The organism is Pelotalea chapellei, from assembly GCF_018531195.1.
Taxonomy (GTDB): Bacteria; Desulfobacterota; Desulfuromonadia; order Geobacterales; family Pseudopelobacteraceae; genus Pelotalea; species Pelotalea chapellei.
Map to the genome: position 1 here is coordinate 1 of NZ_JAHDYS010000018.1, position 57,671 is coordinate 57,671.

Sequence of the window (57,671 nt, forward strand, 5' to 3'; positions counted from 1 at the left end):
TGGAACGATAGTTTTTATGCTTTCACTTGACAGAGAACACGGTTGCTCCGCGGGGCCTTCTCCGGTTGCGACGATCTGACTATTTTTGAACAACCTGAGTTTTTCAGAAGATTTCCAGAGGAGGCAGGTGCTGATGGAGAACATCACTCCCACTCGCTGCGGTTGGGCCGGCAGCGATCCGGTTTATCGTGCCTACCATGATGAAGAATGGGGAGTACCGCTCCACGACGACCAGCGACTTTTCGAGTTCCTGATCCTGGAAGGTGCCCAGGCAGGACTTTCCTGGATCACGATCCTCAAACGGCGCGAGGGATATCGCCGGGCATTTGCAAATTTCGACCCAGCCACGGTTGCAGGATTCAATCTGGAAAAACAGGCTGAATTGTTGAGCGACGCAGGCATCATCCGCAACCGCCTGAAAATTGACTCCACAGTGACCAACGCCCGCGCATTTCTGGAGGTTCAGTCGGCCTTCGGCAGCTTTGATGCCTACCTGTGGCGTTTCGTGGATGGCAGGCCACTGCAGAACTGCAGACAAACCCTCGCCTCAATCCCTGCCAGCACTCCGCTGTCGGACGCGCTGAGCAAAGACCTGAAGCGCCGCGGCTTCCGCTTTGTCGGCTCCACCATCTGCTACGCCTTCATGCAGGCCGTCGGCATGGTTAATGATCATACAATGGACTGTTTTCGCTGGGACGAACTTCAAACAGATTGTTGAAAACCTAGGTTGTTCAAAAATAGTCAGATCGTCGCACCCCGGAGAAGTCCCGCGGAGACACGAACATCCGTCGTCCACTTTCACGTGTGAAAGTGGACCGCGAAGGCGCCCGAAGGGTGAGGCCGTAGGCCGAAGTCACAAGGCGGCTTTCGAGGACGGCGGCGAGATGGCTGTTTTTCAACAACCTCTTGTAAGGGATGATTACAATGACTAACCTGACCCTGGTTCTATGCATGCTCTGCGCCGGCCTGACTGTGGCAGTACAACCTTCCATCAATGCCCGGTTGGCACAACGGGTAGGTGCCTATGAGAGTTCGATGATTTCCTTTGCCGTGGGAACCTTGGCGCTGCTGGTCGTTGTGATGTTTGCCGGGCGCGGCAACCTGCGCGGCATCGCGGCGGCAAGCTGGTGGGAACTGACCGGAGGGCTACTGGGAGCCTTCTTTGTGACCATGACAATCATAACCGTTCCACGCCTGGGCACAGCGGCCGTCATGGCCATGGTCATCACCGGCCAGCTTATCGCGGGAGCCCTGATCGATCATTTCAACCTGTTCGGCATGCGTCACCTACCCCTCACCCCCTTGCGCCTGGTCGGCATGATGTTGCTGGCGGCCGGTGCGGCTTTAATCGTCAAACGCTAGTACTTCTTGCCCTTGAAGAGGATTTATATGAACTCAAACCTGATGAACAACCTTCAAAGAGATATCTCCTATCGCATCAGCAGCCGTGATGATGGCCGCATCGGGCTGCGTGCCACCATGAACGACTGCTACCACGATATCGTGCTTGACGTGGTGGTGAACGAGGAAACACTGACAATAGAGGAGATCTCAGCAGAGTTCCGCAAATGTCCCACCACTGACTGTCCCAACGCAGTCAAACGGCTGGAGCGCCTGACCGGCATCACCATCGGCAGAGGGCTCAACAAGCAGATTGCAGAGGCCCTGGGAGGCGAAGAAGGCTGCGGCAACCTGCGCAACCTGCTGCTCGGCCTGCTGCCCCTGGCAATCAATGTCAAGGCAGCTTCCGGATTCACGGATGAACAGGCGATGATGGACAATGTGCGCAAGCAGATGCGAGGCACCTGCGCCGGATATCCCCGCCTTGATGACTGAACGTCCCATCCTGTGCCACCTCCCTCCTCCCCTGCCGCACTCCCGTAAATTCGGTTCCCTCCTTACCTTGTAACCTGTTCACGAACTGTTAAAATGTAGTAATCCCCAATCGGTAAATCTACCTTCCCACGAGGTTGAAGATGGAACCCTCCACGCACCCCACCAGCTTCCACGCCAGCGCCCGGGACGACAATCCCGTGGCCTCGGGAAAGGTTGTCAATAAACGATACCTTGCCAACAAGCTCAATTACCTGAACTTCCAGGATCAGACCATTCTGATCCAGCTCAGACATTCCAGGTATGACACACCAATTGCCCTGAAGGCCAAACCGCTTCCCTGTGTTGATGAGCATCTGGAATGCGAATGGGTGGAGACCCCCAATCTTCAGCAGCTCCTCAATGCCTACGACTTCGATTATCTGCTTATTCCGGACGGCCAGAAACTTCTGCTGGTCAATCCTAAAGTGATCAGCATGAACGAAAGGGGAATTACCCTTCTTCTACCGGTCAATGGCCGCGAGTTCACCTATCGAAGGATCAGACGCTATCCTGGAACAGACATCACCGCTCAATTCACCCAGAACAGCAGTCTTTTCCACGGCACCATGGTTGATTTCACGCCTGTTTCTCTAAGGGTAAACGGGAGCACGGATTTCCCGCAGGAATTCCAGTGGATCAACCACGAAAGCGCCGTCAACCTGCATCTGTATGCCGGCCAGAAAATTCTCTATTCGGGTGAATGTGAAATCATGCGCCAGAATTTCGATCAGAACAGGAGCTTTGTGCTCAGTCCGGTAAACAACTCCATCCGGGTGATCAAGCCCAAGCAGTATCGCAACATCAGACAGCAGCTGGTCCCCTCACCCAGCATGGTTTTCGAGCACCCCCTGATTGGCAAGATGATAAACCTGAAGGTGCTTGATCTTTCCGGTTCCGGCTTTGCGGTGGAAGAGAGCGAGGAAAATTCCGTACTGATGCCGGGAATGGTTATACCGGTGCTTGAACTCAGTTTTGCCCACAGCCTGAGCGTCACCTGCAAAGCACAGGTAGTTTCCCGCAACATCATCGGCAATGGCGGAAGAGAACGGCTGGTACGTTGCGGCCTCTCGATCCTGGACATGGACATTCATGAGCACGTCAAGCTGCTCTCAATCCTGCATCAGGCGGCGGATCAGAATTCATTTGTTTGCACTGACGTGGATATGGATGCACTCTGGGATTTCTTCTTCGAGACCGGCTTCATATATCCGGAGAAGTATGCCTATTTCCAGGCAAACAAGGATGACATTAAGGCCACCTATTCCAGACTGTACGGGCAAAATCCGCATATCGCACGGCACTTCATTTATCTTGAGCGGGGCACCATCCAGGGACACATGGCCATGGTGCGCTTTTATGAAGATTCCTGGCTGATCCACCACCACGCTGCCAGGAAGACCTCGCTCAAGGCGGGCCTGACAGTCCTGAATCAGGTGGGACAATACCTGAACGAGCTGCAGAACCTGCATTTCACCCATCTGCACTATGTCTACTGCTACTTCCGGCCGGACAACCATTTCCCCAACCGCATCTTCGGAGAGTTTGCACGCCAGCTCAACAACCGTGCCGGCTGTTCCCTGGACACATTCGGTTATTTTCATTACCACAGCAACGAAAGTGAGATTTCAGACCTGCCGGAGGGATGGGAGCTTGGCGAAGCAACATCCTTCGACCTGACCGAACTGAAAGGGTTCTACAATCATGTCTCTGGGGGGCTCATGATCCAGGCCTTTGACCTGCACCCTCCACTGACCCGCGGCAACAAGCTGGCCGAAGAATATCATCGCCTGGGATTCAAAAAGGAGAGGCTGTTTTACGCTCTGCGTGAAGAAGGAAATCTGAGGGCTTTTGTAATAGCAAACATCACTGATGCAGGCTTCAACATGGCCAATCTCACCAATTGTGTCACCGTGATAGCACTCGAAGAAGAAATCCCCCCCGAGATCCTCAAGTTCACCCTGCACCAGATATCCCAACAGTACGAGGGGCATGAAATGCCGGTGCTGGTCTATCCATTCACCTCGATTGAAGAGCAGTCTGCAATGTACGAAAAAACCTATCTGCTCTGGATACTGGACCTTGCCCACAGCGACGACTATTTCAGGTTTTGTGACAACCTGTTCAAGAGTCGCAAGAGAATTCAGGAATGAACCCTTCCCCACCGCAAGATCGTCCCCTCTATAACAGCAGAATAATTGATTCCTATATCCGGCTTGCCAGGCTCAGGTATCCCTATGTGAATATCGGTGAACTCCTGCAGTACGCCGGAATGAAAGGATATGAAGTCGCGGATCAGGCACACTGGTTCACCCAGGATCAGATCAACCGTTTTTACGAACGGCTCGTTCAGCTAACCGGAAATCCACATATTTCCAGAGAAGCGGGACGTTATGCTGCTTCTCCCGAGGCGCTCGGTGCGATGAGGCAGTACGTTCTGGGGCTGATCGGTGCCTCGAATGCTTTCGGGATACTGAATAAAACCACCGCAAACTTCACTCGATCCTCGATCTACGAATCCCGCAGGATCTCCTCCAACAAGGTGGAGATCACGGTAACCCCGCAAGAAGATGGCCTGGAGCAACCTTTTCAGTGTGAAAACCGAATCGGTTTTTTTGAAGCCGTTGTCCTTATTTTCAATCCCAGCCACTCCCATGCCCACCGGTTTCCTGATATACAGCACCCGGAATGCATCTTCAAAGGGGGCAAGGTCTGTCGGTATTTCATCACCTGGGAAAAATCCCACACCGATATCCTGCGAAAGGTAAAAAACGGCACAATCCTGCTGCTGGCCTTTATGAACCTGGCCCTGATCATGCTGGGGCAGTGGGCGTATCTGGACACTTCGCTGCTCGCATCCCTGTGCCTGGCACTCCTGCTGATCGTTGCCGTTGATAGAAGTGAAAAAAACGAAATGATGGCCAGCCTGGCCCACACCAAAGACTCCAACGAAGATCTGCTCAATCAGATCAACATCAACTACAACAACGCACTGATGACAAATGAGATTGGCCGTACAGTGGGTGCTTTTACCGAGAAGGAAGACATTCTTACCAATGTGATCGAAATAATGAAAAAGCGGCTGGAGTATGACCGGGGGCTGATCTTTCTTGCAAACCGGGAGGAGACCAGGCTGGAACTGCAGGCCAGCTATGGATATGGGCCTGAGCAACTCGGCTGCCTGGCGAGGATGTCGTTCCGCCTGGACCGACCGGTTGCAAAAGGGGTCCTTTCCCGGGCGTATCGCGAGCAGAGACCATTTCTGGTCAATGATCTTCAAGGCGAAGAGGAAAGCCTGTCTTCACGCAGCCTGACCTTTGCAAAGATGCTGGAAATCCGTTCGTTCATATGCTGCCCGATCATCTGCGAAGGCACATCCATGGGAATATTGGCCGCAGACACCATAAAGAACAAGCGTCCGCTGATTGAAAGCGATATGAGCCTTCTAATGGGGATCGCCTCCATGATCGGCATCAGCCTCCGTAACAGTGCCTTGATTGATGCCGGAGTGCGACAGTTCAAATCACTTTTGCAGGTTTTGGCAGCCAGTATCGATGCGCGGGATTCCTTGACAGCCGGTCATTCCGAAAAAGTGACCGAATATGCTCTGGGCACCTGCAAGGAGATCGGTCTGGCGGCCGACTATTGCGAGATGATCCGTGTGGCAGCACTGCTTCATGATTATGGCAAAATTGGGGTTCCTGACGATATTTTGAAAAAAAAGGGGAAACTCACTACCGAAGAGTTTGAAATAGTGAAGGAACACGCGGCTTCGACAGCTGAAATACTTGGTAAGGTGAACTTCGAGGGGATCTACAGCCAGGTACCGGAAATTGCCGGCGCCCATCATGAAAAAATGGATGGCAGCGGATACCCCCGCGGTCTCAAAGGGGAAGAAATACCGTTGGGCGCCAGGATCATCGCAGTATCGGACTATTTCGAGTCAGTAACCGCAAAACGTCACTACCGGGATCCACTACCTGTTGATGAGGCTTTTGCGCTCCTGCGTCAGGAGTCCGGGGGACATCTGGATAAAAAACTGGTCGAGGCGCTGATCAGCTACTATTCCAGAACCTATAAGCAAGGTTAAGGTTAAGGTTGAGGTTAAGATTGAGGATTTTTGCTTAACCTTAATCTGAGCCTTAACCTGAATTACTCTTAATTCCCCGGCACGCGATCAGTGGAGTGTAGGTAAACCTGCGCGGGTCGGCAAAAAAAGCCCGGAATTCCTCCTGGAACTCCTCGAAACCTCCCGGGTACTCATCAAAAGCATATCCCGAATTTTTCGCTGCCACCTCTACCTTCATGGTCCAATTGTAAGCGTCCACCTTGTTCAGTGGTCCGTAAATCAGATGGTGGGCGCTCATCTCCACGGCGATTTCCTTCAAGCCCATATCGTACAAATATGAGTATAACTTTCGCCCGGTATAAGGATCAAAATCCTGCATTTTCTCCAAGCGGCCCATTATGCCATGAATGGCCCGGTCCAGCCGCGGGGAGAGTCCGAAATGATTCAGACAGTTATGATCCAGGTCGATCAGGCAGAGGATTCCGCCAGGCTTCAGAATTTCAACGAGGTTGCCGACTATTTCCCTGCTATGTGAACAGTGGTACTCCAGCACGAAACGAACCCAGATGAAGTCGAACCTGCCCAACTCCAGCAGCGGCTGATAAAAGTCTTTGCAGACGAACCTGACTCCTTCTTCACGATATTGCTGCTCGGCATGCTCGATTCTTGCGGCAGAAGCATCAATACCGACTGCCTCACCTCCCGGCTGCACCAGCTGATGCAGATAATGGGTCGTCTTTCCGGACCCGCAGCCGATATCAGCGACCCTCATCCCCGGGCGTATTCCCGCCCAAAGAGCCTGCCTGTTGACTGAAGCCCTGTCCGTCTTCAAGTCAAGGCGCTGCGCCTCCTCTTCATGTTCCATTATATAAGATCGGGAAACCATCACTGCCTCCGGAATCAGTTCTGCTATCAGTTTAGCAGGTATGATCCGTTCCGCATCCTGGCGTTCGAAGTTTGACAACCCTCCTGCGTAGGTTACACTGAAAAACAAATAATCATTAGATTTAGATAATTTTATTTGGGAGGGGCATGTGACTACCACCAAAAGAGTGATCGGATCAATGCTCCTCGGCTGGGCAGGGAGCATCTTGTATGGGACGGCCGCAGCTTACGGCTCCGGATTTGCCATCTTCACCCAGAGCGCAGCCGGTCTTGGTCAGGCAAACTCCGTTGTTGCCCATGTGGAAGGACCGTCAGCCATCTTTTTCAATCCTGCCCTGATCACCGCTCTGCCCGGAACCCAGATTGAGGCAGGTACCACGCTCATTTTTCCGCACCGCAAATTCCAGTCAGACACGGGCGAAACAACCAAAACCAGAGACACGGTTTTCTACCCAAGCACCTTCTACCTGACCCACCGCTTCAATGATGATTTCGCAGTAGGTCTGGGGATTTTTAACCCGTTCGGCCTGTCAACCGACTGGGGGAAAGAGTGGAGCGGCCGCTACCTGGCTACAAAATCCGAAATCCAGACCTACGCCTTCAATCCTGTAATTGCATATCGCGTTTCCCCTTCACTCTCCATCGCAGGAGGCGCAAACATTATCCTGCTGGATGCCACCCTGGAGAGCAAAACCATCTCCACTGCCCTCGGCGTTCCGGGGCCATCCTTCGATGTCAACCAGAAGTTCAAAGGTTCCGGCCATGGGGTTGGTTACAACGTAGGGATCTCTTGGAATGTCAGTGAGCAGATTTCGGTCGGTGCTTCCTATCGCAGTGAAGTGGAGATCGATATCGACGGCGATCTGGATCTGGAAGTCTTACCGCAAAAACTCTCCGGCACCACCACCCTGACCCTTCCGCAACAGGTACTGGCCGGCATTGCCTGGCGGCCTTCGGACAAGCTCACCCTGGAAACCGGCATGCGCTGGGAGGACTGGGCCTCATTCAAACAATTGCGCATCAATATCAGCGGACAGCCGCCGGCGATATATCCCCGGGAGTGGCATGATACCTTCAGCGTCAATGCAGGCGCCAAATATCGGCTCAATGAAACCTGGGCGGTTTCTGCGGGCTACCTCTACGGTTGGAATCCGGTACCTGACAACACCTTTGAGCCGGCAATCCCCGATTCCAATACCCATCTGATCTGCGCAGGGAGTGAGGCAGAGTTCGATAAACTGAAAGTAGCGCTGGGATATGGCTATCAGCTTCAGGAAAATCGCATCAAGACCACCAACAGCTATGGCCCGCTGGCCAATGGCACCTACAGTACCGACCTTCACCTGTTGGCGCTCAGCCTGAGCTATCGCTTTTAAGAGGCTCTCCGGGGTTCAGCGGCAGTCGATGCTAATCGATATTTTTTTTGAGAACTGCGACATATTCAGAATCTGATCTTGAGGAAGTGATCTCTTGCAGTGACATGGCAGGTACATGGGCGGTGATCATATAATTGAGGAACTCTTCTAAAGATTTTTTGGAAAATACATGGAAATGGGCGTCATCCGAGGATTCCCGCAGCAGTTTTTCAATGTAGCTGTTTCTTGCACTCTCGGTCTCATAGGTTTTCAGGCTCCTCTGCACCTGATGGAGATTTGGAATGGATATCTCGACAAACTCACGGTAGTGCTCCCTGTTTCTTTTCCGGAAGGTCTCCAAATCACCCGATTTGACCAGATCATAATCATCAACCATATGCTGGACAGGAGTGATCATTCGCCCTTGATCAAAGTTTTTCTCGCCGTTGGGCAGTGTCAGGAATAATACCCCCTCCTTTTTAAGAACCCTTACCCAGTTAAGAAGTGCCTGTACCGGATTGGAAGCATGCTCCAGAACATGGTTGGCAATCACGAAATCTTCTGCGGCAGTCGGTATACCCGCCAGTTCACAACCATCCTCAACATAATCAGTGACAACTATTCTGGCCGGATCGATCATCGGAAACTTCTCTGCATTTTCTTCCCTGGTAGCATAATCGACATAGCGTACCGTTACGCCCGGACGCACTTCCAGCGGGTGATGCAGTGCTCCGATTTCTAACCCGGAACCTCGCAGATAGCGGAAAGACAGATTCTTTCTGACCGAATACGAGGGAAAGAGCAGCGACTCCTGGATAAACTTTTTCAATTTTCCTGTCAGATTATCAATCATCGGATTTCCCCGGTAGACCCATCAACAAGCCGCTGCCTCGCGTTAAATTAGGAACAAGTACAGAGATTACTTGCTCATCAGCAGGGGGTCAACAGGAATGGCCTGTCTGCGACCATTCGTCAATCAATAAGGGAAATATAGTGGAAAAACGACAGGAGGGTTCTGGGAACTAGCAGGAATGCTCTTCGGATTCAAGCTCCAGAAATTTGAAGCGGGACTGGTCCCATGGCATAGGCAGCTTCACCTCGCCACAGGACTCACAGGACATGACCGGCACCAGCGCGGAGACAACAAAACGGAAATTGAGGTGGCTCTCATGCAACCAACGTGTCCTTTGAGTTCCAGCCTGCACGAGGTTGGATCCACAGCACGGACAAGGTGCTATTCCACCTTTATGGTTACGGATGTGAATTTCCGTAATACCGGTCTGCTCATCCATGGTTACATGTGAAATGTTCCATTCGGAAGAGAGCCCCAGAATAGCTGAGTATAATGTGTGATCGAGCATATTTGATGGCCTGAGTGGTCCTGATAAAGGGCAGGTATATCAAAACAATAAAAGAATGTCATTTCTTTACACTTTCCATGCCAGCTCTCATTAATAGAAAACCCTCGACTTATGAGGCATTTTCCCAATGCCGGTCCGGAATCGATCAAAATCGCAGAGTCATTCATTTTGGCCAGGGGTTTACTCAAGAACCTTCCTGAATATGGGCCTGAAGCTGTTTTACAGATCTTGGTGATTTTTTGGACATGCAAAAATGTTTGCAGGGGTCGCCAAACCTCTATATTCTCATAAATGACAGCGTGGCTTTGAACCCACGGAAAGACAGGATACAGATGAAACCTATTCAACCAGATCTGGATGACAACCTGGAATTTCAGAAAAGATCTCTGACAGACCGCCAGCGGAAGATTATCTTTTCACCGTTGCGACTTGTAGTGACACTTGCAGTCTGTATCTTCCTCATTGAATTTATGAACATGATTCTGATTGAAAAATACACCAAGCTATCTGTGGCTCAGGAGACCCTGCTTGATGCTACTTTTCTGACAATAGCCCTTATTCCGATTCTGTATTTTTACCTGTTCAGACCCCTCCTGCACCTCATCAAAGACTACGAACTGACAGAAGGTCAATTAAAATCCTACCAGACTCAACTGGAGCATAAAGTAGCGAAGCGAACAAGGGATCTTGAAGATGCGCTTGAAAATCTCAGAAAGGAAAATGAAAAAAAACGCCTGACAAAATTAGCACTGAGCGAAAGTGAAGCGCGTTTCAGGCAACTTTTCGACCAGTGTGAAGATGCCGTTATCCTGATTGAACAGGAGAGCGGAGCGATTATTGACATAAACCCTACCACGGAAGAAATTTTCCGCAAACAGCGAGAAGATATCATGGCCGGTGGCCTGCCGGTGCTATGCTCCCAGGCAGAGCAGTTTCCACGGCTGAAATTGATTCTTGATGACATTGCCCGTAGAAATGTTTCCAATCTGATCGACCGTTTCAAATGCACAGTTGCTCCCGGTGAAGAACGAATTCTTTCTTTCAGGGGGAAACCGATCACTCTCCAGGGCAGCAAAGTGGTGTATGCCACCTTTAGGGACATCACGACGCGTGTGCGCCTCGAGGAAGAAGCTCTCGAAATTCAGGCCCGCCTCATTCAGGCCAACCGTATGACCTCGCTAGGCCAACTGGTGGCAAGCGTGGCCCACGAGATCAACAATCCCAACAACTATATCCTCATGAATGCCACCTTGCTGCAACAGACCTGGAGAGATATCCACAGTGTTCTTCGGGACCGTTTCGAGCGGGAAGGCGATTTCATGATTGGCCGCACCACCTTCAGTGAAGCTGCCACATTTCTCCCGGAAGTATATGAGGGCATTGCAGAAGGGGCACGACGGATCAGCGAGATCGTGGAGAATTTAAAGGAACATGGCCGCGACGACCGGACGCTTACCCAACTGACAAATCTTAATGAAGTTGTCCGCCTGTCCGTGTCACTTCTGAACCATATGATAGCTCGGACAACCCATCATTTCACCCTTGAGCTGGGCGAAAATCTCCCGGCGGTACGAAGTGGCCTTGGACAACTGCAGCAGGTGGTAATAAATTTAATCACCAATGCTCTCCAGGCACTCCCCGATGCCGAACACGGCATACGTGTTTCCACCGGCCTGTCGGAAGACGGCCAGCAGGTTGTATTGAGTATTCACGATGAGGGGGAAGGCATCCCGGAAAAAATAGCCTCACGCATCATGGAACCTTTTTTTACTACCCGGCTGGATCGGGGAGGCACAGGGCTTGGGCTGGCAATCTGCTACAACATTGTCAACGATTACGGTGGAACCATTGAATTTGATTCTGAACCGGGCAAAGGGACAACATTTACCGTAAGCCTGCAGCAGGCTGAAAACTGTGGTGATAATGCGAGGGAATGCCATGCTGGAAAATAGCAGCTTTCATGTTCTTGTGGTGGACGACGAACAGAACACAATCAAGGCTTGTGCAGCCACGCTCAAGATGAATGACATCAAGAATGTCACGACCGAGTCCGATAGCCGCAAGCTCATGGACATCATGGCCGCCAAGCCGGTTGATATCGTGCTGCTCGATCTGTTCATGCCGCACGTGTCCGGCATGGAAATCCTGCCCGTCCTGCGGGAACGCTACCCGCATGTGCCTGTGATAGTGGTGACTGCTGCCTACGAGTTGGACCGTGCCGTAGAATGCATGAAAATGGGCGCCTTTGACTTTCTGATTAAGCCGGTGGAAAGTGATCGACTGGTAACCACCATTACCAAGGCAATTGAATGGCGTATGCTTAACGACCAGATCAGCGACCTCAGGGATCATCTGGTGAGCGACTATCTGGACAATCCTGCCGCTTTTGATGAAATTGTTACCTGCAGTCGAAAAATGCACTCTATTTTTCAGTACATCGAGGTAGTGGCACGCTCCAACAGGCCGGTCATGATTACCGGTGAATCGGGTACCGGCAAAGAGTTGGTGGCCCGGGCAATCCACCGTCTGAGCGGATGCAGCGGCAAATTGGTGTCCGTCAACCTGGCTGGCCTGGATGACACCATGTTTTCCGACACCCTCTTCGGCCATCGCAAGGGCGCATTTACCAATGCCGATCAGGCCCGGGAAGGATTGATTGTTCAAGCAGCCGGGGGTGTTCTGTTCATGGATGAAATCGGTGATCTCGGCGAGTCTTCCCAGATCAAGCTCCTGCGTCTGCTACAAGAGCGGGAATTCTATCCGGTCGGCTCCGATGCTCCCCGCAAATGCGAAGCCCGCATCGTCTGCGCCAGCAACAAGAACATCAAAGACCTGGTGGCTTCGGGCCGCTTCCGTAATGACCTCTATTACCGGCTCTGCATGCATCATGTCATGCTGCCCCCCCTCAGGGAACGCAAAGAGGATATCCCCCTGCTCGTGGAGCATTTCATTGCCCAGGAAGCCAAGGAAAACGGGCAGCGCGCACCCTCCTATCCTCGAGAACTCCTGGCATTGCTGAATACCTATCATTTCCCCGGCAATATCCGGGAGCTGCAGGGTATGGTCATTGATGCCGTGACGCGCCGCCAGTCGGGCATGATTTCCATGGAATCGTTCCGCAGGCTGATTGCACCCGGCCTCACTCTGGAGATATCGATAAGGCCGAAAATGGACCATGAAGCTCTTCGACAGAAACTCGAAGAAATCTGGGGACACTTTCCAACCCTGCGGGAAGCGGAAGAATGCGTCATAGATACCGCCCTTAAACTGGCCGGCGGCAATCAGGGCATTGCAGCCGCAATGCTTGGCCTGAAACGCCAGACCCTGAACATGAGACTGAAATCTCGACTTGAGCGGGAGATTAATCAGGAACCCTGAAGATTAATCCCAAACCTTGAAACGGGACAAAGCAGTTCCTTATCGATCCCATACCCCTGCAAATATATTGGCGCCGCACTTCAGGAGCCATTTCATCCTGCTTATGCATTGCAAGCAACTCACAAGCTCCTCTGCTTGCGTCTGACTGCCCTTTCCTTGCATCTCCCACAGCACGCCACCCCCACCCTCAAAGATCCCAAGACTTCGAAATTATTGAATTTTTATCAGAAATATAACTTGGCATGATTCCTGTTATCTAGCCTTACCGAAAACACATCATGAATTTTTTCCTGGCAAGGAGCTTTATATGAGGAACCTCCGGATATCACTGGCAAGTTGTGCTGCGCTGCTGGCGCTCTCGACAACAGCGCCACTCCATGCTGCATTGTCATCGGTAGCAGGAATACAGAGCGGCACCCCACCGGTCCTGAGCGAGGTGACCGCCGCCGGCAATCCTGCCAACGTTGCCGTTAGCCTGGCAACAGGCTTTCCGCTCTGGTACAAGGACAGCAACAATCTCAAGCTGGAGCTCTGCCTGGACCAGACGGTGGTCAAGCAGGGTGGCGGCACCTTCATTCCCTGCCTGACGGCCGAACCTTTCAACGGCAGCCCTATCTCGTTCCCCAACAACTTTGGGCCTGAAGCCTTTTACTGGGCTGCGGTTGCGGTTAATCCCAATCTGGTCAGCACAGTCAACGGCACGCCGGTGGCATGGAATGCACTGCTGGTGATGGGACAGGAAGCGGCCTTCGTGAATGGCATCAGCGCCGAAGGAAACCAGGCGGTTTTCTCGCGCATCAGAGTACGGATCAATGTACCTGTCCCCGGCACCTATCGGGTGACCCACCCCTTCGGCACCCGCGATTATGTGGTAGCGGCCGGCGTCACAGGGGTGCGCGATATCAACCAGACCCAGGATCTCGGACTTGAAATAACCGACACCTTTCTGACCTCTCTGTCCGATGCTCCCCTGCCTCCCCCGTTTCCCCAGCCAACGCCGCCGTCATTACCGTTCGGCCTGCATGGCGGCATTATTGATCAGGACGGAAAAAGCATAGGTCCTTTCCTCACTCCGAGGACACCACTGGTAACCGCTGCCAATGGCGCCGTCTATCTCGCTGATACCGGCACTGTCCTGGCGCATAACGAGGTCCCGATAAATCCCGGTCCCTTTGGCGACTTCTTCAGAATCGAACTTGTCGGGGACGCCACCGGCACGATCGGTTCCATTCCCGCTGGCGTGATTCTCAATCCTGCCGATAACAACCAACGAGTAGAAATCAATACGTTCCAGGTCAGCGGCAAGTTGTTCAATGATGGCCTGAATACCGCCCCGATTGCACACCAGGTCAGTGTTTCAACCGCCATGAACACGCCGGTCACCATTGATGTCAGCCAGTCCGTGTCAGATCCGATCTCCGCTACCAACGTGCATGGTATCAACCCCCAGGCCATCGGCATCTTCGTCACCCCCTCCGATATTCGTCGCTCCTCCTCATTCATTACGGGCAAGGGGGCCACGGTACGCCGCTTCATCAATACATCCACCGGCAAGGCCACCCTGACCTATACCCCCGCCACCGGCGACACCGGCCTGGACAGCTTTCAATACGTTGTCCAGGATACCGGCGGATTGATTTCGGCGCCGGCTACTGTAAGCGTCACTGTAGAAAACCTGGCAGTTACCTCAGCCGTGTACCGCCCCAAATTTAACAAATGGCGCATCGAAGGGAACAGCTCGAGCACCGCCAGCAATCTGATCGTCCTGGCCTCCGACCCCATTGCGATTCTTTCCGGGGCCAATGAATCACCTGCAGTGACCACCCAGGCCAGCGGAACAACCTCACTGGCTGTCGGAAAGGAAAGTATCGATTTCACCCTCAACCTGGCAAAGTTGCCGTCAACCAAAGTGACTGCAGTACATGTTCACTACGGTGCACCCGGCGCCAGCGGGCCGGTCCTGTTCTCTTTATATGACGACCTGGACGGCCCCTTCGCCACCCCTTCCACCGGCCGCCTGACCTTTGGAAATCTGCAGCAGCGCGCGGATATCGGCATCCTGACCTTCACCGATGCTATCAATGCCATCATGGCGGGCACGACCTATGTCAATGTCCATACCGCCGCAAACCCGTCAGGAGAAATTCGCGGACAACTTGTGGCCCGTCCCTTGGGCAATGCAGTTGTGTCCAGCGACGGCAGTTGGAACTACAAACGCAGATCGACGATCAATCCGCTGGGTGTGCGCGGTATCAACGCCATTTCCAGCAACGGGGTTCGATTGTTGGGAATCCCGCTTTCAATCCGTTAAAAGTTACGATCGAAGATATGAAAAGGAGTGAACATGAGCATTAACAGACGCCAGTTCCTAAAAATCGCCTCCAGCGGCATGGCCGCCGTGGCGGTCGGCGCCGCCGGAGGATACAACCTTTTCTGGCGGGATGGCGAAGCCATGGCCGCCACCCCCACCCTGATACTTTCCATGGAAGCTGCCCTGATGGAGATGAGCGACAAAGTTCAGCTGCCGGTGTGGGTATTCCAGAAGGGGGGTGATGTTCCCCGGTGTCCTGGTATCGCCATTTTCAGCGTCGAAGGGGACAAAATCGACATCAAGATCACCAACAATTTGACGGTGAGACATGCTTTTTTTATCCCCGGAGTGGTGGACAGCGGAGACATTCTGCCCGGTCAGACCGTAACCGTGAGCTTTAACGCCCCGGCCGCCGGCACCTACATGTATTACGATAACAGCAATGCCCCCATGAACCGGGTCATGGGACTTCACGGCCCGCTGGTGGTGCTGCCGCGGATACCCTTTACGCCATACACCAATCCGCCCACCAGCATGCAGAACCTGTTCAACGACCTGGGAAGGACGTCCCACTTCCCGGGAAGCCCCTGGGATCCGGCCCGCAATTGGTTCTGGTTTCTAAACAGTTTTGACCCTATCAAGAATGCCGCCGCAGCCGCATCACCGTCGATGAGCGCCAGCAGCTTTACCAACGGGTATCTGTCACAGTATTTCACCATCAGCGGCAAGAGCGGTTTCTTCTCTTCCCATGACCATAATATTCGTTTGTCCGGCAACGTCGGGCAGCCCTGCCTGGTGCGCTGTATGAACGCGGGGCTGATCACCCACTCGTACCACCTGCATGGCAACCATGCTTATCAACTTACCAATAGTGATTTTGACAAAGGTACCACTGTTGTCAGCGACAACCTTCGCATGCTGGATGCCTGGCCCTTGGCCCCCCTGCAAGGCAAGGACATGCTGGTGCCGTTTATCCAGCCTCCGGATATTCCCAAATCCAAATGGCCGCCAGTACAGGAGAAATTCCCGCTGGACTTCCCGATGCACTGCCACACCGAACCATCCCAGACAGCAGCCGGCGGCAATTACCCCCACGGCCTGTTGACCCACTTTATCATCACCGGACCCATAAACTCGGCCGATGGGGTGGTGCAGGTAACCAAAGCAGAGGTGCGCCTCAAATTCGGCAAGTTGTCCATATCGGGTGTTTCATCCCAGCCTGTGGGAACAATCCTGGAAGTCCGGGCAGGCTCAGGGGCATCCGACACCATCATCGGCACCACAACTGTCAAGAGCGGCGGAACGTGGGCCTTCACCGGCAGGGCGCTAAAAACTCTGGTGAACAGGTCACTCAGCGTCACCACCCAGGGTGGCGGCCCCCAGCGCCTGGATGTACGGCCGGTAATGCGCTAGCCGAAAAACCGATACTTTTTACGAGGAGACATAACCATGGCTGTAATACCAAGAGACCAGGGCCATCCCTATGATGAAAACGACCCGATGGAGCGGATCATGTTTTTGCAGCATGGTGTTGCCGAACCTGACAGCTTTGACCTCATCGATCGCGCCGGGATAGTCAATCCTATTTTACTTCCCCAGGCGGACGGCAGCCCGCAACCCACTGATCGCCGGGTAAGTCTGTTAACTCCCGACACCGTAGCTGCCCTTCAGGCAACTTTAACTCCAGGCAGCGCCCCGGAAAGCTATACCTTGCCTACCCCGGACCGCATTGCCACACCTGACCGTTCCTTCGCACGCACTAACGTTCATGGACTAACCGTGCCGGTACCCTATCCGACCAAAGCAGGAGCATTGGCCGTGGAGGTATGGGGTTTTGTGGACCCTGCCGGCGCCATTGCCCCCTGGTTCCCAGGAACCACCATCCGCTGCAAGGAGGGCGAACTGGTTCATTCCACCCTTTTGCCGAAAAAAGGGAGCCACACCATCCACCACCACGGCATCGAGCCGACTCCCATGAATGATGGCGTAGGCCATGCCACCTTCCTCGTTGCAGGGGGGGGTTACACTTATCAGTGGCTGGCCCCTGATGCGGGCACCTACTTTTATCATTGTCACAAGAACACGGTCCTGCACTTTGAGCTGGGTATGTACGGCCTGCTGATCTCCGATCCCAACGTGCCCAATGCGCCTTTCATCGATGGCGGCCCGGGTGCCGTGTACCGCGGCAATACGATCCGCAATTACCACAAAGAAGCCATCTGGGTCCTGGACGACATCGACAGCCGCTGGCATGAGACGGTTCAACCGCAGCATGGCGTCGGAGCCGGCATGGGCGGTACCGGTGTCGGCGCCGAATTTACTACAATCGGCCAGAACACCGGCATCGAGCTGCACCGTTTTGAGCCCGACTTCTTCGTAGTATCAGGAGTCTTTGCCGATCCGGCAAGTCAGCCCAAGCCGAACCTGATCACCAACACCTTGGTATCGCCTGTGATGAACCGGGGAGAAACCCTGCTTATCAGGACCTTGAACGCCAGCTACACCGTTGTAACGCTCAAGTTTCCCTCGCAAATTGATCCCGAGGTTATCGCTATGGATGGGAGAACCTTCGGCCGTGCACCGTTCATGAGCTACTCACGCCCTTTCAAGCTCTCGACCCAGAACCGGCAGCTCACCTTTACCACTGCTAATCGCTGGGACCTGCTGATAGACACAAGCTCCGTTCCGAGTGGAACACATTTTGTCGATGCAGAATTTCGTCATTGGAGAACCAACGACCTCCTGAGAACGGTCACCATGCAGATAGTAGTTAACAGCTAGCCGACAAGGACCTCTATGAAAACCGAAAACACTGTCTACAGGCTTTCACGCCGGGCGATAGCGCTGGGATTAGCTCTCAATTTACTGACTTCCCCGGCAATGGCAGCCCTGGTATCTCTCAAGAGCGTGACCGTTCCCAAACCGGCTAATCTTGCCAAGTATGTGGTTGACGAGGGAGCGGCCATTCGTCTAGGCAAGGCACTCTTCTGGGACATGCAGCTGGGAAGCGACGGACTGACCGCCTGCGCAACCTGCCACTTCCATGCAGGCACCGACAACCGCGCCAAGAATACCCTTGGCCCTGATAGCAGCGGACTCTTTGCCAATGGCAAGGGAGTCAACAAAACCGCCTCATCCAGCGACTTCCCCTTCGTTAGTTTTACCGACCCCGAGGATCGCACAACCGCACGTACCGTTGTCAGTACCGATGGGATCGGGTCCCAAGGTGTCAATCGCACTCTTTTTAAGGGAGTGCGAAGCGGAAACCCGGTGGAAGACGGCCGTCACAGCCGCAGCCCTGTTTTCAGCAGCCAGGGACGCAATGTACGTCAGGTGACCGGGCGCAACTCCCCCAGTGTGATCAACTCCGTCTATAATTTCGCCAATTTCTACGATGGCCGGGCCAACCACTTTTTCAACGGCGTCAACCCCTTTGGATACCAGGACATCAATGCCCGCATCGTCAGAAACGTTAATGGTTCACTCATTGAACATGACCTGAGTCTGTTGGAAAACAGGCTGGATAATGCAAGCCTTGCCTCCCAGGCGGTCGGCCCTCCCTTGAGCGACTCGGAGATGTCCTGGCAGGGACGCAGTTTCCCTGACATCGCCAGAAAGATGCTCTCCCTGAGACCACTGGCCAAACAGCAGGTAAGCTCCAGCGACAGTGTGCTCGGCGGAGTGGTCCATCTCTCCGGCCGCGGCTTGTCATCCAGCTATTCCGATATGATCAAGGCCGCGTTCAAGGCAGAATATTGGGACAACACCAGCCAGTCGGTAACCTTCAGCAGTGCCGGCAAGGTGCTCGGCAAAGCGACACCGGACAGCTCAGGCAAAGCTCCTGTCAATCCCGGCAAAATGAACTTTAAAAAGACCAGCCTGACTGTCGCCCCTTCGGCAAGCGGCGGTTACTCGCAGATGGAGGCAAACTTTGCCTTCTTTTTCGGAATGGCAATCATGCTGTACGAAGCCACCTTGGTTTCGGACGACACCCCCTTTGACCGGTTTGTCAGCGGTGATCCCGCTGCCCTTACAGCGCGGCAGCAGCAGGGTTTGAATCTTTTTCAATCAGCTGCCACTGCCTGTACCGCCTGTCACATCGGCGCCGAGTTCACTGCTGTTTCGATCAGCAACACCAAAAACATCCTTGAACCGAGTGTTATCGAGGTGATGCCCATGGGAGATGGCAACCTGGCCAACTACGATATCGGTTTCTACAATATCGGCGTAACCCCGACAGCAGCGGACCTTGGAAGGGGAGGGAATGATCCCTTTGGATTGCCCCTGTCTTTCACCCGCCAATTCCTCAACAGATCAAGCATGCCTTTTGCAGCAGATTTCCTGGCTCAGCCCGGCTGCATCACCACTCCACTCTCCGATCCTCCCCGTATCTGCCCTCCTGTTGCGGTCCCGCCGGTGGTAACGCGGGCGGCTGTAAACGGAGCCTTCAAAACCCCCGGCTTGCGCAACATCGAGCTCACCGGTCCCTATTTTCATAACGGCAGCATGGTTACTCTGCGACAGGTGGTCGACTTTTACATCCGCGGCGGAAATTTCCATGACGAGAATCTGGCCGATCTTGACCCCTTTGTGGACGGCATACCCGCACTGAAAAACAAGGAGGAGGAGCAGATCGCGCTGATCGATTTCCTGCTGGCCCTGACTGATGAACGGGTTCGCTGGGAGCGCGCCCCCTTCGACCACCCCCAGCTGCTGGTTCCCAATGGGCACCAGCAGAAGATCAGCGGCGACCCGCGACGCACCAGAATTCTGAGCGACAACCTGGCAGAAGTACCGGCCGTCGGTCGCAACGGCCGCAGCCAGGCACAGGGCCCGCTCAAGCCGTTTTTGGACACGAGCATCAACGGAGATCCAAATTTCCATTTCAACTAATACATCCCGGTACGATACCAAGGAAGGAGTCACGACAATGAAACGATTCAGAATGAGCATGATGGCAGCACTGATGGCAACTGCTCTGGCTGTTGCAGGATGCGGCGGAAGCGGCGGAGGCGGAGGCGGAGAGGCCACCGGACCGACCGATCCGAGCAAAGTTGTATTTGAAACGAGTGCAAAGACTCTCGATCCGCTGACCGGCGGCGCCATGAGCGCGGCAGTTGCCATCAACGCAGGTGGCAGTATCGTCGGCATTTCCGGCAATGCCACACAGCAGGTGCGCGGCGTGAAATGGAGTGTCAATGGGGCTGACGGCAGTGTGGGTGCGGCAACAACGTTGGAACCTTTGGCCGGATTCAACTATAGTGCCGCTTACGGCATCAACGACAGCGGTTTTACGGTCGGGGAATCAGAAGATGCGGGCAACACGGTTGTTGCAGCGTCCTGGGCTCCCGGGTCAGCAACAGCAAGCAAACTGCCGGTGCTTTCTGCTGGAAAAAACAGTGCAGCCTACAGCATCAGCGCCTCGGGAAAGATCGTCGGGGAGTCGGTAAACAACTCTGACCTGGTTGTACCGGTATACTGGTCCAGTTCCTCGGCAGTTCCTGTTGCTCTGCCTGTCTTGTCACCCGGTGGTTCGGGAAGCGCCTACTGCGTCGTCGACAACGCTAACGGCAGCAGTACAATCGTGGGCGAATCCAATGACCATGCCGTACGCTGGAGAATTACCGCGGCTGGAGCAGTCGGCAGTGCAGAGGATCTTGGCACCCTTTCGGGGCATACGCGCAGCATAGCACTTGGAGTAAACACAGGCGGTGTGATCGTGGGAGAATCCGAAGATTCTACGGGCGTCACCAGTGCTGTCATTTTCAAAGACAAGACCTTGCTTGGAGTTGTTATTCCCGGGTTCGATGTAATCGACCTCGGCGTCAACGGGGCCAAAAGCAGTGCAAACGCCATCAATGACAGCAGCATGATCGCCGGTTGGACCAACGATCCCAGCGGCAGTTCCTTGACCGCCCTCTGGCTTGCCCTTGCCACTCCGGTGAACACTGTGAACACTTCCCTGAGCGGGAGCGGTGGTTTTGGCCAAGCCTTGGGGATCAACGCCAAGGGGTATATCGTCGGCGTCAAATCGGATGTGGGGTTTGTAGCCATTCCCAGGTAGCATCATTTTTTGCTGAAAAAAAAGCCGGTCGTGATTACTCACGCCGGCTTTTTCGTTTCACGCTGCAGGATAACCAGTGCATCGGCGGACCGGATTAGTTGGTCACCAACCAGAACCAGGTTTGCGTCAAGCGCACTGATGCTCAACTTTCAGGTTCAGGTGCCTTCGGCAATCCTCAAGATCTCCACAACCGGAACCCACTACTCTAATTACCGATGATCAGGAGCTAGCTGCTGAGCCTGAACTGCCCCACCAGAGTTTGCAGGTCATGGGCCAAAAGATTGAGCTGATCAGCCGCAGAGGCGGAATCCCTGGTCCCTTGAGCCGTTTCCTGAACAACTTCTGTAATATGATGCATATTTCCGCTGATTTCATGGGTGGTAGAGGTCTGCTGTTCAGCAGCGGTGGCAATCTGATTGAGCTGTCTGGTAACCGTATCGACCTGATTCAAAATCTCACCCAGCACCGCCCCAGATCTGCGGGCTTCCGCAAGCCCGATGGAGACATCATCCACTCCCTGCTTCATGGAACATACGGCGCTGGCTGTTTCGCTCTGTACTGCCGAAATCATCTCATCGATCATGCGTGTTGCCTTGGTGGTGCGCTCGGCCAATGCCCTGACTTCGTCAGCAACCACGGCAAATCCGCGGCCCTGCTCACCGGCCCGGGCCGCCTCAATGGCAGCATTCAGCGCCAGCAGGTTGGTCTGGTCCGCGATGTCCTCAATGGTTCCAACTATCTCCCCGATTTCATCGGAACGTTTCCCCAGGCGCTCCACTGTAATAGCTGCGGTAGTCACCCGTTCGGTAATAGTTTCCATGTTGGTAATGGTATTCTCCACAACTCGTGAGCCCTCTGTGGCGGAATCCATAGAATTTTGAGCTTCCCGTGCGGCTAATGTACAGTTATGAGCAATATCGGAAGAGGTTGCCGCCATCTCTTCAGTAGCCGTTGCAACGCCGACCGTTCGCGAAGCTACCTGCCGGGTTCCAAGATCGATCTGACGGGAAGTAGACTGCACCTGCAAGGCTGCTGAAGCAAGCTGGCCGGTTATCTGGGCGACATTCGAAACGATGTGGTGCAGCTTGTCCATGAAAAGGTTGAATGAGATTGTCATTTCACCGATTTCATCCTGTTTACGGTAATCGAGGCGTCGCGTCAGATCGCCTTCACCTTCCGAAATATCCTTCAACAGATCATGCATCCTGTTAAAGGGTATGAACAGCCGGTGTATAGCCATCCGGCTGACAAGACCGGCAATCAGCAAAATGGCGGCAATGATGGCAATGACTATATAGACCAGCTGATAATAAGCCGCAAAGAATTCCGCCTGTTTGATACCGACGTAGAGCACCCCGACAACCTCTCCCTGAGCATTGCGGATGGGGTCATAGGCGGTAAAGTAAGGGGTGCCGAGAATATCGGCCACACCACGGTACGGCTTTCCATCTTTGAAGATGGCAGTATGGGCTGGTCCGGTCAAACGTGTTCCCACTGCCCGGCTTCCGTCCGCTTTGAGCACCGTGGTCGAGATGCGCTCGTCACCCATGAAGATGGTTGCGGATCCACCACATGTCTTTTGAATCTTGTCCGGCAGTTCAAAGTTGCCATTGAAAACATAGTCGCCTGCCACAAGCTTATTATCGACAACCTTCAAGTCGCTCCCTTTTTGCCTCAGCAATTCCCAGAAGGTTTTGATTCGAATTTCCTGTGACACTTCCGCCTGCCGACGAAGCTCCTTCTTAAAAATGAAAAGGCTGGTCGCAATGGTAGCAACCAACGCTGATGCAACTATTACCGTGTTGAGTGCAATAAATTTGGTTCTGATTTTCATATCTGATACTCCGGAAAAAATATAAATAGCTCCAGGGTGCGGACATTACCGACTGGAGAGAAGGTCGTACCGACAAGCTTAAGGGGCTGGTTGTAGGAAATCGCTGCTATGGGAGAATCAACCTTCTGAAGAGCGTTGTTGCCGGTCCGGCAAGGCAAGAGGAGACTGTAAGGTGTGAGGCTCGTTTCGTCGCATGTCGAAGTATTCTTCAGGCGTATTGATATTGCGGAAGGAGTTGAAATCAGGATCGATTGCGGCAACTACTGAACGAGAAAAGGTATTAACCCGCACCTCGGGAAAAAAGGAGATAATCCTCCTTCTGCCCGACTGCAAAGCATTTTCCATCGGCCCCAGACATTCCTTGGCATACATGGCATGCAGCGGCTCGACCCCCATTTCACCCTGGGGAATGACTACATCATTGTGGCCGCGCAAGGCTGCCAGTCGCCGGATGAGCGTGTTGTTCAGGTAGGGCATATCGCAGGCCACGGCAAAGATGTGCGGGGTCGCGGCATGATGCAGCCCGCTGTGCAGACCGGCCAGTGCCCCCATACCGGGGTGGAGGTCGGCAACCATGCGGCAGCCGAGAAAGGCGTACTGATCGGGCTGGTTTGTTACCAGCAGCACTTCATCAAACAGCTCGGACAGTTGCCGGTGAATGGCCTCTATAAACCGGCCACCCTTGTAGGGAAGCAGCGCCTTGTTGCTCCCCATGCGGCTGGAAAGGCCACCGGCCAGGATAACGCCGGTCACGCCGGGTATGGTTGGGGTGTTGTTGGTGCGCATGCTGGTGTACCTCAAAATCAAAGGGGGCAAATATGCCCGCTATTCACCCTCCCCCAACCCCCTCCCATAAAGGGAGGGGACCTTTAAAGTCCCCTCTCCCCTCAGTGGGAGAGGGTCAGGGAGAGGGGTGGTTGTTACGCCTCAACACCTTTACCCTGGTCATGTTCATGCGCCTCAGTGGCATGAAAATGATCAGGCATGGAATAATCCACGGTCTCCGGATGATGTTCGAAGATGGGGAAGTACTTGGCCAAAAGCACGAAGAACAGGATGTGCCCGGCAATGATGCCGATGGTGACCAGTGACTCGGTGACGGAAGGATAGTAAATCACCTGGTCGGGCTGAATCATGCCGAACATGGATACGTTGAAGCGATTCAGAATCACCCCGAAGATGACCATGCCGGCGCCGCGCAGCTGCATGCGGCTGTCCTCGCGGTTGGACTGTTTCATGAACATCAGCATCGGGATGATGACCCCGATCAGTACCTCTGCCGCAAACAGGGCCAGCAGGCCGGGGCGGTCAAAGAGAGAACCATGGGTCAGGAAGGCCACGGCTCCGACCTTGACAGCCAGATACACAGCCAGCACCCAGGGCAGGATCTTGGCCAGAATCTCCAGCAGCTCCGATTCATCGGGCTGCCCCAGATAACGGTGCACCATGGTGGCTTCCAGAATGATGATCGAGATGCCGGTGAAGATGGCCGACATCCAGAACTGCAGCGGCAGCAGAGGGTTGTACCAGAGGTTGTGCAGCTTATCCACGGCGATCAGGAAGAAGGTCCCCAGGGATGACTGGTGCAGGGTCGAGATAGAAGCTGCAGCGATTACCAGCGGCATCTCCAGCCAGCGCAGCACGCGCAGCGGCATGTGATAGCCGAACTTCTCGCACACTGGCGAGAGGAACTCCAGGAACAGTACCGTGGTGTAGGCCATGACGCACATGGAAACCTCGAACATGGGGGAATGCACATTCCAGTACACCATGGTGTGCCACCCGCGCTGGGGCTGCCCAAGGTCAAGCAGCAGGCCGATACAGACCAGCGAGTACCCCAGAAATCCGGTCACAATTGCCGGACGCACCAGAGGCTCCAGCTTCTTTATATGAAAACAGTGCACAATGGCGCCCAGGGTAAAGGCCCCGGCTGCCAGGGGAACTGCGGTGACAACGTCAAAGGAGATCCACAGCCCCCAGGGGTAGGTGTCATTCAGGTTTGTGGTGACACCGAGGCCAAAGATGAAGCGCACCATGGAAGCCAGGGCACCGATTACCACCAGGGCAATCATGAACTGAAGGAAGCGATGATACCCTTTGATCTCATTGATTATAATTTTGGCAGCGGTCATTGGTTGTCCCCCTTCATCTCATCCTTCTTCTCTGGCTGCACCTTGCTGTTCTTGAAACCTTCTTCCTGCCTGATGCGCTCCTTGCGGTGGTTGAACCAGGAAAGCAGCGACAGACCTCCACCCATGGTCAGGAAGATGCCCGGAACCAGGCGCAGCGCCTGCCAGGTATAGGAAGGTAGCGGACGGGTGGTGACTTTCTTGAAGCCCAGTTCGTCCAGCGGCTGATGAGTCAGATAGAGAATACTGGTGCCCCCCGCTTCTTCCTTGCCGTAAATGGCCTGGAAATAGCGCTGGGGCCTGTTCTTGAGGCGGCGTTCAGCCTCTTTGATCATCTCCTCACGGCTTCCGTAGGTGATGGCGGTCGGGCAGGCTGTGGCGCAGGCAGGTTCCAGCCCTTCCTTGATCCGGCTGTAGCAGCCGGTGCATTTTTTGACCAGAGGAAAGGCTTTGCTCCATTCGTATTTTGGAATCCCAAAGGGGCAGGCGATCATGCAAAAACGGCAGCCGATACAACGGGAGGCGTTGTAGATGACCGGCCCTTCAGGGCTCTTCACGAAAGCACCTACCGGACAGACCGAAGCGCAGGCCGGCTCGTTGCAGTGCATGCACATCTCTTTGTAGAAAGCGAATTCGTTCTGGCCGTTCTTCTCATAATCGCGGAACTTGATGCGCGTGAAGGTGTGCTCCGTCATGGCAGGGGGGTTCTGGTAGCCCTCACCGCTGAAGAAAACCGTTTTCTCAGCTTTGAGCTGGTTCCACTGCTTGCAGGCAACCTGGCAGCCGCGGCAGCCGGTACACTTGGTGGTGTCGATCAGAAACGTTTTATGTTTGGTTACATCCATATCTGCTGAGCTCATGCTTTTTTACCCCCTTTCTCGATGTTACAGAGGAATGCTTTGAATTCGGGGATATTGGTATTGGCGCAGCCAACCGCAGCGGTAAGCATGTTGCCGCTGTCGCCGGTCGCCAGGCCTGAATAGCCGAAATGCCAGGGCATGCCGACCTGCTCGATCATCTTGCCTTCCACCTTGAAAGGCTTGAGCCGCGAAGTGACCAGAGCGACCCCTTCAATACTGCCGCGCTCGGTAGTGACACGCACCTTGTCGCCTTTTTTGATACCTTTCTGCCTGGCCATGGATTCACTGATTTCCACGAACATATCCGGTACAAGCTCCACCAGCCACGGCAGGCTGCGAGTCATGCCGCCGGTCTGCCAATGTTCTGTCATGCGGTAGGTGGTGCCGATGAAAGGGAACTTGCCCAGGTCACTGGATACGTTTTTGGGCAGCTTGACCACCGGATTGTTCTGCACCTTTGAAAGCATGTTCTTGGCAGGACTCTCCACCGGCTCGTAGTGCTCGGGGAACGGACCGTCCTTGAGATCCAGGCCGTACAACCGGCCATGTCCCTCGGGCACCATGATGAAAGGATATTTTCCTTCCTTGTCGTCTGCCATTGGAGGCCAGGGACCATCAGGCACATCGCCTTTCCATTTCTTTTCGGTGGCATCCCAGGCGATCAGCGGACGCTTGGGGTTGAACGGTTCACCCTTGGGATTGACTGAGGCGCGGTTGTAGATGATGCGGCGGTTGACCGGCCAGCACCAGGACCACTTGGGATAGAGCCCCAGTCCGGTGGGATCGCCGTCGTCGCGCCGTGCCATCTGGTTGCCGTCCTTGGTGTAGGATCCGCAGTAGATCCAGCAGCCGGAAACCGTCGAGCCATCGTCCTGCAGGTACTTGAACATCGGGACCTGATCCCCCTTCTTGAACTCCAGGGTCTTGTCCTTGTCGACGATGGTCATGTCCTTGGTGAAATAGCCGTTGATCTCCTTGGCCACCAGATGTACGTCCGGCTCATGGCCGTTGCCGTAATTCCAGGAGAGCTTGGTGATCGGGTCGGGGAAAGCCCCTCCCTGTTTTTCATAAAGCGCTTTTACCCGCTTGTGGAACTGGTCGATGATATGCAGGTCGCTGCGGGACTCACCCACGGGCTGTACCGCCGCATAACGCCACTGAGCCCAGCGGCCGGAGTTGGAGATCGAACCTTCCTTTTCCACCGATGAGGCGGCCGGCAGCATGAATACTTCGGTCTGGATATCCTTGGGATTGACGCCGGGACGTTTCCAGAAGATGGAGGTCTCGGTCTCCCACAGGTCAACCGTCACCAGCCATTTCAGCTTGCCGAGCGCTGTACGGGCATGTCCTGAATCGGGACCGCCCATGGCCGGATTCATCCCCATGCAGACGAGTCCTTCCAGTTCTCCCTTGCCCATCTTCTCCATGATTTTGCCGTAGGAGTAGTTGCCCATCCGTTTGGGAAGCAGGCTGTAGCAGAAGTCGTTTTCCGGCGTGGCGTTGTCGCCGTACCAGGCCTTGAGCAGGCTGACGGTATACTTGGGAGTATTGCCCCACCAGTTGGCGCTCTTGGGATCCTTGGTTTTGGGAGTCCATTTCTCCAGGTATCCCTTGAGGTCGGTGTTGTCGAATTCCGGTGACTTGAGGTATCCGGGCAGAATGTGGAACAACAGGCCGTAGTCTGTAGATCCCTGAACGTTGGACTCGCCGCGCAATGCGTTTACTCCGCCGCCGGCTATGCCGATATTGCCCAGCAGCATCTGCAGCATGGCCACGGCACGCACGTTCTGGGTACCGTGGGTCGACTGGGTGATGCCCATGGCATAGAGGATGGTGCCGGCCTTGTCGGGGCGCCCGGTGCCGCAGAATGCCTTGGCAACAGCCAGATAATCTTCCTTCTTCGTGCCGGTGATCGCGCAGACTTTATCAACGTCATAGCGTTCGAAATGCTTCTTGAGCAGCTGATAGACACAATTGGGGTCTTTCATGCTCATGTCTTTTTTGGGATTGCCGGCGCCGTCCACCGCATAGGCCCAGGCCTTGGGATCGTAGGTTTTCTCCTGATCATCAAAGGAGCAGAACATGCCGTCCTGGAAATCATACTTTTCAGTCACCAGGAACGCGGCATTGGTATATTCCCGTACGTATTCCTCGTGGGTCAGGTTGTTCTGCAGGGCGTAGTTGATCAATCCGCCGAGAAAGGCGATGTCCGTACCAGGACGGATCTGGGCGTAGATATCTGATTTTGATGCAGTACGGGTGTAACGAGGATCAACGGCGATCAGCTTGCCGCCGTTATCAATAGCTTCCTCGATCCACTTGAAGGAGATCGGATGGTTTTCTGCGGGATTGCAGCCGATTGCCAGGATGCAATCGCTGTTTTTCAGGTCATTCCAATGGTTGGTCATTGCTCCACGACCGAACGAAGCCGCCAGACCGGCGACTGTAGCGGAGTGTCATAATCGGGCCTGATGTTCGAGCAGGCCTACCCCCATTGAGCGTGAAAATTTGGACCAGAGGTAGCATTCCTCGTTATCGAGTCCGGCGCCGCCGAACATGGCCATGCCATCGGCACGGTTGACAACATACTCTTTGTTGTCCTTCTTGTTGAGCTCACTGGCCTTGAAGCTCTTGTCGCGGGTTTCCTTCATGCGCTGAGCAATACGGTCGAGAGTCCAGTCCCACGATTTCTCTTCCCACTTGTCCGAGCCTGGGGCGCGGTACATGACTTTCTGCAAGCGGCGATCGTTGACTGCAACCTGGAAAAGCGAGCTTCCCTTGGAACAGAGACTGCCCTTGTTGATGGGATGCTTCGGGTCCCCTTCGATATTTGCTACCTTGCCATCCTTGGTATGTACAATCAGTCCGCAGCCAACAGCACAGAACGGACAGATAGTGGTAGAGCTTTTAAGCCCCTTTGTGCGCAGGCCGGGCGCGTCTACATTCGCTTCGCCAGGCTTGGCCAGGGCAACCCCGGCGGCCGCCAAAGCCCCCCCTTGCAGAAACTGCCTTCGTGAAATTCCCATTCCAACCTCCTCTACTTATGTATGTCGTTTCACTTTGTCCATGTAAACGAAATCAGCTGTATACGGCAACTCGCGTGCCAAAATGCAAGAAAACATGAAATTAAGGTAAGCATCTGAAATCACCAGAGTTGTATACAGAAACGAAGGAAGGGCGACGGAAGCAGACACAGAACATGTATTTTTTTGTCCATAATAATTGTGTCATTGTGACCAAATACCACTTCATTTCAGCTTCTGAATGATGATAAGCGAGGGATTTGTGGAAAGTAGAAAAAGGCTGTGGTATTCTCACTCGATAAAGTTACCAATCAAGGAGCGCACAAACATGAATAGAAACGTCCTCAAACCTTTCATACTATTGGCAGCCTTCCTGTTTCTCAGCATGACCGTGCTGGAAACAAGCGCCCACGCCAGGGCAGGCGGAAGCCGTTCCATGGGCAGTCGTGGGTCACGCAGCTATTCGCAGCCGTCAAATAATTACACCCGGCCCGCCGCGCCACGGCAGCAGGCTGCTCCGGCACCGTTTCAACAGCAGCCCCAAAGCGGCGGTTTCTTGAGAAGCATGGCCGGCGGCATGGTTGGCGGCATGCTGGGCGGCATGCTCTTCAGAAGCCTCGGCTTTGCCGGCCCCGGCGGCGGCATGGGTGGCGGAATCGGCCTGTTCGAAATCCTGCTGCTGGCCGGCATCGGCTTTTTCATCTACCGCTTCATCAAAAAAAGATCGGCAGGCTCGGCCGCTCCCTATGACCAGTACGACCAGGGCCGCAATCAGGGTGGCTACCAGGCTGGCTCGGCAATCCCGGCATCCAGCGGTTATACTGCGATCGAGGAGGCAACAGCCGACACCGGGTTGGCCCATATCCGCCAGATGGATTCGACCTTTGATGAAGAACGTTTCAACGACATGGTCATGGATCACTTCTTCAAGATCCAGGGTGCCTGGATGAACCGGGATCTGTCTACCGCCTCTTTGCTGCTGACCGAGGAGATGAAGCGTATTTTTCAGGAAGACATGAACAGGCTGCTGCAGGAGAAACGGACCAATCGCCTGGAGAACATCGCTGTCCGCAATGTGGAGATTACCGAGGTATGGCAGGAGTCGGGTCAGGATTACATCACTACGCTGATTTATGCCAATCTGCTTGATTACACCACCGACGATAACACCGGGGCAGTGGTGTCAGGCAGCAAGACCGATCCCGTCAAATTCGAGGAACACTGGACCTTCACCCGGCCCGTGGGCAACAATCCATGGCGGCTTTCCGCAATCAGCCAGGTTTAGGCTTCACCACATAATTGAAAAAGGCCGTTCGATCCTTCCACGGATCAGCGGCCTTTTTTTCTTCTGCGCACAATTGGCGACGCATGCGTCGCCCTTCGATTTTGTGGTAAGGGCCTGCATTTGCGATTGATCCTTTGTATACGGAAGTGTATCATTTTGTCCAACTGCCCCTAGAGGAGAACCTTAGTGCATAAAATTTTCATCTGCGACGACGAACCGGAAATCCTTCATTACCTGGACAAACTGCTGCGTGCCAGCGGTTATGCCGTGGAAACTTTCACCAGCGGAGCTGCCCTGCTGGAGCGCTTGAAGAAACCGGTGGTTGCCGATATCATTCTGCAGGATGTACGCATGCCGGATATGGATGGCCTGCAGGTACTCAAACAGACCCGCAAGCGGCATCCTGAAATGCCGGTGGTGATTATGACCGCCCATGGCACCATTGACGATGCGGTTCATGCCATCAAACTCGGCGCCTACGACTACATCACCAAACCTTTTCCCAAGGAAAAGCTGCTCGGGATGCTTGAACGGATCCTTGATTATCGCCGTCTGGCCACCGAAAACCGTCAGCTGAGGGAAGAGCTGCATCGCAGCTCCGTTTCCTCCGACGCAATCATCTTCCGCAGTGACGCCTTCCGCGAAGTGTACGACCTGACCTTGCAGGTGGCGGAAAGTGACGCAAACATTCTGGTTATGGGTGAGTCGGGAACCGGCAAGGAACTGATCGCCGGTGCACTGCACCACAACAGTCCCCGCCGCGACAAGCCATTCATATCGCTCAATTGCGCCGCACTTTCAGACACTCTGCTGGAAAGCCAGCTCTTTGGTCATGTACGTGGTGCCTTCACCGGCGCGGTCATCAACCAGAAGGGCCTGCTGGAAGAGGCCGATGGTGGCACACTTTTTCTGGATGAAATCGGCGACGTCAGCCCCGCCGTGCAGGCCAAACTACTGAGAGTAACGCAGGAAAAAGATTTTATCGTGCTCGGCTCCACCCGTACCCGCAAGGTGGATGTCAGATTCGTTGCTGCCACCAACAAGGATCTTATGGCCGAAGTGCAGGCCGGGCGGTTCCGCGAAGACCTCTATTACCGCCTCAATGTCATCTCCATCTCCCTGCCCCCCCTGCGGGAACGGCGTGACGATATCGAACCGCTGGCCATGCATTTCCTGGACATTTGTACCCGCCGCATGAAAAAGGATGTGCGCGGCATCGACCAGGATGCCCTGCAGACTCTGACCCAGTACGACTGGCCTGGCAACGTGCGCGAACTTGAAAATGTCATTGAGCGCTCGGTCATCCTGGCCCGTGGAACCACCATCACCGCAAGCCTTCTTCCCCTGGGGGGGCGACGTGACCTGCCGGCAGCGGCTGCCTCGGCCGGCACGCTGGCAGCCCTGGATGAAGTGGAGCGTCAGCACATCGAGAATGTGCTTCGGGAAACCTCTTTCCACAAAAGCAGGACCGCGGAAATCCTGGGCATCTCCCGTAAGACCCTTGACCGCAAGATTGCTGAATTCGGCCTGGGTGAAAACCGCACATGAAACGCCTGCGCACCTCCATCCGGGTCAAGCTGACCATCGCCACATTGATCCCCCTGGTGACCGCCATTGCCCTTTGCTGGGTCGTTGGCGCCTCAATCATCACCAGCCGCTTCTCCAGCCAGGCTCTGTACACGGTAGAAACCAGCCTCAATTCCGCCCACGAACTGTTTCTGGGAGAGCAGTCACGTCTCTCGGATATCATCCGCCTGACCAGCCGCCTGCCCGAGCTGGCCGAAAATCTCTCGACATCCGGTCCAACTGCTTCGGTGGCCCCCTTGAGGCTGCTTCTCGGCAACGAACATCTCAGTTTTCTCACCCTGGTTGACCGCAACGGGCTCGTGCGCTATCGGGCCGCAAATCCCTCGTTTAACGGCGACTCCCGGATTGGCGACAAAATAGTGAGCGCCGCCCTCAAGGGGGCCGTTACCTCCGGAATCACGGTTCTACAGGCAGAACAGGCGGGGCGGGAAAATCCTCAGCTTCCGGGCAAGATGGTTATCCGCCTGAAGGCAACTCCCCATGCCTACACTTCCAGTAAAACAATGGAGGAGCGCGGCCTGTTCCTGGTTGCTTCGGCGCCGGTGCTAGGCAGCGATGGAAAGCTGCTGGGCGCAGTGTACGGCGGTATACTGATCAACAGCGACAACCGACTCGTAGACCGCATCACCAGTGTCGTATTCCAGCAGGGGGACACGGACGCACGCGTCAGGGGCAATGCCACCATGTTCCTGGACAATATCAGGATCGCCACCACCGTGCGTGATGAGCAGGACAAACCGGCAATCGGCAGCCTCATGTCGGAAGAGGTTTTTGCCGCTATTTCCCGCGGCACAAAATGGATCGGCAGGGCCTTTGTACTCAAGGAACATTACTTTACCGCGTACGAGCCTCTGCGGGATTTGGCCGGCGCTGTGGTTGGAGCACTGTATGTGGGCATGCCGGAGCGCCCCCTGATGCAGTTGCGCTCTCAGGTGAACATCATTTTTTCCTGCGTGTTGCTGTTCCTTACCATAATTGGTGTCACCCTTTCCGCCTGGATCGGTTCAAAGATGACCCGCCCGGTACGGGCGCTGGCTGACGGTGCCCGCAGAATAACTGCCGGCGAAGATCTGCCCGACATCCATGTGGACAGCCATGACGAGATCGCCGAACTGGCGGATGAATTCAACATAATGAAACACCGGCTGGCAATCCGAGAAGACGAGAATCGCGCACTCAACCACACACTGGAACAGAAGGTCATGGAACGGACTGCACAGCTTGAGGAGAAGAACCAGCAGCTGCTCGCGGCCCAGAAAGAGCTGGCCGAATCAGAACGACTCGCTGCGGTGGGCATGCTGGCATCGGGCGTAGCCCACGAGATCAACAACCCGTTGGCCATAATCCGCGGCAATGCAGAACTGCTGGAGATGACAGCCACCCTTGACAATCCGGCCAATGAAGAGGTGGAGACCATCATCCGCCAGACCGACCGCATCGAACGTATCGTTAGAAATCTGCTGACATTCTCCCGCAGCGGCATCAAGCGGCTTTCACTGGTCTCACTGGGGATACTGGTGGATGATATCCTGGACCAAGTTGGCCACCAGATCCCTCTGGACCAGTACAGGATCGTACGAAATTACCGGGATGGGGAGATAGAGGTGGAGGGGGATGAAGGACAGTTGCGCCAGGTCTTTACAAACCTGATCGTCAATGGCCTGCAGGCAATGGAGGGTGGCGGCATGCTGACAGTGGAGACATCACTGAACATGGCGCAACAGCAGGCGAACATTACCATTACCGACAGCGGCCCCGGCATCAGTGCGGAGCAGCGCGAGAAGATCTTCACCCCTTTCTTCACGACAAAGCGCGACGGGACCGGTTTGGGGCTTGCAATCTCCTACGGTATCGTCACGGACCATGCAGGCGAAATCCGTATCAACGGCGAAGTAGGAACAGGGGCGGTGTTCACGGTGGTGCTACCGCTGCGGCAAAAGGAAGTTGATGAGCTCTCCTGACAGCCGCACACGCCGCCAGCGCTGGATTATCTTCGCCGTACTGGCGCTGATGTACATCCTGGTCTATTTTTACCGGGTCTCCCTGGCGGTGGTGGCGGGAGACATTTCCCGCGAGTTGAACCTGACCCCCCAGGATCTCGGCACCCTCTCCGGAATTCTCTTTTACGTATATGCTGCGGCACAACTCCCCCTGGGTCCCCTGATCGACCGGCTGGGAAGCCGCCTGGTAATCAGCGGCTGCGGGGTGCTGACCGCCATTGGCGGCATCCTCTTTTCCCAGGCCCAAAGTTTTTCCACGGCCATGACAGCGCGGATGCTGATCGGCGTCGGCACCGCATCGGTGCTGATGGCAACATTCACCATCTTCAGCCACTGGTTTCCAAAACGGGAATTCGGCCGCGTATCAGGGTTCATGGTAGCTGTCGGAAATCTGGGCAATTTCTCGGCCACGGCCCCCCTGGCGCTGTCCGTTGCCGCCATCGGCTGGCGCTCCTCGTTCCTCGCCATCGGCATGCTTCAGGTCCTGGTCACCATCCTGGTCTATGGCATGGTCCGCGACCACCCGCCCTGCACTGCAGCAAGCGAGGGCTCACCAAGCGGCTCACAGCCTGCCGGCATGCTGGCTGCCTGGGGCGAGATCTTCGGCAGCCGCGACTTCTGGTTCCTGGGATTGATCTCCTTCTTCTGGTACGGCAACTATCTTGCCCTGCAGGGCCTCTGGGGCGGACCTTTCCTGATGGATGTGCTGCACCTCTCGCGTCAGTCCGCAGGGCAGATGCTGATGTTCACCTCCCTCGGATTCATCTGCGGCAGCATGGTGACCGACACCATCGCCCGCCGGGTATTTCACTCTCACAAACGAACCCTGCTAGGGGGGCAGGTGCTTCTGCTGCTGCTCATGTCCTGCTTTCTGGGGCCGGCCGAAACCTTGCCCCGGCCACTCCTGGCCGCTCTTTTTTTTGCTATCGGCCTGGCGGTTTCCAGCGGGGTGATGATTTACCCGATCATCCGCACCATGTTCCGGATCGAAATTGTAGGGACAGCGCTGACATCACTCAATTTTTTTGTCCTGATGGGCGCTGCTTTCACCCAGCAGGCAATGGGGCTGATCATCGGCGCCCATGGCCGCAGCACCAACGGCATCCCGCCACAAGCCTTCCACACCGCCTTCCTTTTTCCTATCACAGGACTGGCCGTGGCCATTGTCCTGTATGCCTGCGCGCGAGATTACTGGGAAAAGGGATGAAAATCGGGGAGCTGGGGACTGGCAAGATTTGTCTAACAGACTGTTGAATCACTCAGGTTGTTCAAAAATAGTCAGATCGTCGCACCCACAGGAAGCCCCGCGGAGACGTAGCAGCGCTACGTCGCACAAGGAGGCGACCGAGGACGGCGGCGAGATGGCTGTTTTTCAACGACCTACAATAGGAGCACCATGATACCTGCTGACAGCAAACCCATGTTCCGCTTTCTCGCCGTAATGACCGCCGCTTCCATGGTCGGCCTGCAAGGCTATACGATCCTGTTTAACAATTATGCGGTTGAGGTGATCGGCCTGAACGGAAACAAGGTCGGCATGATCCAGTCTATCCGCGAGGTGCCGGGATTCCTGGCGCTGTGTGCGGTTTTTCTGATGCTGTTCATCAAAGAGCACCGACTCTCGGCTCTTTCCATCGCCCTCTTGGGCATCGGCACCGGCATCACCGGCCTGTTTCCCTCGTACTTCGGTCTGGCCTGTACAACGCTGCTGATGAGCTTTGGCTTCCATTATTATGAGACCACCAATCAGTCCCTGACCCTGCAGTATTTCTCCACCGGCGTATCCCCCGTCGTGTTCGGCAAGTTGCGCAGCCTGGCAGCAGCCTCAAGTATCGCCTCGGGGATTCTGATCTGGCTGTTGGGCCTGATACTCGATTATCGGGGAATTTTTCTGGTGGTGGGCTCTTTGGTTTTTGTTGCCGGCATCTGGGGATTACTGCAGGAGCCGACCCATGACAGTCTGACACCCCAGCGGCAGCAGATGTTTCTCAAGCGGAAATATTCGCTCTACTACATCCTGACTTTTCTGTCCGGTGCACGGCGGCAGATCTTCATGGTCTTCTCCATTTTCCTGCTGGTAAAGATTTTCCATTACTCGGTGCGGGAGATGACCCTGCTCTTCATCATAAACAACGCCATAGCATGGGTACTGAACCCGTTGATCGGCAAAGCAATCATCCGTTTTGGAGAACGCCGCGTCTCCTCCATCGAATATGTCGGAGTTGTCATAATCTTTGCCGTCTATGCCTTTACTGATTCTAAATTACTGGTGGCGGCCATGTACATCCTCGACAGCATCCTGTTCAATTTTTCCGTTGCCATCCGCACTTATTTTCAGAAGATCGGCGAACCTGGCGATATCGCCTCCTCCATGGCGGTCGGCTTCACCATCAACCACATCGCAGCGGTGTTCCTGCCGGCCTTGGGAGGCTACTTCTGGATGATAGATTATCGCATTCCTTTTTTGACCGGAGCCGCCCTCGGCATAGTATCGCTGATAGCGGCCCAGTTCATGCGCACCCACCATGAACCGCAGGAGAAGATTGATGATGTGTTGCCTCCATACACCGCCACTGAAACAGAGCAGGTCTAACAAAAACACTTCGTGAAACATCAGTACAAGAAAAGCCCGCGCAAGCGGGCTTTTCTTGTACATCTGATCTTCATCTTTTTACTGCTTTATTTATAGTAACCCACAGCACAGACCTGATCATCGGCCTTAGTAACGTATGAGTATTTCTGCACCGGCTCGGTTGTGCCGGGACGCGGCCACATGTAAGTCACTTCGCTTATGATGCCAGGCTTGGCTGTTGCATAGATTTCTTCACCCAGCGCCTTGCCGGCCTTATCCTTAAGCCCTTTCAGGCTCTTGCCCACCAGGCTCGGATGGGCAGTAAAGTTTCCGTCAGGCCCACCGCAGAAGGGATACAGATCCCGATCCTTGAAACCATCCTCTCCTTTGGTAAATTTAGCCAGGGCGCTCGCTTTGTCGGCCTTAATGGCGGCAACCGCTTTCTGGAGCATGGCATTGGCCTCCTCGGCCGTACCGAAAGTACCGGCCAGAACCGGCGATGCCATGGACAGCATGGACACTACAACAGCATTCATCAGCAGATGCTTCATGGTGTTCTCCTCCATTGGGGAAATGTGGCCTGCACTCCCACAGGAAGTGTCACGGCCATTTATTTAAGGCAATACTAACATTACTTTATTTTTGTGCAATATTTAATTTACTGCTTTTATTGAATAATTATTTAATATATTTCCTATCGAGTTTTTATCCGGCCCTTTAACATCCAATCCGCATAACATGGTTATGTTAAATCACCACAGGCTGTACAGGGATTTCAACCTTTTTACCCGCTTGCCTTCCCTGCCAAAAGCGGGCACAATGACACAATTTTCCGAAGGAGCAGATTCATGGCTTTACGCGTTTACAATACTCTCAGCGGCGAAAAAGAGACTTTTGTTCCTTTGACACCCGGCAAAGCCGGCATGTATGTCTGCGGAGTCACGGTCTACGACTACTGCCACATCGGCCACGCCCGTGCCAACGTTGTCTTCGACATTATCTACCGCTATCTGGCCTATGCCGGCTATGACGTTACCTACGTGCGCAACTATACGGACATCGATGACAAGATCATCAACCGCGCCATCAAGGAAGGTGTCGATTATCGCACCATTGCCGACCGCTACATCGAGGCATTCGATGAAGACATGGCCCGTCTTGGCCTGGCAAAGCCGACCGTCGAGCCCAAGGCAACCGATCACATCGGAGGCATCATCGGCATCATCGAGACGCTGATCGCCAAGGGACACGCTTACGAGTCGGAGGGCGATGTCTATTATGCAGTGGACACCTTTCCCGAATACCTCAAGCTCTCCAAGCGCAACCTTGAGGACATGCAGGCCGGGGCGCGGGTAGAAATTGGCGAGAAGAAGCGTAATCCCATGGACTTCGCTCTCTGGAAAGGCTCAAAACCGGGTGAACCCTGGTGGAATTCGCCCTGGGGCCAGGGACGGCCCGGCTGGCATATCGAATGTTCTGCCATGAGCATGGAGTTTCTGGGGAAAACATTTGATTTCCACGGCGGCGGAAAGGATCTCGTTTTCCCTCACCATGAAAACGAAATTGCCCAATCCGAGGGGGCCAATGGCTGCCAGTTCGTCCGTTACTGGCTGCACAACGGTTTTGTCAACATCAACTCCGAAAAGATGAGTAAGTCCCTGGGCAACTTTTTCACCATCCGGGAGGTGCTGGACAAATTCGACCCCGAGACCCTGCGTTTTTTCATTCTTTCAGCTCATTACCGCTCACCGATCGATTTTTCCGATCAGAACCTGGATGATGCCCAGTCAGGTCTGGAGCGGATCTATTCCTGTCTGGCTGCCCTGGATGCCTTGCTGCTTAAAACCGAGCCCACGACTGCGCCGGACGACAGCCTGACCCCTGCTGCTGCGGACCTCCAGGAAAAAGCCGATCAGCTTGTTCCGCGTTTTGTGGAGGCCATGGACGATGACTTCAATAGCGCCCAGGCCTTGGGTGTTCTGTTTGAAACAGTACGCTCGACCAACCGCTTCCTGGCCGAAACAGGAGCACCCTCGCCCGCAGCACTGTCACTCGCAGCACGGATCCGCCAGCTGTTCTCAGAGTTGGGCAGCGTTCTGGGACTGTTCGGCAGCGGTCCCGCCGAGTGGCTTGCCGCTGTCCAGGCTGCCAAAACAGGGCAGATTGATATTCAGCCCGAGGATATTGAGCGTCTGATCGTGGAACGGGCAGAAGCACGCAAAGCCAAGGATTTCAAACGCGGAGACGAGATCCGCGACCTGCTGCTGGAGAAGGGGATCCAGCTATTGGATTCGGCACAGGGAACGACCTGGAAGGCGAAATAAGAAAGCAGGGACCATGGCTGCCTATCTTGCCCCACCCTGGTTGTCTGGTATAGTTAATCTCTACTAAAAAATATTACGGAGAATCCGCTGTGGACTGGGAATGCTGCTGGGACAGGGATAACATCGTAATGGGCGACTGCCCGAACATCCATGCCGGTGATGAGGATCTCCTGCAGTCGCGAAACCGGCGCATTCTCGAGAAGTGCAGCGAATGCAACAGATTCAAGCGGGATCTGAGTCGATTTCGTGACAGCGGACATCCTTTGGCCCCCGTCTTTTCGCTCGTTCACAGCGAGTATCAACGCCAGAAAACCCAGATTGAATCTCTGGTCAGCTTCCTTGACAACAAAACCCTTGAGGTCCGCTTCCTCCATGAGCTCGGCTCAGTTTTGCAAAGTTCGGTCGATCTGGAGGAAGTGCTTTCCGTTGCTCTGACAGCCATCACGGCAGGCAAGGGATTCGGCATGAACCGCGCCTTCCTGCTGCTGATCAACCGGGATCTTGGCCTTCTGCATGGCTATCTTGCAATTGGACCGCGCAACTATGAAGAAGCGAACCAGGTCTGGAACGAAATTGCCGGCAACGACATGGACCTGCAAACCCTGGCACAGAGTTTCCGCCTCAACAAGCTCAATTCCGAACGGGCAAAATTCCATGACATTCTTGCACGCCTGACAGTACCTCTCTCCGAAACCGGCCACATTCTGGTCAAAGCCTTGGACGGCAAGCACCCCGTACTGATCGAAAATGCCTTCAATCATCCGGAGGTGAATCCAGAACTGGCCCACCTGCTAGGGGTGGACCGCTTTCTGCTGATGCCGCTGATTTCCCGAAATCGCCGGGTCGGAATGATCATTGCCGACAACTGCATCACCCACCGATCCATCACTCAAGAGGATATGCGTTCTCTGGAAAACTTCGCTTTCCCGGTGGCATTTGCCATTGAGCGTGCTTCACTTTACGACCGCCTCCAACTTGAGCTCAACCGGGCTACCGAAGCGGGCAACAAGCTTAAGGAACAGCAGGAAGTAATCGTTAAAATGGAGAAAATGGCTTTGGTGGGCCGCATTACCTCCAGTATCGCCCATTCCATCCGCAATCCACTCATGATTATAGGCGGCTTTGCTCGCTCGATCCTTAAAAACACGCCAACCAGTGATCCCAAACGGGATTTCATTGAGTCCATTGTTGGCGAGGCACGCCAACTTGAGGGCGTGCTGGACGAAATACTCAACTATACCGACATGCTGTATCCCACCAGGGACTTCTGGGACGTAAACCAGCTCGTGGAGTCCTCCATTCGAGACACCAGTGACCGCCTACGCGCCTGGGGATGTGAAAGCACATTCATCCCCGACACATCACTCCCGCCTGTATTCATTGATTACAAACAGGTTTCCTACTGCCTAAGGACCATGATCATCAGCGACATTGACGGACACGAGGGGGGAAAGATCGACATCAGCACCTACCTAGATGGCGACAACGTCATTGTGCACGCGGTCGACACAAGCGTGCGCCTCTCCCAGGAGGCTCTTGATGCAATGCTGGTCCCGTTCTCCACCACGTTGGAGCTGGGAAACGGGCTGGGACTGGCCCTGTGCAAGACGATGCTGGAGAAACAAGGCATTCCCTTCAATGCGCAACTTTTGCCTGAGAAAGGCGTTGAATACATAATTACGCTGCCTACCCGAAAGGAGGAACAATCATGAAGCGCATACTTGTTGTTGATGATGAAGCCAACATCCGCCTGCTATATGCAGAAGAGCTGGCGGAAGATGGCTACGATGTTGTTACTGCAGCAAACACTGCCGAGGCCGTGGAAAAACTCCAACAGGGGGAGTTTGATCTTGCCGTGCTTGATATCAAGCTGAAGAATGAAAGCGGGATCGATCTTTTGCAGAAACTGGTCAAGGAGCGTCATGACATGCCGGTGGTGTTGTGCTCGGCTTTCTCCTGCTACAAGGATGATTTTTCTGCCTGGCTGGCGGATGGCTATATCGTTAAATCCGGCGACCTTACCGAACTGAAACAGGAAATAGCCCGCATACTTGCCAAGAAGGCCCAAAGAACAAAGGCTTAGGCCGATAAAAATCGGGGACCGGGAACCGGGGACTGGGAAAGTTCCGATCCCCCAGTCACAGGTCCCTGGTCCCTGATCCTAAAAAAAAGGAGACTACATGAAAGCCGTCATCATGGCCGGCGGGTTCGGTACCCGCATCCAACCGCTCACCAGCAGCCTTCCAAAGCCGATGATTCCGCTGTTCAATCGCCCGATCATGCTGCATATCGTAGAACTGTTGAAGAAATACGATATTACAGACCTGGTGATGTTGCTTTACCATCAGCCGTTCGTTATCAAAAACTTTTTTCGTGATGGTGCGGATTTCGGGGTCAAGATTTCATACGTTACTCCGCTTCAGGACTTAGGCACCGCCGGTGCGGTGAAGGCGGCAGAGAAATACCTGGATGAACCCTTTCTTGTCATCAGCGGGGACCTGCTGACCGACTTCAACCTGAAGAAAGTCCTGGATTTTCACACTAACAATAAAGCCAAAGCCACCATCACACTGACTTCGGTAAAGGACCCGCTTCAGTTCGGAGTTGTTATTACTGATAAAGATAAGCGCATCACACAGTTTCTGGAAAAGCCGGGCTGGGGAGAGGTAATTTCCGATACCATCAATACCGGCATCTATGTCTTGGAACCGGAGATTCTCTCCTACATTCCAGAGGGTGAAAATTTTGATTTCTCCCAGGATCTCTTTCCCCTGATGCTGAAAAAGGAAGATGCCCTGTTTGGCTGCCAGGCCAAGGGGTATTGGCGTGACGTCGGTAACACCGACTCCTACCGCGAGGCCTGCCATGACATCTTCAAAGGCAGAATTGCGCTGCAGGTTGATGAGGCGAAGCAGGATGTTACGGGTAAAAACCTGCGTTTTGGCGCCGTCGTAAAACTGGAAAATGCAGCGGGACTGGAAGGCACCGTCGTTATCGGAGACAACACCCAGGTGCTGGGAGATGTCCAGATCAAGGATTCGGTTATCGGCCGCAACTGTACCATTGAGCGGGGGGTGAAACTCAACCGCTGCATCATCTGGGACAACTCCTATGTTAAAAAAGGCACCAAAATCACCGACAGCGTCATCTGTGCGAATGTGCGCATCGGGCAGGGAGCGCTGCTGGAAGAGGGTGTAATCGTAGCGGATAATACCTCCATTGGTGATGAAGCGGTCATCAAAGCGGATGTCAAGATCTGGCCCAAAAAAGAGATTGAAGCCGGCGCAACCGTCACCTCAAACATGATCTGGGGTGAAAAATGGAAAAAAGCGCTTTTCGAAGGGGCAATCATCAAGGGGCTTTCAAATGTGGAGCTGACTCCTGAATTCGTAGCCAAACTTGGCTGCGCCTACGGCACCTCGCTACCCAAAGGCAGCTTTGTTCTCGCAGGGCGCGATTCCAATCCTTCTTCCCGCATGCTCAAACGCTGCTTCGTGGGTGGCCTGCTTTCTGCCGGCATCAACGTCCGGGACATGAAGATGACTTCCCTGCCGCTCCTGCGATACAAGCTCAAAACCTTCGGAGAGGTTGGGGGCGTGCATTTCCGCCAGGCCGAGGATGACCCCGCTGCCCTTGAGATAATCTTTCTGGATGGCGACGGCCTGGACTTCTCCAGCAACATGGGAAAAAATGTCGAACGCACCTTCTTCAAGGAAAACTTCCGGCGCGCCCATCACACTGAACCGGGAGTGCTGGTTGATATCAATAATGTTGGCGAGTTCTATCGTGAAGGATTCCTGCGAGCTCTGGATCGCGAGTTACTGAAAAAATCAGGGTACACGGTGGTGGTTGATTTCAGCTTTTCGCCTGCCAGCCAGACCCTGCCCCAGCTTCTCAATGAACTCGGTTTCACTGTGATTGCATTGAATGCCTATGTGGATGAAGGACGGGGTGTCCCGGGCAAAGAGAAGGATGTTGCTCTCAGCCAGCTGGCCAAGATTGTCACATCTCTGGGTGCGCAGGCCGGTTTCTGGCTCAATCCTTCCGCTGAAGCGATCACACTGGTAGATGAAACCGGCACCATTTACAGTGGAGTGGAACTGCTCTCCCTGATGTCGGCTCTGCTGATGAAAGCCGGCCGCAAGGGAACCATTGCCGTGCCGGTGCAGGCTCCTTCCATCATTGAGCAGATGGCCGCTCAGAACCGTTTTCAGGTCAATCGCACCAAGAATACGGATCGCGCCATGCTGGAAGCAGCCTCATCATCCGAAATGGCCTTGGTCGGAACCATTGACGGACGATTCGCATTTCCCCGCTTTCAGGCTGCGTTTGATGGCATGTTCGCCATAGCCAGACTGATGGAACTGGTGGCAGCTGCGGATATTCCGCTCTCCAAAGGATTGGCTTCTGTGCCTGTACGAGCTTATCACCAGAAGTGTATCCCCTGTGCCTGGGAAATGAAGGGGGGGCTGATGAGGAAGATGAGTGAAGACAGCCTGGAGAGAGAAGCCAGTTTTATTGATGGCATCAAGGTGCACTTCGGTGAAGAATGGGCGCTGGTGCTGCCGGACCAGTATCTCCCCTGTGTCCACATAGTGGCTGAAGCCAGGGATCAGAAGAGTGCTCAACGTCTGATGACCGAATATCAGAAAAAAGTTGAAGGATGGAAGAAGGAACTTACGTAGAGCAGATCGAGGCTAAGGTTAAGGTTAAGGACAACCTCAACCTTAACCTCAACCTCAACCTCAGATTTCAAACAGGAAGTAACAATGTCATTACCCCTTGACATAGTCATCATCTGGCACATGCACCAGCCATATTACAAGGACCCGCTGAAGGGAGAATACGCCCTTCCTTGGACCTATCTCCACGGCATCAAGGATTATTTCGACATGCCGGCAATTGTGGAGGACACCCCCGGCGCCCGGGCTGTGTTCAATCTGGTGCCGTCGCTTATCGAGCAGTTGCTCGATTACGCCAATGGAACGGCAGTTGATCCTTTTTTGCTGAAAGGTATGGCCGACCCTGCCGATCTGGATGAAGAAGACCGCATCTTCCTGCTGGAGAATTTTTTCTCCGCCAACCGCAGCCGTATGATCGAGCCTTCCCAGCGTTACCTGGAGTTGCTTTATATGGCCGGCGAAGGAAAACCAGCCAGTGCCAAGGATCGGGTACGTCACTTCACCGATCAGGACCTACGCGACCTGCAGGTCTGGTTTTTTCTGGCCTGGACCGGAGAAGCGGCCCGCCGTCGCTACCCCGCCTTTGGTGAATTACTGGCAAAAGGAGACAAATTCACTACTGCCGACAAGGAACTGCTCTTTGCGACCCAGCGGGAGGTGCTGCAGGCTACTATCCCGCTTTACAAGCGCCTTCATGAGGAGGGGCGGATCGAGCTTTCCGTCACCCCGTACTACCATCCGATCCTGCCGCTATTATGCGACATCAGGATGGCGCAGACGGCAATGCCGCGAGTGACGCTTCCAGAAGCTCGTTTCCGGCATCCTGAAGATGCCCGAGCCCAAATCAGACGCGGTATTGCTTATTTCAAAGAAGTTTTCGGCTTTACTCCTCAAGGAATGTGGCCATCGGAAGGTTCAGTCAGCAATGAAACCCTGGGAATCATCACCGATTGCGGCATCAAATGGGTGGCGACAGATGAGGAAATACTTTCCAAGAGTCTGGAGGGGGGGCTGGGTGAACACCATGAGCGCCTGTATAGACCCTGGCGCTTTGCCTGTCCGCAGGGAGAGGTGCACACTTTTTTCCGGGATCACCAACTCTCCGACCTGATCGGCTTCACATATTCCCAATGGGATGCCGGTCGTGCCGCCAACGACCTCTGCGGCCGGCTGCACTCCATCAGAAACAGGGTCGGAGCCGAAGGCCGGGTGGTTCCGATAATTCTGGATGGTGAGAATGCCTGGGAATACTACCCTGCCAATGCATATGACTTTCTCCAGCAGATGTACCGTGGCATTGCCAACTCCCACGATCTGAACCTGACCACCTGTTCGGATGTCATTCGCAGCTCCAACTTCGAAGGCAGACTGCACCACATATTCCCCGGCTCGTGGATTAACGGCAACTACGGCATCTGGATCGGGCATCCCGAAGAGAACCTGGCCTGGGATCTGATAGCCAAGGCAAGGGAGACGGCTATAATCTCCAACCCTCTGGTGGCTGCAGTTTTGGAAAGCGGAGAGGTCCCCGTTGATCCCACCACCGAGCTGATCTGCCGTTCACTGTATGCTGCCGAAGGCAGCGACTGGTTCTGGTGGTATGGTGATGACCATTTTTCACCCCACAGCGACCGGTTTGATCGCCTCTTCCGGCAGCACCTGATGAACGTCTATCGCCTGCTGGCCCAGGACCCGCCGCGGGAACTGCTGGAACCGATCAAGAAGAAGAGCCCCGCCGGCCAGGTCCGTGAACCGGCAGCCTTCATCGATCCGGAAATTGACGGCCGGATCAGTAACTACTTCGAGTGGCTGGCAGCCGGTTTGTATGACCTGACTCGCCAGGGTTCTGCCATGCATTCCTCGGATCGGATGCTGCAAAGCTTTTATTACGGATTTAACAAGACCATGCTCTTTTTCCGGATCGACGGAATTCAGGAGCTTTCTCGCCTGCTGCGTGATGCAGACGTGATCAACCTCCACCTGATCTACGACCGCGAATACCGTCTACCCATGCAATTGCGAGGCGATGAGGGGTTGCTACAGGTACGGGAGAACAGCGTGTGGGTACCCACACGCGGTCACTGCCGCTGGAAAATATCCAGGATCTGCGAAATTAGCGTCCCGCTGGAAAGCATCAGGTTGGCCCCCAAAAGCAAGTTGTTCGCTTCCATTACCCTGGTAAGGGACAATGAAGAAATCGGCCGCTGGCCGACAGATGCACCGCTGATGCTTTACTATGCCGGACCTGAAATTGAAGTGGATAACTGGCTGATTTAACTGGGGTCCGGGGACTGGGGTCTTGGGACCGGCGGAAGGAATACCAGACTCTGCCGGTCCCCGGTCCCGGATTCCTCGTCCCCGTATTAAATGGAGAAGATATGTCTGAACTGCGCTGGGATCCTATTAAACTATACTGGGTAATTATTGCTACCGAAAGAGGGCGACGTCCGCGTGACTTTCAGGTTGAATCCGAAGACGACGGAATGGTTGCCTGCCCCTTCTGTTATGGCAATGAAGACAAAACCCCTCCGGAAATTTTTGCCATTCGCCCGGGAGGCGCTCCCAATACCGCCAATTGGCGCGTGAGGGTGATCCCTAATAAATATCCGGCACTGCGGGTTGAGGGGGAAATCAACAACCATGGCTATGGCATGTACGATGTCATGAACGGTATCGGGGCCCATGAAGTCATCATTGAGACTCCTGACCACGACCGCACGCTGGCCGATCTCACCATCCACGAAATGACGGATGTGCTGACTGCCTATCGGTCACGCTACCTTGACCTGCGCAGGGACTTCCGTTTCCGCTACATGGTGCTCTTCAAGAACCATGGATCCAGGGCTGGAGCAACGTTGCGGCATTCCCACAGCCAGCTGATAGCAGTGCCGCTGCTGCCGCCGGTGGCAACAACCCAGCTCAGGGTGGCACGCAAGTTTTTCCGCGACAAGGAGCGCTGCATCTTCTGCGACTTGATTGAATTTGAGCTGCGCATGGGAGAACGTATTGTCCGGGAATTTTCTAACTTCGTAATTCTGACTCCCTATGCATCCAGTTCACCATTTGAGCTGAGGCTTTATCCCAAGCGACACAGCCATGATTTTGCCTTGATGAATGACGCTCAACTGGCTGAACTGGCAGTTGCCATGAAAGACATGCTCATGCGGGTCAAGAGCGTGCTGCGGGATGCACCTTACAACTTTATCCTGCACACCGCTCCCCCCATGCACCACCGTCCGGGCAAGCCGGAACAGTGGAACTCGCTGGAGCATGACTACCACTGGCACATCGAACTGGTTCCGCGTCTGACCCAGGTGGCCGGCTTCGAATGGGGCACCGGCTTTTACATCAATCCCACCTCTCCCGAAGACGCGGCGCGCTTCCTGCGTGAGGCAGAAATATAACATCTACTCCCGGGGCTGCTTCTTCAGCCCCGCACTTTTCTCAGCTCCCATTCCCCTCATCTCTGGTACACTGGCATATCCTGATAATAAGGTTGTTACTTTATGGACACATCCAACCGTATCTACCCTCTTCTCGAAAACCTCTATGCCTCACGTTCGAAGCTCCACCTTGCCAACGATCCGCTCTCGTTCTGCCACCGCTATGACGCCCCCCGGGACCAGGAAGTAGCAGCAGTCATTGCCTCAACCTTTGCCTACGGTGGGATCAAGATCATTCTGCGCACCCTGGAAACGATCTTTGCAGAGCTGGGCCCCTCACCGCGGCAGTTTATAGAGAAATTTGATCCTGAATCCGGATTAAAAACCTTCAGCCGCTTCAAACACCGCTTCAACGACGGCCGCGACCTGTGTGCACTGCTCTGGGGCATCCGCATGATGCTGGAACAATCCGGGAGTGTGGAGAGCTTCTTTCTGGCCGGCCATGACAACACGACAGAAGATATTACCGCTGCCTTGAACTGCTACACCTCTACTGTGCTCAGCCTCGACTATTCGCCGGTATTCGGCCAGCCGAACGCACCCGCAAATTCCTATTTTCCGTTCATGTTCCCTGCACCCGCCTCAGGAAGCGCCTGCAAACGGCTCTGCATGTTCCTGCGATGGGTTGCACGTCCGGCTGACGGAATCGACCTCGGCATATGGCACGGCATAGCACCTTCCCGACTGATAATTCCGGTAGATACCCATATCCAGCGGATTTGCGGTTACCTGGGGTTCACCTGCCGAAAAAATGCCGACTGGCGCATGGCCCAGGAGATTACGGGGCATCTGCGCCGTCTTGATCCCCTTGATCCGATCAGATATGACTTCTCCCTGGCTCACCTTGGAATCAGTGAGCGATGTAGTGGAAATGACCCTGCCGCCTGCCTTACCTGCAGCATTGCCGGCATCTGCACACCGCCAGGCACTGATGCAAGGAAGCGGCGTTAATATACCTCTGGCCGGAACTTCTAAGAGCTTTTGAAGATATAGGTTGTTCAAAAATAGTCATATCGTAGTCTCGGAGAAAATCTCGCGGAAGCATGAACTTAATCCGCCGCACACTTTCAGTATGAAAGTGGACCGCGAAGGCGCCCGAAGGGTGAGGCCGCAAGGCCGAAGTCACAAGGTAGCGTTCGAGGACGGCGGCGAGATGGCTGTTTTTCAACGACCTTCTAATAAATTGACACCCCCTGCCCTTTCTGTTATAGATCACGTTGTTTCAAGCAGTTACATCATTATTGCATAGCATGTCACCATATTCAGCAGGGAGTAACAGATGATAATCCAGTGTGAACAGTGCAACACCAAGTTCAGGCTCGATGATTCCAGGGTAACGGCCAAGGGAGTCAAAGTCCGTTGCGCTAAATGCAAGCACGTTTTCTCCGTCAGTAAAGAACAGCCAATCAATGAGGAAACACCATCGGATTTTGGCGCTCTGCTCGACCAGAAAACAGATGCTACACCGGATGATCAAACTTCTTCGCCCGATCAGACCTATCAGCCCCCATCTTCGGCACCATCTGATTTTGAAACATCTTCGTTTGGTGAAGTTGGCTTTTCAGACAACACATTCGGAGCTCCGGAAGTACCCCAGAATCAGGAGCCGGCTCAACCTGCCGAGAGTTCCAGTTTCTCCTTCCTTGATGAGCCGACTTTTCCTTCCGCACAGGATGAGCCGCTGGCCGGTGATTCCGGATTTTCGACTTTTGAGTTTGGTGACCTGCCGGATACTCCGCAAGAGCAGGCTACCGAATCTGCTGCATGGGATGGAGCCGGCATGGCGGCCCTGCAGTCAGTACCAGAGCTGCCCACTTCGACTACGACCAAGGATAGTAACGATTTTGATCTTGGCAGTGACAATCTGTTCGGAGATGCAGTTGCTCCTGCACATGAAGAGCCCAATCCTAATCTGGATTTTCAGATGGATGAATTTGCAGAATCGCTGGGGATTGAGGATGCTGCCGACGAAAAAGGTACTGCAGAGAAACCCAGGAGCGAAGAGCCTTTCAGTCTGGGAGATATAGATTTTGGCGACGAGCTCTCCTCGGTAGCTGTCCAGCAGGTACATCCCGATGAACTCAAACCGGGCCAGGATCTGCTCTTTGCTCCTCTAGGCACTGCAGCAGTCAAAGAGGCACCCACGCCTCCACAACCTGAAGAACATGCTCCTCCCCACAATGCACAGGATGAACTGCCCCCTCTTTCCATATCATCACGGCGCAAACAGAGTTCATTGGTGACCGCCCTGCTCGGTATCCTTGGCATTATCGCCGTTGCAGGAATGGGCTTTTATGGCTACACCACCTTGCGCGGCCAGACTGGCACCATTCAGGATGCAGGCAGAATCACGCTGCGCGCTATAACCGCCTCCTATGTCAAGAACAGCGCCGCCGGCAACATTCTGGTAATCAATGGTGAAGCGGTCAATGAATACAAGAAGCCACGGGCAGCGATTCAGGTCAAAGGCATGGTCTATGGCTCCAATGGTCAGGTTCTTTCCAGCAAAGCTGCCTACGGAGGCAATCCGCTGACCCCTGAACAATTGGCAACCATGCCCATGGAAAAGATCGAAGCGGCCATGGCAAACCAGTTCGGCGATTCCCTGGCCAATCTTGAAGTGGCCCCGGGCAAGGCAATCCCCTTTACGATAGTCATTCCCAGCCCTCCGGCAGGGGCCAAAGACTATGGCGTGGAATCAACTGGTTCGACCGTTGCGACCGGCAAACAATAGCTACCTCTGATAGAACAATAAAAAAAAGGCCGCCGACACAACTGTCGACGGCCTTTTTTGTTGCTGTAGACTATCTATCAAACTATTTCTAGCAGCCTGATATCGAAAGTCAGGTCCATGCCTGCCAAGGGATGATTCGCATCAAGAGTAATGGTGGTATCCGTTACATCCATGACGATTACCGGCATTGGGGTACCATCTTCAAGTACCACTTCCATCTGATCGCCCGGCCGTGGATTTATATTTTCAGGAATCTCGCTACGCTCGATCACTGCAACCATTTCTTCTGCACGCTGACCGTAAGCATCAGCAGCTGGAATGGTAACTGTAACACTCTGCCCAGGCTCAAGTCCGATGACTGCCTGCTCAAATTTGGGAATCAGCGTTCCCTGTCCAATAACGAATTCCATGGGACCAGAAGATTGCTCGCCACATCCACAGCCGCCATCTCCGCAACCGCCATCGCCACAGTCATCGTCCTTACAACTGTCATCGGCACATGATTCTTTAATACCTTCCGATGAATCAAAAATGCTGCCGTCTTCCAACCTGCCGGTGTAGTGAACCCGTACTTTATCGCCATCTTTTGCTTGTGCCATGGTCATGTCCTCTCATGATAGATTTTAGTTTGGATTGTGCTGCGGGATGTTACATGGTGGAGCTTTTCAATGAGGTGTTATGAGGCTGTCAACACTCTTGCAGAGTTTTTCAGGATCATCGGTCGCGATCAGCACCCGCTTATGACGGGAAGTTTCGCCGGAAATGATTTCCACCGCAGACTGAGGCACTTTGAACAGATCGGCCAGAAATTTGCGGCACATCTTGTTGGCAGCACCATCAACAGGCGGAGAAGTGAGCCGTACCTTAAGGGCGTTGTTCTGTATACCGCACACCTCGTTCTTTGAAGCCCGCGGCTGGATATGCAGGGTCAGGAAAACGCCACCATCCGTGACACTGCACAGGGAATGTTCAGGCCTGATCATCGCCTGAGAGCATGCGTGCATGGCAATCCAGCAAAGATTTCAGACTTATTTCAAACTGGACTTTCTGTCGACGGATATCCTCTATCCGCGCCTTCAAATCCCCCAGCTGCCGTTCAGAGTCTGCCACGATTCGCTCCGCCTTCAGCTCAGCTTCGGAAACTATCAGGGCGGCCTCTTTTTGGGCGTTGGCCTTCATCTCCTCTACTATCCGCTGGGCTGCCAGCAATGTCTCGCGAAGCTCGCGCTCCTTTTCAGCGATATCCTTTGTCTCCCTGGCATGAAGAGCCTGCTGTTCCTTAAGATCATTGTTATCCCTGACCAGAGTTTCCATCTCCCCTGCCACTGCCTGCAGGAAAACATCAACATCATTGGGATCAATGCCGTTAAACATCTTACCCTTGAACTGCTGCTGCTGAATATCGATCGGTGTAATTTTCATTGCAATCAGCCCCTCAGCTTGAGCGCCATAGCGGCGGTGGTCAGATAATGATATGCCGTGCTGAAGACGATAATCTGCAGCACGTAAATAAGTGCAAAAGCAACAAGGGGTGAAAGATCCAACATGCCGGTATCAGGCATATGGCGCCTGATTTTGCGCAGCAGCGGCTCGGTGATGCGATAGATAAAATTGACAATGGGATTATACGGATCAGCATTAATCCAGGAGATAATTACACTGGCCAGAAGTACATATTTGTAAAGGGTTAAGAGGCCATCAGCCAGTTCCACGATCTTGGCCAGCGCCAGCATGATATTTGCGAAAAGCACCACTTTTTTAGCTCCGCCTTTTTATAAATGTAGCTGAATATGCCTGAAAGTCCAGGTAATGTCAAAGTGAGAATAGGCGGGTGCACTTGCCTTCCCGGCTACGCTCTGATATACAGGACAGGTTCCGAACGGAAACCGGGCACACAAACAGCAGGCGGCAATCGGCCGCCTTCTTTTATGGGAGAAATCATGAGCACTACATGGCGTAACCATCTGGATCGTGCTGTAGAAGCGGCTCTCAAAGCCGGCAGTTATCAGCGCCACCATTTCGCCACACAGGTCCGAGTTGAAATGAAGGGGGACAAAGACCTGGTGACTGAGGTTGACCGTGAATCCGAGCGGATGATCGTGGAGCACCTTCTGAGCCATTTTCCGGACAGCAACATTCTGGCCGAGGAAGGCGCCTATCCTGTGACAGGCTCTTCCCTGCGCTGGATCATTGATCCGGTAGATGGCACGACCAACTATGCCCACAGCTTCCCCTGGTTCTGCACATCCATAGGACTAGAAGCTGACGCTGAAATGGTTGCCGGCGTAATCTACAACCCGATCTACGATGAGCTCTTTACCGCGACCAAAGGGGGGGGCGCCTACCTGAACGGACGACAGCTGCATGTATCCGACCATGCTCCCTTGCGGGACTCGCTGCTCGGCACCGGTTTTCCCTATGATTGCGCCAGTGATCCATCCAATAATTTCGACAGTTTTATTGCCTTTCAAAAAGCTGCCAGGGGTATCCGCAGAGCCGGGGCTGCAGCACTGGATCTTGCCAGCGTGGCGGCAGGAAGGCTTGATGGTTTCTGGGAATTAAAGCTCAAACCATGGGATGTTGCAGCCGGGCTCCTGATGGTGCGAGAGGCCGGAGGAATAGTGACCAGTTTCGATGGCTCTGCATACGGTATGACAAACAATCGCATCCTCGCCAGTAATGGCCACATCCATGACGAGATGATAGCCGTACTCGGCATGGTCGCAGGAGGAATACAATGAAACGGAAAACCACCGCGCTTCTGCTTAGCGGGCTGATATTGCCGGGACTGGGGCAACTTTTTCTGGGGCGCAAAATTGCCGGTATTGCCCTGATCATGGCCATGAATCTTCTACTGCTGCTGGCATTGTTTGTGCTTTTGCGAGGAGCATCTCCGTTAATCGCAGCAAAAGTCACCTCTGGGAATCTCAGCGCCGCAGAAATCACTACCGCACTGGGTGGCGTTGCGGGCTTCGGCAAAGCCCTGCTGGCGGGATTTTTTTTCCTCTGGAGCTTTGCCGTTGTGGACATCCTTAAAAATGGGGAATGAAGCACTTTCGACACACATCTTGATGGACATGTGGCGCACCCGCCCCACCATGCCTTTACATTGACAAACAGTGTTTTTATGTGTGATAGTACTACAGTTTTGCACTTAGTCGGAATAAGTCGCAGCATATGAAATTGGGGAAATTATGATACGTGCGCAGGTTATCGGCAGCGGGGCGTGTTCACCGGAACGAGTGATCACCAATGACTTTTTCGAACATCTGGTGCCAGGTGCAGATGAATGGATTTTCTCCCGGACAGGTATCCGTGAACGGCGCTTTGCTCGCGAGGACCAGGCTACTTCCGACCTGGCAACCCTAGCAGCTTTGAATGCCCTGCAGGCTGCCGGCATTCCGGCCACTGAAATCGACTGCATCGTGCTGGGGACCTCAACCCCCGATATGAGCCTGCCTGCAACCGCCTGTATCGTTCAGAAAAATATTGGCGCCAGCAACGCTTTTGCCTTTGATATCAATGCAGTGTGCAGCAGTTTCGTGTATGCCATGGAAGTGGCGGACAACTTCATCCAGTGCGGCAAATACAAGACAATATTGGCCATCGGCGCTGACACCTACTCCAAAATTCTGGATTTTGACGACAAAACCACCTGCCCTCTTTTCGGCGATGGTGCAGGAGCTGCTGTTCTGCAAGCTACCGATGCGCCAGACAAAGGTATTCTCTGTACATACATGCGCAGCGACGGCAATGGCTGGCCCTTGATTCAGGTTCCTTCCTCCGGTTCACGCAAGCCGGTTACTGCCGAAACCATCGCCGCACATGATACAACCTTCAAAATGTCCGGCAAAAATGTGTATATGTTTGCCACTGAAGTGATTCCTGAGATCATTCGCACCCTGTGCCAGAAGGCTGGCATCGAGCCTTCCGACCTGACCTACATCATCCCGCACCAGGCTAACGTTCGTATGATTGATTTCATTTCCAAAAAATTCGGCTATCCCAAGGAACGCTTCCTGCTCAACCTGGACCGCTGCGGCAACACATCGGCTGCCTCTGTTGCCCTGGTCATGGCTGAAAACATGAACAACGGCACTATCAAGCCGGGTGACCTCGTACTAACCATGGGCTTTGGCGGCGGCCTCACCTGGGGTGGCCTGCTGATCCGCTTCTAGTCACACATTTTTATTGCAATGCATTGCACGCCTGCTCTGTAATAAGAGCAGGCGTTTTTTTTAAGACAGCTTTTCAAACAGGTGAGAAGGAGCGGGTATGGCGTTTATTTCACGCTGTGCATTCCGGAGACAGGATGTTGCATTGGATGTGGGCACGGCAAGCATCAGGCTGGCCGCCGGTTCCAACAGACTGATGAAACAGCCTTCACATTCTTCGGCGGGACACGCACTCCGGGCAGGGGTCATCACAAACGAAGATACAGCGACGAACCTTCTCAAACCAATGCTCTCCCAAGTAAAAATCTTCGGCATTGTCAGGCCGTGTGTGCTGGCATGCGCGCCCAGCGACGTAAGCCGGGCGGAACGCGAACTGCTGGTGGGATCAATCATGAAAGCCGGGGCTTCCTCCGTGACAATCATTCCGGAACCATTGGCCGCGGCAGTCGGCGCTGGCGTCGATGTTTCCTCCCCCTATGCCCATATGATAATCGACATTGGTGAGGGGGTAACTGACTGTGCCGTGATCCGGGAAAGTAAAATCCGCTCCACCTGTGCCGTACGGGGTGGATGTGCCCAGCTTCGCAGTAAAATTGCCTCCAACTGGTCGCGCAGCGGTTCACTTTCCACGGCCAATGCAGAACAGTTGCTGCGCAGCAAGGGAATTTCCCTTTCCCCCGTGCATGACGTTGCATCAAACCTCGCCGACGCCATCGCTCTGTTCCTGAAAAATCTTCCTCCCGAATTGGGGTGTGAAATCATCGAGAGCGGCATTCGGCTGACAGGAGGAGGAGCTTTGGTGCCAGGCATTTCCAGCCTGATCGAGGACAGAACCGGCATCACCGTCACCACCTCCCCCACGCCCCTCAGCGACGTAATCGAAGGAGCACGGGCTATCCTGCCGATAGTTGCGGCGCTGAACCGATGGCATTAACCTTCAGCCGCCAATCCCTCCCCTGCCTCTCTGACCCGCAACCCACATTCGGCAAACCTCCCTGCAATAACCGCTGTCGGCAGCCGCTTCTTCCAGCCGGCGTGGAAATGATCGGCCACCAGCAGCAGGCCACCCGGCTGCAGCAGAGCTGTCAGGTTTTGCGCAATCATCTCCACCTGTGAGACATCCGATATAATCGGACCGCCCAGCAACCCGTTGCAGACAATCAAGTCAAATCGCTCTGTAACCGGAGCATTCAACAGGTCGGCCTGCAGAAAGGTAAGACATTTATGGCCGCCCCCGCTGAAAAGCTGCCCGGTAGCCGCTCGAAAACCGGCCTGCCGTCGGGCGTCGTGTGGAAAACAGCTATGTGCAGCGCACCATACTTCCAAAGGGTCCATTGTCCACCCTTCGACACTACATTTATCTACTCTCACTCCACTCTCCAACACCAGTGAAGCAAGTGCATAACTGCTCTCCCCGTCTCCACACGCGGCATCAAGACAGCGCACGGTTTTTAAGGTGCGCCCCTGCAACCACTCCCGCACGAAGACCGTCTGCCCTGGATAGCGATTGGAACCTGCACCGTAAAATCGCCGAGGCATAAAGGACCAGAAGATGAACTTTTCGCGCAGTTCATCATCAGTCAGCAGCGCATCCAGCAGACTTGCGGGAGTACAACAGTGCTTTATAAATTCGGGAAAAGCGGCAACTATCGACGCCCAACTGGATGCACCTGAAAAAGGTGTGCTGGACAGAATGGGGGGATACCGCAGCACCTTGCGATAGAGCCTCTCGAAAACCGGCCGTATCATGTCAAGCGGCAGCCAGACTTCGCTCTGGCCACTGATTTCAGAAGTCACGACAAGTCCGGGCGCCGGCCAGGGCGAGGGGCAGAAGGCAACATAGCCAGCGGTGAGAGACTTCAAGCGTTGGAGGTCGGGCTGGAATGAGGCTTGATCAATGGTGGGGGAAAAAATCTTGTGGAGATTGGCAGCTGCGTCCCCCGGAAGGGGAGACGCAGTGAAAACGAACATCAGAACGTACGCAGCGGACGGTAGAGTGTATCCCGCTCAACCGGAACCTTATCTGCTTTTTTGATCAGGCGGATGATGCCCTCCTTTGTCATCGCCTGGGGCGTGACGGCTCCGGCATCATGGCCGATTTTTTCCTCCACGACAGTGCCGTCCAGATCGTTGACGCCGAAAGCCAGTGACACCTGGGCGATCTTCTCACCCAGCATGATCCAGTAGGCCTTGATATGATGAAAGTTGTCCAGGAAGATGCGGCTGATTGCCAGGGTCTTGAGATCGTCGAGCCCCGATGTAGCCTTGATGTCCAGTTTCAGGTCAGAGTTCTCCGGCTGAAAGGCCAGGGGGATAAAGGCCTGGAAACCGCCAGTCTCGTCCTGCAGGGTACGCAGCATTTCCATGTGCGCCACCCGGTCGGCCGGCTCTTCCACATGTCCGTAGAGCATGGTGGCATTGGTTTTCAACCCGGCCAAATGGGCCGACCGGATGATCTCCAGCCAGCGGCTGCCCGAAATTTTCTCAGGACAGATTTTCTGGCGAACATCTTCCACCAGTATCTCGGCCCCTCCACCAGGCATCGAGCCGAGTCCCGCCGCTTTAAGCCGTTCCAGCACTGTCTCGATGTTCAAACCGGAGATGCGCGAAAAATACTCTATCTCTACGGCGGTAAAGGCTTTGATATGCAGCGACGGTGCAGCCTCGCGCAAGCCGGCCAGCACCTCCTCGTAAAACTCGAAGGCCAGATCCGGGTGCAGGCCACCAACCATGTGGATCTCGGTAGCGCCTTCGGCCTCAGCCTCGCGTGCGCGTTTGCACATCTCGTCCAGCGCCAGGATATAGGCCCCATCTTCCCCGGTCGTACGGGAAAAAGCACAGAACGCGCAGCGGTTGACACAGATGTTGGTGGGATTGATATGGCGATTGACGTTGAAGTACACGTTGCGGCCGTTCTTGCGCTCGTTGGCTACTGCAGCCAGCTTGCCGATTGCCAGCAGGTCATTTGATTCGAACAGGAAAAGTGCTTCTTCACTGGAGATACGCAGGCCGTCGTGAACTTTTTGTGCGATGGTTTCAAAGGTAGTCATGGGGATGGAGTTTACGGCAAAGCGGAGAGTGGTTCAAGAATTTTATGCCCATCAAGACCCGGCCATCCCCGTAGCAAAGGCCTTCCGACGAGATCAGCGGCACCCTGCTGTGCTTCTGACAGGAATCATCAGCACATACCAAGAGACAGCAGCAGCTCTCCACAAACACAGGATTGTGCGGGATGATTGCTGTTGCTGTATCTCTGCCTGCATGCGAGCCACGAGGGACTCCACTAAAAAAGTTTTCTCTGGTTAAAACAGTATCAGAATTTGACACTTCCTCATCAAGAGAGATTCATACTGTTTTGGACTGAAAGTACCTGATATCGAAACAAAAGATGTTCTAAAAATTTCTATTTTAATGTTGGCAATTCTGCGGTAGTGTGTCTCATTAAAATGAAAAGCTGTGGTTAAACGTCGCAGACCAGTTTCAGAGATAAATTTCAAAAACTGCTAAAGGGGAATGAAGAAGATGAGATGGAGAGATCTGAAAATGAGGACAAAGCTGCTGGCTCTGGTAGCGGTAGGAATCGTAGGGCTGCTCATCGTGGGCACCATGGGTATGATCAATCAGAAGCGCAGCCAAGCCGAACTGCAACTCCTCAACAACAGCATTCATCATGTGGCTGAATTCGGTGAAATGAAGAACCGGTTTCTGGCCGCCCGCCTCGATTTGGT

The 57,671-nt window shown here is 54.2% G+C and carries 46 protein-coding genes (1 of these 46 running past the window's edge); 31 read left to right on the plus strand and 15 right to left on the minus strand.

The features are described 5' to 3' along the window. Positions 1 to 133: 133 nt before the first annotated feature. From KJB30_RS15480 to KJB30_RS15500, 5 genes are all read left to right on the plus strand, one after another. Positions 134 to 718 (plus strand): DNA-3-methyladenine glycosylase I, encoded by a 585-nt coding sequence (locus KJB30_RS15480; protein WP_214300994.1) that lies wholly within the window; start codon positions 134 to 136, stop codon positions 716 to 718. A 206-nt stretch (positions 719 to 924) separates the two neighbouring features. Continuing rightward, entirely contained in the window at positions 925 to 1,362 is a 438-nt protein-coding gene (locus tag KJB30_RS15485; RefSeq protein WP_214300996.1) for a DMT family transporter, read from the plus strand. A 27-nt stretch (positions 1,363 to 1,389) separates the two neighbouring features. Continuing rightward, entirely contained in the window at positions 1,390 to 1,836 is a 447-nt protein-coding gene (locus KJB30_RS15490) for a DUF2889 domain-containing protein (RefSeq protein ID WP_214300998.1), read from the plus strand. Between the two features lie 140 nt (positions 1,837 to 1,976). Further along, positions 1,977 to 4,025 carry a pilus assembly protein PilZ gene (locus tag KJB30_RS15495; RefSeq protein WP_214301000.1) on the plus strand — a complete coding sequence of 683 codons (2,049 nt, stop codon included), beginning with the start codon at positions 1,977 to 1,979 and terminating at the stop codon, positions 4,023 to 4,025. Then, positions 4,022 to 5,962 carry an HD domain-containing phosphohydrolase gene (locus KJB30_RS15500; protein ID WP_214301002.1) on the plus strand — a complete coding sequence of 647 codons (1,941 nt, stop codon included), beginning with the start codon at positions 4,022 to 4,024 and terminating at the stop codon, positions 5,960 to 5,962. The genes KJB30_RS15495 and KJB30_RS15500 overlap by 4 nt, the downstream gene beginning before the upstream one ends. A gap of 52 nt (positions 5,963 to 6,014) precedes the next feature. Here KJB30_RS15500 and KJB30_RS15505 read toward each other — a convergent pair whose 3' ends face one another. After that, complete coding sequence (locus KJB30_RS15505; protein ID WP_246545735.1) at positions 6,015 to 6,905, minus strand: class I SAM-dependent methyltransferase; 891 nt, start codon at positions 6,903 to 6,905, stop codon at positions 6,015 to 6,017. A gap of 70 nt (positions 6,906 to 6,975) precedes the next feature. On the opposite strand from KJB30_RS15505, the gene KJB30_RS15510 reads away from it, so the two are divergent. Beyond that, a complete protein-coding gene (locus KJB30_RS15510) occupies positions 6,976 to 8,202 on the plus strand; it encodes an OmpP1/FadL family transporter (protein ID WP_367618997.1) in 1,227 nt (408 codons plus the stop codon). A 31-nt stretch (positions 8,203 to 8,233) separates the two neighbouring features. Here KJB30_RS15510 and KJB30_RS15515 read toward each other — a convergent pair whose 3' ends face one another. Together KJB30_RS15515 and KJB30_RS15520 are read right to left on the minus strand one after the other, a co-directional pair. After that, positions 8,234 to 9,034 (minus strand): methyltransferase domain-containing protein, encoded by an 801-nt coding sequence (locus tag KJB30_RS15515; RefSeq protein ID WP_214301004.1) that lies wholly within the window; start codon positions 9,032 to 9,034, stop codon positions 8,234 to 8,236. 169 nt (positions 9,035 to 9,203) lie between these two features. Then, a complete protein-coding gene (locus KJB30_RS15520; protein WP_214301006.1) occupies positions 9,204 to 9,542 on the minus strand; it encodes a hypothetical protein in 339 nt (112 codons plus the stop codon). Between the two features lie 332 nt (positions 9,543 to 9,874). Here KJB30_RS15520 and KJB30_RS15525 point away from each other — a divergent pair, with 332 nt between their 5' ends. The 7 genes from KJB30_RS15525 to KJB30_RS15555 all read left to right on the plus strand — a co-directional run bounded on the left by KJB30_RS15525 (position 9,875) and on the right by KJB30_RS15555 (position 21,295). After that, the gene (locus tag KJB30_RS15525; RefSeq protein WP_214301008.1) at positions 9,875 to 11,494 is read left to right on the plus strand and encodes a sensor histidine kinase; all 1,620 of its coding nucleotides are present in this window, start codon (positions 9,875 to 9,877) and stop codon (positions 11,492 to 11,494) included. Continuing rightward, the gene (locus tag KJB30_RS15530; protein WP_214301010.1) at positions 11,481 to 12,920 is read left to right on the plus strand and encodes a sigma-54-dependent transcriptional regulator; all 1,440 of its coding nucleotides are present in this window, start codon (positions 11,481 to 11,483) and stop codon (positions 12,918 to 12,920) included. Before KJB30_RS15525 ends, KJB30_RS15530 begins: the two co-directional genes overlap by 14 nt. 307 nt (positions 12,921 to 13,227) lie before the next feature. Beyond that, the gene (locus KJB30_RS15535) at positions 13,228 to 15,231 is read left to right on the plus strand and encodes a CHRD domain-containing protein (protein ID WP_214301012.1); all 2,004 of its coding nucleotides are present in this window, start codon (positions 13,228 to 13,230) and stop codon (positions 15,229 to 15,231) included. A 33-nt stretch (positions 15,232 to 15,264) separates the two neighbouring features. After that, a complete protein-coding gene (locus tag KJB30_RS15540; RefSeq protein WP_214301013.1) occupies positions 15,265 to 16,644 on the plus strand; it encodes a multicopper oxidase domain-containing protein in 1,380 nt (459 codons plus the stop codon). 36 nt (positions 16,645 to 16,680) lie between these two features. After that, positions 16,681 to 18,012, plus strand: coding sequence for a multicopper oxidase domain-containing protein (locus tag KJB30_RS15545; protein ID WP_214301014.1), 1,332 nt, complete (start codon positions 16,681 to 16,683; stop codon positions 18,010 to 18,012). Positions 18,013 to 18,027: 15 nt separating this feature from the next. Further along, complete coding sequence (locus KJB30_RS15550; protein WP_214301015.1) at positions 18,028 to 20,124, plus strand: cytochrome-c peroxidase; 2,097 nt, start codon at positions 18,028 to 18,030, stop codon at positions 20,122 to 20,124. Between the two features lie 37 nt (positions 20,125 to 20,161). Next, on the plus strand, positions 20,162 to 21,295 hold the full coding sequence (locus tag KJB30_RS15555) for a hypothetical protein (RefSeq protein ID WP_214301016.1): 1,134 nt from the start codon (positions 20,162 to 20,164) through the stop codon (positions 21,293 to 21,295). 226 nt (positions 21,296 to 21,521) lie between these two features. Here KJB30_RS15555 and KJB30_RS15560 read toward each other — a convergent pair whose 3' ends face one another. From KJB30_RS15560 to fdnG, 5 genes are all read right to left on the minus strand, one after another. Continuing rightward, on the minus strand, positions 21,522 to 23,129 hold the full coding sequence (locus KJB30_RS15560; protein WP_214301017.1) for a methyl-accepting chemotaxis protein: 1,608 nt from the start codon (positions 23,127 to 23,129) through the stop codon (positions 21,522 to 21,524). A 117-nt stretch (positions 23,130 to 23,246) separates the two neighbouring features. Beyond that, a complete protein-coding gene (gene mobA, locus KJB30_RS15565; protein ID WP_214301018.1) occupies positions 23,247 to 23,915 on the minus strand; it encodes a molybdenum cofactor guanylyltransferase in 669 nt (222 codons plus the stop codon). Between the two features lie 134 nt (positions 23,916 to 24,049). Next, positions 24,050 to 25,261, minus strand: a complete 1,212-nt coding sequence (nrfD, locus tag KJB30_RS15570; RefSeq protein ID WP_214301020.1) for an NrfD/PsrC family molybdoenzyme membrane anchor subunit — start codon at positions 25,259 to 25,261, stop codon at positions 24,050 to 24,052. Beyond that, positions 25,258 to 26,118 carry a 4Fe-4S dicluster domain-containing protein gene (locus tag KJB30_RS15575; protein WP_214301022.1) on the minus strand — a complete coding sequence of 287 codons (861 nt, stop codon included), beginning with the start codon at positions 26,116 to 26,118 and terminating at the stop codon, positions 25,258 to 25,260. Before KJB30_RS15575 ends, nrfD begins: the two co-directional genes overlap by 4 nt. Next, positions 26,115 to 29,144 (minus strand): formate dehydrogenase-N subunit alpha, encoded by a 3,030-nt coding sequence (gene fdnG, locus KJB30_RS15580; RefSeq protein ID WP_214301024.1) that lies wholly within the window; start codon positions 29,142 to 29,144, stop codon positions 26,115 to 26,117. Before fdnG ends, KJB30_RS15575 begins: the two co-directional genes overlap by 4 nt. A 325-nt stretch (positions 29,145 to 29,469) precedes the next feature. Between fdnG and KJB30_RS15585 the strand changes: the two genes are divergently transcribed. From KJB30_RS15585 to KJB30_RS15605, 5 genes are all read left to right on the plus strand, one after another. Beyond that, complete coding sequence (locus KJB30_RS15585) at positions 29,470 to 30,426, plus strand: Tim44 domain-containing protein (RefSeq protein ID WP_214301026.1); 957 nt, start codon at positions 29,470 to 29,472, stop codon at positions 30,424 to 30,426. 186 nt (positions 30,427 to 30,612) lie between these two features. Beyond that, positions 30,613 to 31,974, plus strand: coding sequence for a sigma-54-dependent transcriptional regulator (locus KJB30_RS15590; RefSeq protein WP_214301028.1), 1,362 nt, complete (start codon positions 30,613 to 30,615; stop codon positions 31,972 to 31,974). Further along, positions 31,971 to 33,974: a sensor histidine kinase gene (locus tag KJB30_RS15595; protein ID WP_214301030.1), complete on the plus strand. Its 2,004-nt coding sequence runs from the start codon at positions 31,971 to 31,973 to the stop codon at positions 33,972 to 33,974. The genes KJB30_RS15590 and KJB30_RS15595 overlap by 4 nt, the downstream gene beginning before the upstream one ends. After that, on the plus strand, positions 33,961 to 35,220 hold the full coding sequence (locus KJB30_RS15600) for an MFS transporter (protein WP_214301032.1): 1,260 nt from the start codon (positions 33,961 to 33,963) through the stop codon (positions 35,218 to 35,220). The genes KJB30_RS15595 and KJB30_RS15600 overlap by 14 nt, the downstream gene beginning before the upstream one ends. 189 nt (positions 35,221 to 35,409) lie before the next feature. After that, positions 35,410 to 36,606, plus strand: a complete 1,197-nt coding sequence (locus tag KJB30_RS15605; protein WP_214301034.1) for an MFS transporter — start codon at positions 35,410 to 35,412, stop codon at positions 36,604 to 36,606. 86 nt (positions 36,607 to 36,692) lie between these two features. Here KJB30_RS15605 and KJB30_RS15610 read toward each other — a convergent pair whose 3' ends face one another. Further along, positions 36,693 to 37,136, minus strand: coding sequence for a cache domain-containing protein (locus tag KJB30_RS15610; RefSeq protein ID WP_214301036.1), 444 nt, complete (start codon positions 37,134 to 37,136; stop codon positions 36,693 to 36,695). A gap of 297 nt (positions 37,137 to 37,433) precedes the next feature. Here KJB30_RS15610 and cysS point away from each other — a divergent pair, with 297 nt between their 5' ends. The 8 genes from cysS (at position 37,434) to KJB30_RS15650 (ending at position 49,768) form a co-directional block, all read left to right on the plus strand. Beyond that, complete coding sequence (gene cysS, locus KJB30_RS15615) at positions 37,434 to 38,909, plus strand: cysteine--tRNA ligase (protein ID WP_214301038.1); 1,476 nt, start codon at positions 37,434 to 37,436, stop codon at positions 38,907 to 38,909. 89 nt (positions 38,910 to 38,998) lie between these two features. After that, complete coding sequence (locus KJB30_RS15620) at positions 38,999 to 40,621, plus strand: histidine kinase dimerization/phospho-acceptor domain-containing protein (RefSeq protein ID WP_367618998.1); 1,623 nt, start codon at positions 38,999 to 39,001, stop codon at positions 40,619 to 40,621. Next, positions 40,618 to 40,992 (plus strand): response regulator, encoded by a 375-nt coding sequence (locus tag KJB30_RS15625; RefSeq protein ID WP_214301040.1) that lies wholly within the window; start codon positions 40,618 to 40,620, stop codon positions 40,990 to 40,992. The genes KJB30_RS15620 and KJB30_RS15625 overlap by 4 nt, the downstream gene beginning before the upstream one ends. A 97-nt stretch (positions 40,993 to 41,089) precedes the next feature. Further along, positions 41,090 to 43,594 carry a mannose-1-phosphate guanyltransferase gene (locus tag KJB30_RS15630; RefSeq protein ID WP_214301042.1) on the plus strand — a complete coding sequence of 835 codons (2,505 nt, stop codon included), beginning with the start codon at positions 41,090 to 41,092 and terminating at the stop codon, positions 43,592 to 43,594. 84 nt (positions 43,595 to 43,678) lie between these two features. Continuing rightward, positions 43,679 to 45,868, plus strand: coding sequence for a glycoside hydrolase family 57 protein (locus KJB30_RS15635; RefSeq protein ID WP_214301044.1), 2,190 nt, complete (start codon positions 43,679 to 43,681; stop codon positions 45,866 to 45,868). A 101-nt stretch (positions 45,869 to 45,969) separates the two neighbouring features. Continuing rightward, complete coding sequence (gene galT, locus KJB30_RS15640) at positions 45,970 to 46,995, plus strand: galactose-1-phosphate uridylyltransferase (protein WP_214301046.1); 1,026 nt, start codon at positions 45,970 to 45,972, stop codon at positions 46,993 to 46,995. 102 nt (positions 46,996 to 47,097) lie between these two features. Then, complete coding sequence (locus tag KJB30_RS15645; RefSeq protein ID WP_214301048.1) at positions 47,098 to 47,985, plus strand: TIGR02757 family protein; 888 nt, start codon at positions 47,098 to 47,100, stop codon at positions 47,983 to 47,985. Positions 47,986 to 48,313: 328 nt separating this feature from the next. Further along, a complete protein-coding gene (locus KJB30_RS15650) occupies positions 48,314 to 49,768 on the plus strand; it encodes a DUF3426 domain-containing protein (protein WP_214301050.1) in 1,455 nt (484 codons plus the stop codon). A gap of 77 nt (positions 49,769 to 49,845) precedes the next feature. Here the strand turns inward: KJB30_RS15650 and KJB30_RS15655 are convergent, their stop codons facing one another. The 4 genes from KJB30_RS15655 to KJB30_RS15670 all read right to left on the minus strand — a co-directional run bounded on the left by KJB30_RS15655 (position 49,846) and on the right by KJB30_RS15670 (position 51,522). Further along, on the minus strand, positions 49,846 to 50,367 hold the full coding sequence (locus KJB30_RS15655; RefSeq protein ID WP_214301053.1) for an FKBP-type peptidyl-prolyl cis-trans isomerase: 522 nt from the start codon (positions 50,365 to 50,367) through the stop codon (positions 49,846 to 49,848). Between the two features lie 66 nt (positions 50,368 to 50,433). After that, positions 50,434 to 50,772 (minus strand): DUF167 domain-containing protein, encoded by a 339-nt coding sequence (locus tag KJB30_RS15660; RefSeq protein ID WP_246545736.1) that lies wholly within the window; start codon positions 50,770 to 50,772, stop codon positions 50,434 to 50,436. Further along, positions 50,738 to 51,190, minus strand: a complete 453-nt coding sequence (locus KJB30_RS15665) for a DivIVA domain-containing protein (RefSeq protein ID WP_214301055.1) — start codon at positions 51,188 to 51,190, stop codon at positions 50,738 to 50,740. Before KJB30_RS15665 ends, KJB30_RS15660 begins: the two co-directional genes overlap by 35 nt. Positions 51,191 to 51,195: 5 nt before the next feature. Beyond that, complete coding sequence (locus KJB30_RS15670) at positions 51,196 to 51,522, minus strand: YggT family protein (RefSeq protein ID WP_214301057.1); 327 nt, start codon at positions 51,520 to 51,522, stop codon at positions 51,196 to 51,198. A 186-nt stretch (positions 51,523 to 51,708) separates the two neighbouring features. Between KJB30_RS15670 and KJB30_RS15675 the strand changes: the two genes are divergently transcribed. The 4 genes from KJB30_RS15675 (at position 51,709) to KJB30_RS15690 (ending at position 54,877) form a co-directional block, all read left to right on the plus strand. After that, positions 51,709 to 52,509, plus strand: coding sequence for an inositol monophosphatase family protein (locus KJB30_RS15675; protein ID WP_214301059.1), 801 nt, complete (start codon positions 51,709 to 51,711; stop codon positions 52,507 to 52,509). Then, complete coding sequence (locus tag KJB30_RS15680; protein WP_214301061.1) at positions 52,506 to 52,817, plus strand: hypothetical protein; 312 nt, start codon at positions 52,506 to 52,508, stop codon at positions 52,815 to 52,817. The genes KJB30_RS15675 and KJB30_RS15680 overlap by 4 nt, the downstream gene beginning before the upstream one ends. A 145-nt stretch (positions 52,818 to 52,962) precedes the next feature. Then, on the plus strand, positions 52,963 to 53,946 hold the full coding sequence (locus KJB30_RS15685; RefSeq protein ID WP_214301063.1) for a beta-ketoacyl-ACP synthase III: 984 nt from the start codon (positions 52,963 to 52,965) through the stop codon (positions 53,944 to 53,946). Positions 53,947 to 54,043: 97 nt separating this feature from the next. Then, positions 54,044 to 54,877: a rod shape-determining protein gene (locus tag KJB30_RS15690; RefSeq protein ID WP_214301071.1), complete on the plus strand. Its 834-nt coding sequence runs from the start codon at positions 54,044 to 54,046 to the stop codon at positions 54,875 to 54,877. Here the strand turns inward: KJB30_RS15690 and KJB30_RS15695 are convergent. Together KJB30_RS15695 and mqnE are read right to left on the minus strand one after the other, a co-directional pair. Then, positions 54,874 to 55,914 carry a class I SAM-dependent methyltransferase gene (locus KJB30_RS15695; RefSeq protein WP_214301073.1) on the minus strand — a complete coding sequence of 347 codons (1,041 nt, stop codon included), beginning with the start codon at positions 55,912 to 55,914 and terminating at the stop codon, positions 54,874 to 54,876. The two genes, KJB30_RS15690 and KJB30_RS15695, sit on opposite strands and share 4 nt — an antisense overlap. Next, positions 55,914 to 56,993, minus strand: coding sequence for an aminofutalosine synthase MqnE (mqnE, locus tag KJB30_RS15700; protein WP_214301075.1), 1,080 nt, complete (start codon positions 56,991 to 56,993; stop codon positions 55,914 to 55,916). The genes KJB30_RS15695 and mqnE overlap by 1 nt, the downstream gene beginning before the upstream one ends. Positions 56,994 to 57,486: 493 nt before the next feature. Here mqnE and KJB30_RS15705 point away from each other — a divergent pair, with 493 nt between their 5' ends. After that, on the plus strand, positions 57,487 to 57,671 hold the beginning of the coding sequence (locus KJB30_RS15705) for a methyl-accepting chemotaxis protein (RefSeq protein WP_246545737.1). Its footprint extends 1,438 nt past the window's final position; the window shows 185 of its 1,623 coding nt (coding positions 1–185); the start codon lies at positions 57,487 to 57,489; its stop codon lies beyond the right edge, outside the window.

Coding starts and splice junctions, on each gene's coding strand:
- nrfD (WP_214301020.1), bottom strand. CDS start 25,261: ATGACCGCTGCCAAAATTATAATCAATGAGATCAAAGGGTATCATCGC.
- galT (WP_214301046.1), top strand. CDS start 45,970: ATGTCTGAACTGCGCTGGGATCCTATTAAACTATACTGGGTAATTATT.
- cysS (WP_214301038.1), top strand. CDS start 37,434: ATGGCTTTACGCGTTTACAATACTCTCAGCGGCGAAAAAGAGACTTTT.
- KJB30_RS15585 (WP_214301026.1), top strand. CDS start 29,470: ATGAATAGAAACGTCCTCAAACCTTTCATACTATTGGCAGCCTTCCTG.
- KJB30_RS15540 (WP_214301013.1), top strand. CDS start 15,265: ATGAGCATTAACAGACGCCAGTTCCTAAAAATCGCCTCCAGCGGCATG.
- KJB30_RS15520 (WP_214301006.1), bottom strand. CDS start 9,542: ATGCTCGATCACACATTATACTCAGCTATTCTGGGGCTCTCTTCCGAA.
- KJB30_RS15595 (WP_214301030.1), top strand. CDS start 31,971: ATGAAACGCCTGCGCACCTCCATCCGGGTCAAGCTGACCATCGCCACA.
- KJB30_RS15500 (WP_214301002.1), top strand. CDS start 4,022: ATGAACCCTTCCCCACCGCAAGATCGTCCCCTCTATAACAGCAGAATA.
- KJB30_RS15515 (WP_214301004.1), bottom strand. CDS start 9,034: ATGATTGATAATCTGACAGGAAAATTGAAAAAGTTTATCCAGGAGTCG.
- mobA (WP_214301018.1), bottom strand. CDS start 23,915: ATGCGCACCAACAACACCCCAACCATACCCGGCGTGACCGGCGTTATC.
- KJB30_RS15665 (WP_214301055.1), bottom strand. CDS start 51,190: ATGAAAATTACACCGATCGATATTCAGCAGCAGCAGTTCAAGGGTAAG.
- KJB30_RS15685 (WP_214301063.1), top strand. CDS start 52,963: ATGATACGTGCGCAGGTTATCGGCAGCGGGGCGTGTTCACCGGAACGA.
- KJB30_RS15625 (WP_214301040.1), top strand. CDS start 40,618: ATGAAGCGCATACTTGTTGTTGATGATGAAGCCAACATCCGCCTGCTA.
- KJB30_RS15695 (WP_214301073.1), bottom strand. CDS start 55,914: ATGTTCGTTTTCACTGCGTCTCCCCTTCCGGGGGACGCAGCTGCCAAT.
- KJB30_RS15600 (WP_214301032.1), top strand. CDS start 33,961: ATGAGCTCTCCTGACAGCCGCACACGCCGCCAGCGCTGGATTATCTTC.
- KJB30_RS15560 (WP_214301017.1), bottom strand. CDS start 23,129: ATGAAAATCAGAACCAAATTTATTGCACTCAACACGGTAATAGTTGCA.
- KJB30_RS15555 (WP_214301016.1), top strand. CDS start 20,162: ATGAAACGATTCAGAATGAGCATGATGGCAGCACTGATGGCAACTGCT.
- KJB30_RS15630 (WP_214301042.1), top strand. CDS start 41,090: ATGAAAGCCGTCATCATGGCCGGCGGGTTCGGTACCCGCATCCAACCG.
- KJB30_RS15655 (WP_214301053.1), bottom strand. CDS start 50,367: ATGGCACAAGCAAAAGATGGCGATAAAGTACGGGTTCACTACACCGGC.
- KJB30_RS15680 (WP_214301061.1), top strand. CDS start 52,506: ATGAAACGGAAAACCACCGCGCTTCTGCTTAGCGGGCTGATATTGCCG.
- KJB30_RS15545 (WP_214301014.1), top strand. CDS start 16,681: ATGGCTGTAATACCAAGAGACCAGGGCCATCCCTATGATGAAAACGAC.
- KJB30_RS15550 (WP_214301015.1), top strand. CDS start 18,028: ATGAAAACCGAAAACACTGTCTACAGGCTTTCACGCCGGGCGATAGCG.
- KJB30_RS15645 (WP_214301048.1), top strand. CDS start 47,098: ATGGACACATCCAACCGTATCTACCCTCTTCTCGAAAACCTCTATGCC.
- KJB30_RS15485 (WP_214300996.1), top strand. CDS start 925: ATGACTAACCTGACCCTGGTTCTATGCATGCTCTGCGCCGGCCTGACT.
- KJB30_RS15660 (WP_246545736.1), bottom strand. CDS start 50,772: ATGCACGCATGCTCTCAGGCGATGATCAGGCCTGAACATTCCCTGTGC.
- KJB30_RS15530 (WP_214301010.1), top strand. CDS start 11,481: ATGCTGGAAAATAGCAGCTTTCATGTTCTTGTGGTGGACGACGAACAG.
- mqnE (WP_214301075.1), bottom strand. CDS start 56,993: ATGACTACCTTTGAAACCATCGCACAAAAAGTTCACGACGGCCTGCGT.
- KJB30_RS15635 (WP_214301044.1), top strand. CDS start 43,679: ATGTCATTACCCCTTGACATAGTCATCATCTGGCACATGCACCAGCCA.
- KJB30_RS15605 (WP_214301034.1), top strand. CDS start 35,410: ATGATACCTGCTGACAGCAAACCCATGTTCCGCTTTCTCGCCGTAATG.
- KJB30_RS15490 (WP_214300998.1), top strand. CDS start 1,390: ATGAACTCAAACCTGATGAACAACCTTCAAAGAGATATCTCCTATCGC.
- KJB30_RS15525 (WP_214301008.1), top strand. CDS start 9,875: ATGAAACCTATTCAACCAGATCTGGATGACAACCTGGAATTTCAGAAA.
- KJB30_RS15675 (WP_214301059.1), top strand. CDS start 51,709: ATGAGCACTACATGGCGTAACCATCTGGATCGTGCTGTAGAAGCGGCT.
- KJB30_RS15480 (WP_214300994.1), top strand. CDS start 134: ATGGAGAACATCACTCCCACTCGCTGCGGTTGGGCCGGCAGCGATCCG.
- KJB30_RS15575 (WP_214301022.1), bottom strand. CDS start 26,118: ATGAGCTCAGCAGATATGGATGTAACCAAACATAAAACGTTTCTGATC.
- KJB30_RS15495 (WP_214301000.1), top strand. CDS start 1,977: ATGGAACCCTCCACGCACCCCACCAGCTTCCACGCCAGCGCCCGGGAC.
- KJB30_RS15610 (WP_214301036.1), bottom strand. CDS start 37,136: ATGAAGCATCTGCTGATGAATGCTGTTGTAGTGTCCATGCTGTCCATG.
- KJB30_RS15650 (WP_214301050.1), top strand. CDS start 48,314: ATGATAATCCAGTGTGAACAGTGCAACACCAAGTTCAGGCTCGATGAT.
- KJB30_RS15690 (WP_214301071.1), top strand. CDS start 54,044: ATGGCGTTTATTTCACGCTGTGCATTCCGGAGACAGGATGTTGCATTG.
- KJB30_RS15535 (WP_214301012.1), top strand. CDS start 13,228: ATGAGGAACCTCCGGATATCACTGGCAAGTTGTGCTGCGCTGCTGGCG.